The following is a 57,671-nucleotide window of genomic DNA, read 5'->3' on the forward strand; positions in this document are numbered from 1 at the left end:
GTGCCGCAGATGCGGCACGCCGATCCTGCTCTGCGGTAGGTGTAGGTGCGCGGCCGATCCTTGGCGTACGCCGGATCACCGTGGTCGTCCTCGGGACGCACGACGTGCATCTTGCCGCGGCGCACCCCGACGTTCATGAGGTCGACGAGATCGGCCCATATCGCGTCGAACTCGGCGCGGCTGACCTTCTTGCCGGGACGCTCCGGATGGATGCCGTGCCGGAACAGGATCTCGGCGCGGTAGACGTTGCCGACGCCGGCGAGAACGGCCTGGTCCATCAGCAGCGCGCCGATCGGTGTCTGCGACTTCGAGATTCGCGCCCACGCGCGGTCCGGATCGGCGTCCCTGCGGAGCGGATCGGGTCCGAGCCGGGCCTCGATGGCCGCGACCTGCGGCGGGTGCAGCACCTCGCACGCGGTCGGCCCGCGCAGGTCGGCACCGTACTCGGCGCCGATCATTCGCATGCGAACCTGCCCGACCGGCGCCTCCAGCGGCACCGCGGACTCGGTGAACTTCCCGTACAGGCCGAGGTGGACGTGCACCACCAGGCCGTTCTCGTAGTGGTGCCACAAGTGCTTGCCCCACGCGTCCGAACGCACGAGGACGCGGCCGTCGATCAGGGCCGCGTCCTCGGCGAATCGTCCTTGCGGGCTCGACACCCACACCGGTGATCCCGCGAACCGTCGCTGGTGCAGACGCGCGAGACGGTGCAGGGTGTGTCCCTCGGGCAAGGTGGTCTACCCGGTTCCGTCAGGCCTCGGGGGCCGCGGGAACGGCGGGTGCGACGCCGGTCTTCTCGTACTCGGCGAGGATGTCGATGCGGCGCTGGTGGCGCTCCTCGTCCGACCACTCGGTGGCCAGGAAGGCGTCGACGATCGCGAGGGTCTCCTCGAGCGAGTGCATCCGACCGCCGATGCCGATGAGCTGGGCGTTGTTGTGCTGACGCGCGAGCTGCGCGGTCTCGACGCTCCAGGCCAGCGCGCAGCGGGCGCCGGGCACCTTGTTCGCGGCGATCTGCTCACCGTTGCCGCTGCCGCCGAGGACGAGGCCGAGGCTGCCCGGATCGGCGACGACGCGGCGAGCCGCCTCGATGCAGAAGGCCGGGTAGTCGTCGACGGCGTCGTAGACGTGCGCACCGCAGTCGATGGCCTCGTGGCCGTTCGCGGTGAGGTGTTCGATGATCTCGTTCTTGCGTTCGAAGCCGGCGTGGTCGGCACCCAGGTATACGCGCATGACGTCAATTCTGACAGGCGACGTCGTCGCGGCACCCCTCGGGGACGCCGCGACGACGTCGCGCTCCGGCCGGGAACCTCAGTCGAACTCGGGGTCCTCGGTGCGGGTGCGCTTGAGCTCGAAGAAGTGCGGATACGACGCCAGCGCGACCGTGCCGTCCCACACCCGGCCGGCGTCCTCGCCGCGCGGGATGCGGGACAGGACCGGTCCGAAGAACGCGGTGCCGTTGACGTGGATGGTCGGGGTGCCGACGTCGTCGCCGACCTTGTCCATGCCGGCGTGGTGGCTGCGGCGCAGTTCGGCGTCGTACTCGTCGGTGTCCGCGGCCGCGGCCAACTCCGCCGGCAGTCCCAGTTCGGCGAGGGCCTCGACCACGACGTTCGTCAGATCCTGGTCGCCGCCGTTGTGGATGCGGGTGCCCATCGCGGTGTACAGCGGCAGCAGGATCTCGTCGCCGCGCTGCTGCGCCGCGGCGATGAGGACCCGCACCGGGCCCCACGCCTGGGCCATCCTCTCGCGGTACTCCTCGGGCAGCTCGCGGCCCTCGTTGAGGACGGCGAGGCTCATGACGTGGAAGTTGGCCTCGATGTCGCGGACCCTCGTGACCTCGAGAATCCAGCGCGAGGTGATCCAGCACCAGGGGCACAGCGGATCGAACCAGAAGTCGACGGTGTCCGTCGCGTCGTCGGTGCCGGGGGTCTGTGCTCGAGTGCTCACTCGTGTCTCCTTGTCCAGGGCGCGGCGACGTCCACGCCGTACCTCTCGATTCAAGGGAACCACGGCGACGCGGGAATGCTTCCCCAGCACGCCGACACCTCGGTTAGGGTCGATTGCGGACAGCGAAATGACAGATCCAGTCGCAACACTGGAACGGAGCATTCACGTGACTTCCCCCGAGCCATCGCAGCGCACCTTCGTCATCGTCGGCGGCGGTCTCGCCGGCGCCAAGCTCGCAGAATCCTTGAGGGCCAGAGATTTCGACGGCACCGTCGTACTCCTGAGCGCCGAGGACCATCTGCCCTACGAGCGGCCGCCGCTCTCCAAGGAACACGTCGCGGGCAAGAAGGACCTGCCGGACTTCACGGTGCAGAACGGCGACTGGTACCGCGACCACCACGTGGACCTGCGCCTGGGCACCACCGCGGAGGCGATCGATCGCGACAACCGACACGTCGTGCTGCCCGACGGTTCCACGCTCGGCTACGACAAACTCGCCCTCGCGACCGGGTCCCGCTCGCGTCGGCCACCGATACCGGGCGCCGACGCCGCGGGGGTGCACTACCTGCGCACGATCGACGAATCGGACGCGTTGATCGCGGCACTGACCCCGGGCTCGCGCCTGGTGATCGTCGGTGCCGGGTGGATCGGGCTCGAGATCGCCGCGGGTGCCCGCGGCAGGGACGTGTCGGTGACGATCGTCGAGGCCGCGGAACTGCCACTGCTGGCGGCGCTGGGCCGGGAGATGGGCACGGTGTTCGCCGATCTGCACCGCGCACACGGCGTCGACTTCCGTTTCGGCGCGAGGGTCGAGGAGATCACCGTCTCCGACGGACGCGCCGACGGCGTGCGCCTGGGCGACGGCACGGTTCTGCCCGCCGACGCGGTACTGGTGGCGGTGGGCGCGCAGCCCAACATCGAGATCGCCGAGGCCGCCGGGCTTTCCATCGACGACCACGACGGCGGGGTGCTGGTGGACGGCACCCTGACGACGAGCGATCCGCACATCGTCGCGGTCGGCGACATCGCGGCGCAGCAGCATCCGCTGCTGGGCGCCCGGATTCGCGTCGAGCACTGGGCGAATGCTCTCAATCAGCCGGCGATCGCGGCGGCGACGATGCTCGGCCATCCCGTCGAGTTCACGAATCTGCCGTACTTCTTCACCGATCAGTACGACCTCGGTATGGAGTACGTGGGTTGGGCGCCGGAGTATTCGAAGGTCGTCACCCGCGGCGACGTCGGTGCCCGCGAGTTCCTCGCGTTCTGGCTCGACGAGGAGAACCGGGTGCTCGCGGGGATGAACGTCAACATCTGGGACGTCACCGACGACATCAAGGCACTGGTCGCCTTCTCCGGCCCGGTCGATCCGGCCCGCCTCGCCGACCCCGCCGTCCCCCTCCCCGATCTACTCCCCTGACCCTCGCGTTTTGCGCACTTGTCGCGCCCGCGACAGCGAGATCACCGCGACAAGTGCGCAAATCGCGGGGGAAACGGGATGCGTGATGGGATAGCAGGAAGTGTTCGTCCACCCGTGATGAGGAGTTCTCCGTGGCCCCACCGAATCTGACCCGCACTCAGGCCGCCGAACGGTCGGCGTTGGTCGCGGTCGACAACTACCGCATCGACCTCGACCTCACCGACGGCTCCGGGCGTCCGGGCGAGAAGACCTTCCGGTCACGGACCACCGTGACGTTCCGGGCCACGGCCGGCGCATCGACGTTCATCGATCTCATCGCTGCCACAGTGCATTCCGCGGTGCTGAACGGGACGCCGGTCGACTTGTCCGCGTACGACGAGGCCACCGGGATCGCACTCGACGGCCTGGCCGAGACCAACGAGCTGGTCGTCGATGCGGACTGCATGTACACCAACACCGGTGAGGGCCTGCACCGCTTCGTCGACCCGACCGACGACGCCGTGTACCTGTACTCGCAGTTCGAAACGGCGGACGCGAAGCGGATGTTCGCGTGCTTCGACCAGCCGGATCTCAAGGCCACCTTCGACATTTCCGTCACCGCGGCCGAGGACTGGACGGTCATCTCGAACGCCGAGCCGGTACAGACGCTCGCGGCCACCCCGGGCCGGCACGTCTTCCGGACGACACCGCGCATGAGCACGTATCTGGTGGCGCTGATCGCCGGCCCGTACGCGCAGTGGACCGACTACTACACCGACGAGCACGGCACGATCCCGCTCGGCATCTACTGCCGTTCCTCGCTCGCCGCGTACATGGACGCCGAACGCCTGTTCACCGAGACCAAGCAGGGCTTCGGCTTCTACCACCGCAACTTCGGGATCCCCTACGCGTTCGGCAAGTACGACCAGCTGTTCGTGCCGGAGTTCAACGCGGGCGCGATGGAGAACGCGGGCGCGGTGACGTTCCTCGAGGACTACGTGTTCCGGTCCAAGGTGACCCGCTACTCGTACGAGCGGCGCGCCGAGACGGTGCTGCACGAGATGGCGCACATGTGGTTCGGCGATCTCGTCACGATGCGGTGGTGGGACGACCTGTGGCTCAACGAGTCCTTCGCGACGTTCGCGTCGGTGCTGTGCCAGAGCGAGGCCACCGAGTACACCAACGCGTGGACCACGTTCGCCAACGTCGAGAAGTCGTGGGCGTACCGGCAGGACCAGCTGCCGTCGACGCATCCGATCGCCGCCGACATCCCCGACCTGGCCGCGGTCGAGGTCAACTTCGACGGCATCACGTACGCCAAGGGCGCGAGCGTGCTCAAGCAGCTCGTCGCGTACGTGGGTCAGGAGCCGTTCATGGCGGGCCTGCGCGACTACTTCGCCGAGCACGCGTTCGGCAACGCCACGTTCGACGACCTGCTGCGGGCGCTGGAGAAGGCGTCCGGCCGCGACCTGTCGAGCTGGGGAGCACAGTGGCTCAAGACCACGGGCCTGAACATCCTGCGCCCGGACTTCCAGATCGAGCCCGACGGCACCTTCCGCAACTTCGCCGTGCTCCAGGACGGCGCCGAGCCGGGCGCCGGCGAGACCCGCGTGCACCGCCTCGCCGTCGGCATCTACGACGACGACCCGGCCACCGGCAAGCTCGTCCGCACCCACCGCGTCGAGCTGGACGTCGAGGGCGCGCGCACCGACGTCCCCGAACTGGTGGGCGTACCGCGCGGCAAGCTGATCCTCGTCAACGACGACGACCTCACCTACTGCTCGCTGCGCCTGGACCGGGATTCGCTCGACACCCTCGTCGGCCGGATCGGCGACATCGCCGAGCCGCTCCCCCGCACCCTGGCGTGGTCGGCGGCGTGGGAGATGACGCGTCAGGCGGAGATGCGCGCCCGCGACTTCGTCAGCCTCGTGCAGCGTGGCATCGGCGCCGAGACCGAGGTGGGCGTCGTGCAGCGGCTGCTGCTGCAGGCGCAGACGGCACTGTCCGCGTACGCCGATCCCGGCTGGGCGGACGCGTTCGGCTGGCCCGCGTTCGCGGACCGGCTACTGGAGCTCGCCCGCGAGGCGGAGGCCGGCTCCGACCACCAGTTGGCGTTCGTGAATGCCCTGGCCGGCTCGCAGCTGTCGGCCTGGCACACCGAGATCCTGCAGGAACTGCTGGACACCACCGATCCGACGACCGTCGGGCTGGCCGGGCTCGTGGTGGACACCGATCTGCGGTGGCGGCTCGTGCACGCGCTCGCGGCCGCCGGCGAGATCGACGCCGACGGCCCCGCGACGCCGGTGATCGATGCGGAGGCCCAGCGCGACCCCACTGCGGCCGGAGCCCGTCAGGCGGCGTCCGCGGCCGCGTCCCGCCCGCAGGCCGCCGTCAAGGAGCAGGCGTGGACGACGGTCTTCGATGACGACACCGTCCCCAACATCACCGCGCGCGCGATCATCGGCGGCATCGTGGCACCCGGGCAGTCGCAGTTGCTCGAGCCGTACGTCGCGCGCTACTTCGCCGAGATCCCGGCGGTGTGGGAGCGGCGGTCGAGCGAGGTCGCGCAGACCGTCGTCGTCGGGCTGTACCCGTCGTGGTCGATCAGCGAGCAGTCGGTGGCCGCGGCGGACGCGTTCCTCGCGGGCGAGCACCCGCCGGCGCTGCGCCGCCTGGTCGTCGAGGGCCGCGCCGGCATCGTCCGGTCGCTGAAGGCCCGCGCGTTCGACGCGACCTGACCCACGAACGCCGGTGACCCGGTGCCGTAGGGCACCGGGTCACCGGGGGTGGAGCGTGAGTACAGGGACTTACTTGGCGGCGATCGCCGCGCTCATCACGCGCAGCGCCGAGACGAGACCGTCGACGAGGTCGCCCTCACCGAAGGACGCGAGCGCGGCGGTGACGCCGAGCTGAGCGACCCGGTCCGTGACCCGGTTCTGGACGGCCCGGCCACCGCGGATCTCGATCGCGCGCTGGTTGGGCGAGACCGCGATGAGGACCGAACGCTCGGCCTCCGGGGTGTGCGGGAAGACCGCGTCGGTGCCGACAGCGGTGTTCTCGCCGAGATCGCCGACGTAGATGTTGAACCGCACCTTGGTGGAGCGGGTCGCATCCGTCAGGGCGTCGTCGAGGCGCACCAACTGGTCGGTCGTGAAGGGCAGCAGGTCGTCGAACGACTCGCCGATGCGGTGCACACCGGAGATGCGACCGCTGGTCGTCACGACGGTGCCGACCGGCAGATCTGCCGGGGCCACCGAGGTCTGGATTACGTCACCACTTGCCACTTGCCGAACCTCCGATCACGTCTGCACCCGCGGCGTGCGCGGCGTGGTGACCGTGCGTGGTCACCTCGTCGACGGCGCTCCACAGGACCGGCTGATGGGTCCAGCGCTCGCCGAGGCGGTACTCGGTCGGCACGAAGCCGGGCGACTTCTTGGTCATGAAGGACAGTCCCGCGACGATCGCGATCACCAGGACGGGTATCCCTACGAATATCAGCACTGTCTCGAGAATGCTCACGACGCAAACCGTAGCCGAGTCCTGCCGAAATGGAAGCGTCGGGGCCGAATCTCCGGTCTTCTCAGGCCGCGCCCTCGCCCAGATAGGGAAGCCACGTCGGATGCACCTCGGTGGTGCTGGACAACAGCCTCCAGTGCGGACCCGACGGAGGCACGAGCGCGGCCTGGAGGGTCCACCCCAGTTCCGCTAGCAGTTTGTCCGCTTTGCGGTGATTACACGGTGCGCAGCACGCGACGCAGTTCTCCCACGAATGTCCGCCCCCGCGACTGCGCGGCACGACGTGATCGATCGTCTCGGCCTTGTCCCCGCAGTAGCCGCAGCGGAAGCGGTCGCGGTGCATCAGCGCGGCCCGCGTCATCGGAACCCGGGAGCGATAGGGCACCCGGACGTAGTTGCGAAGGCGGATGACCGACGGCACCTGAAGCGAGCAGCCCTCGGAATGGATGACCGGCCCGAGTGGATCCTCGTGGACGGCGTCGGCCTTGTCGCAGACCATCAGCACGACGGCGCGGCGGGCGGGCAGGGCGGTCAGTGGTTCGAATGTGGCGTTGAGCAACAGCACCCGGCGTTTGTTCCAGCCCGGCTGCAGGCTCCGGCCCGGCAGAACGAGCCCGGTCGTGCCGGGCTCGGGAATGACATGCAGCGGAAAAGCCCCCGACGTGCGATTACCCCGCACATCAGTGGGCACGAGTTGTCGATGCGCTCGCGCGCCGTGTCGGTGTGCCATGCGACCTCCGCGAAGACTGACCCAAGTTGACCACGGATGACGCGGTCCCGCACACCCATTTCCGCGAAAAAGTTGCTGCACGATCGATGAACACGCGGTGCCGTGCACCACACCGGGACACGCTTCGGCCCCTTCTCCGCGAAACCGGGCACAATGGGACGCGACATGACTGACACGAACCCCACGACCCCCACCCCGCAGCAGACCTTCTACGACGCGGTCGGCGGAGCCGAGACGTTCCGCAAGCTCACCGCGCGGTTCTACGAGGAGGTCGCGAAGGACGAGATCGTCCGGCCGCTGTACCCCGAGGAGGACCTCGGGCCGGCGGAGCGCCGCATGCGCATGTTCCTCGAGCAGTACTGGGGCGGACCGCGCACGTACTCCGAGGAGCGCGGGCATCCGCGCCTGCGGATGCGGCACAACCCGTTCAAGATCGGCCCGATCGAACGGGACGCGTGGCTGCGGTGCATGCACGTCGCGATTGCGTCGATCGACGATCGGACACTCGACGAGGCTCACCGCCGTGCGCTCGTGGACTACATGGAGATGGCGGCGGCGTCGATGGTGAACTCGCCGATCTAGCGGCCGCGACACAGCCGCATACGTCGATCCTCACGCTTCCGATGCGGCACTATGACTTGCTGTGACCACCCGCGAGGATCGGCCCACCGCCGACGCAGCGCCCGCCGCGCGTCCGTGGTGGTCGGATGCTGTCTTCTACCAGGTCTATCCGCGGTCGTTCTCCGACTCGGACGGTGACGGTGTGGGCGATCTGGGCGGCGTGATCGACCGCCTGGGCTATCTGGAACTGCTCGGGGTGGACGCGATCTGGCTCAGCCCGGTCATGCGCTCCCCGATGGCCGACCACGGCTACGACGTCTCCGACCCGCGGGACATCGATCCCCTGTTCGGCGACCTCGCGACGATGGACACGCTCATCGCCGAGGCGCACGCCCGCGGCATCCGGGTCACGATGGATCTGGTCCCGAACCACACGAGCGATCAGCACCCGTGGTTCCTGGAGGCCCTCGCCGCCGGCGCCGGCTCGAGCGCCCGCGAGCGCTATCTCTTCCGCGACGGCCGCGGCCCGGACGGCGCCGAGCCACCGAACAACTGGCCGAGCGTGTTCGGCGGCCCGGCGTGGACACGGATCACCGAGCCCGACGGCTCCCCCGGGCAGTGGTACCTGCACATCTTCGCCGCCGAACAGCCGGACCTGAACTGGGACAACCCGGAGGTGTTCGACGACCTCGAGACGACCCTGCGATTCTGGCTGCACCGTGGCGTCGACGGCTTCCGGATCGACGTCGCGCACGGCATGGCCAAGCCCGAGGGCCTGCCGGACCACGATTGGGACACCAACGCCCTGCTCCGCAACGGTGACGACGATCCCCGCTTCAACAATCCGGCGGTTCACGAGATCCACCGCGGCATTCGCGCGGTCATGAACCAGTACCCGCACGCGATGTCGGTCGGCGAGATCTGGGTCCGCGACAACGAGCGGTTCGGCGAGTACATCCGCCCGGACGAACTGCACCTCGGCTTCAACTTCCGCCTCGCCGAGACCCCGTTCGAGGCCAACGCCGTGCGCGCCGCGATCGAGAACTCGCTCGACGCCGTCGCCCGGGTGGGCGGCACGCCCACGTGGACGTTGTCGAACCACGACGTCGAGCGGGAGGTCACCCGGTACGGCGCCGGTGCCCGCGGGACCGCCCGCGCCCGCGCGATGGCGCTCGTCGAATTGGCGCTGCCGGGGGCGTCGTTCATCTACAACGGCGCCGAGCTGGGTCTGCCGAACGTCGACCTTCCCGATGCGGTGCTGCAGGACCCGGTGTGGGAACGATCCGGGCACACCGAACGCGGCCGGGACGGGTGCCGCGTGCCGCTGCCCTGGGAGGGGACCCTGCCGCCGTTCGGGTTCTCGACCGAGCCGGACACGTGGCTGCCGATCCCGGCGGAGTGGGCGGACCTGACCGTCGAGGCACAGCTCGAGGACGTCGACTCGACACTGTCGCTGTACCGCGCGGCACTCGAACTGCGGGCCACCCTGCCGGAGTGTTCGGGCGACGAAATCGATTGGTACGGAAGCCCACCCGGCTGTTTCGCGTTCCGCCGCCGGGGCGGGCTGATCTGCGTCCTCAACGCCACCGACGCCCCGATCCAGCTGCCGCCCGGCACCGCCGTGCTGTCGAGCCTGCCCCTCGTCGACGGCCTGCTCCCCGCCGACTCGGCGGCCTGGCTGGTGTGATTCGCCGACCTCCCGCCCAGCGGGAGGGACGATTTCGCCGCCCTTCGCGCCCTTTCTAGGGTCGTGGACGCGACGCGACCGGACACCCATGTCCGCTCGCCGTCTCCCCCACGCACCCCGAGGAGTTCCGCGATGGCCGCGACCGAACCCAACCAGACCGAGCAGTCCACCGAGTCCCAGTGGGACCACGAGGTGGACCTGCTCGTCGTCGGCAGTGGCGCAGGCGGTTTCACTGCCGCCCTCGCCGGAGCTGCCGAGGGTCTGCACACCCTGCTGATCGAGAAGGCCGACGTCTACGGCGGTGCCACCGCGCTGTCCGGCGGTGGCGTGTGGGTACCGAACAACCCGCAGTTGATCCGCGACGGTCTCGGTGATTCCCGCGCGGACGTGCGCCGCTACCTCGATGCGGTGCTCGGCGACCGGGTGCCGTCGGCCAACCTCGACGCCTTCATCGACGAGGGCCCGAAGACGCTCGAGTTCCTGGAGACGTCGAGCCCGCACATGCGCTTCCAGTGGTGCACCGGATACTCGGACTACCACCCCGAGCAGCCGGGCGGCCGTCCCGCCGGCCGCACCATCGAGCCGCTGCCGGTGGATCTGAAGAAGCTCGGCGCCGACGAGTCGCTGCTGCGTCCCGCCGCACTTGCGACGCCGCCAGGGCTGTTCATCACGTCCAAGGACTTCGTGCAGCTCAACATGGTGATGCGCACGTGGAAGGCCAAGCGCGCGGCGCTCAAGACCGGGCTCAACGCCGTCAAGGCGATCCTGCTGCGCCGCCACATGGACACCCTGGGCCGTGCCCTGATCGCGCGACTTCGGCTGGCTCTCAAGGACGCCGGTGTTCCGCTGTGGCTGAACACCCCGATGCAGTCGCTGATCACCGACGAGTCCGGGACCGTGATCGGTCTCGTCGCCGAGCGGGGCGGGCGCACCGTGCGGATCCGCGCGCGACGCGGCGTCCTGCTGGCCACCGGCGGCTTCGAGTTCAACCAGGACATGCGCAAGGCGTACCTGCCCGAGGGTGGCCGCGACAACTTCAGCGCCGCTTCCAAGCACAACACCGGCGACGGCATTCTCGCGGGCCAGAGTGTCGGCGCCGCAGTCGATCTCATGGACGACGCGTGGTGGATGCCGTCGTTCCAGCGCCCCGACGGCATCGTGCAGGTGATGGTCGCCGAGCGGTCCGTCCCGCGGTCGATCATCGTGGACCAGCACGGCAAGCGGTTCACCAACGAAGCGGCGCCGTACGTCACGTTCGTGCACGACCAGCTCGCCGGCGGCCACGAGCCCACGTGGTTCGTGTTCGACGAGCGCGCCAAGAAGCGTTACCCGATCGGCGGCATCATGCCGGGCCAGAAGTTCCCCTCGGCGTGGATCGACGGCGGCCTGATCGTCGTCGCCGACACGATCGAGGAACTGGCCCGCAAGATCGACGTCCCGGTCGCGCAGCTCACCGAAACCCTCGCGCGTTTCAACGGATTCGCCCGAAACGGGCGGGACGAGGACTTCCACCGCGGCGAGAGCGCGTACGACAACTACTACGGCGATCCGAGCCTGCCGCACCCCACGCTCGACGCCATCGACACGGCGCCGTACTACGCGCTGCGGATGCGCGCCGGCGACCTGGGCACCAAGGGCGGACTGGTGTACAACGAGAACGGTCAGGTCCTGCGCGCGGACGGTTCCGTGATCGACGGCCTGTACGCCACCGGCAACACGTCGGCGTCGGTCATGGGCAACGACTACGCGGGAGCGGGCGCCACCATCGGACCCGCGATGGTCTTCGGATACATCGGTGCCCGGCACGCCGCCCACGGCAAGTGACAACGTAAATAGCTGGAAGGTGAGCCAAATGAGTGAATCGGCAATGCTGTCCGACAAGGTCGTTCTCGTCACGGGCGGTGCCCGCGGTCTCGGTGCCGCGTTCGCGCGCCGGATCGTCGACGGTGGCGGCAAGGTGGTGATCGCGGACGTCCTCGACGACGACGGCCGCGCCACCGCCGCCGACCTGGGCGACGCCGCCCGCTACGTCCGCCTCGATGTGACCGACGCCGACGCGTGGCGGGCCGCCGTCGAGTTCACGGTCGCCGAGTTCGGCTCGCTGACCGGTCTGGTGAACAACGCGGGCGTGTCGACCGGACAGTACATCGAGCACGAGCCGCTCGAGCACTTCCGTCAGGTCCTCGACATCAACCTGACCGGCGTGTTCAACGGCATCCAGGCCGTCATCGCCCCGATGAGGGCCGCGGGCGGCGGGTCGATCGTGAACATCTCGTCCGCCGCGGGCCTGATGGGCCTGGCGCTCACCGCGGGCTACGGCGCGTCGAAGTGGGGCGTGCGGGGGCTCTCGAAGATCGCCGCCGTCGAACTCGGCACCGACCGGATCCGGGTCAACTCGGTCCACCCGGGCATGACCTACACCCCGATGACCGCGGGCGTCGGCATCCAGCAGGGCGAGGGCAACTACCCCAACACCCCGATGGGCCGGGTCGGCGAGGCCGACGAGATCGCCGGCGCGGTGGCGTACCTGCTGTCGGACGCGGCCTCCTACGTCACGGGCGCCGAGATCGCCGTCGACGGCGGCTGGACCGCCGGCCCGACCGTCAAGTACGTCATGGGGCAGTGACCGACCGCCGCTCGGTGTGCACATTGTGCACACCGCTCGGCATAAGGTGAGCCTGTGGCCACCACCGATCCGAACCCGCAGACCACCCCGTCGCCCACCCGCGCCACCGGTACCCAGACGCTTGCGCGGGGCCTGCACGCGCTCGAACTTGTGGCCAACTCCGCGGGCGGACTGACGATCCAGGACGTCGCGGATCGACTGGGCGTGCACCGCAGCATCGCGACCCGCCTGCTGGCCACCATCGCGGACCGTCGCCTCATCAGCCGCGGACCGGACGGCCGCTATCGCGCGGCCGGCGGGCTGGCCGCCCTCGGACGCGAGGTCTACTCCGGGCTACGCCAGGTCGCGACGCCACTGATGCAGGACCTCGCCGACCGGCTCGGCGCGAGTGTCGCGCTGTTCGTGGCCGAGGCCGAGGACGCCGTCGCCGTGGTCGTCACCGAACCCGCGAACTCGACGGTCCGGGTGTCGTTCCGGCAGGGTGGCCGCCATCCCCTCGACCGCGGTGCCGCCGGGTACGCGCTGCTCACCGCACTCCCCCCGCGCGCCGGCGAGGATCCCCGGGTCACCGAGGGCCGCCGCAGGGGTTACGTGATCAGCTTCGGCGAGGTCGAACCCGGCTACTGGGGCCTCGGCGCCCCACTCGCGCAGGTCGAGAACGAACCGGCAGCCTGCCTCACGATCATCAGCGCGTCGAAGGAACTCATCGAGGGGTCCGTCGAGGCGACCCTCGAAGCCGTCGCCCAGCTCCGCAGGTACACCGCATGACCTGAAGGCTCGACTCCCGCACACGAAACCCGCACCGACCCCACTCGGTGCGGGTTTCGTGCGTTCCGGGGCAGGTGGACCCCTCGCCGGACGGCCCGGGCTTGCAGCGGGCGGCGTGTCCGTGTTCACATAGTGCATATCAACGTGCAACTAACGGTCACGAATGCGCGCTATGCGCACATTCGGGGATCAGGGGCCGGCGCAGCCGCAGTGAGGAACCCATGAACACCACCCACCACGACAGTGACGTGATCATCGTCGGCGCCGGACCCGTCGGTCTGATGCTCGCGAACATCCTCGGCATGTACGGCCGGTCGGTCACCGTGCTCGAGGCGCTCGACGACCTCATCGACTACCCCCGCGGCGTCGGACTCGACGACGAGTCCTTCCGCACGATCCAGACCGTCGATCTGGTCGAGTCCGTGCGCCCGCACACCAATCCGCAGCACATCATGCGACTGGTCAACGGCGCCGGGAAGGTCATCCTGGTCAACAACCCGCAGACCGTCGAGTTCGGGTGGGAGCGCAAGCACGGGTTCATCCAGCCCGAGGTGGACCGCGCACTGTACGAAGGCCTTTCGAGGTTCGACGACGTGCGCGTCCTGTTCGGCCACCAGGTCGAGACGGTCGAGGAGGATGCCGACTCGGTCACCGCGATCGCCCGCGTCGCCGGCCCCGACGGCGAGGTCGAGGAACACCGGTTCCGGGCCCGATTCCTGGTGGGCTGCGAAGGCGGCAAGTCGCCGACCCGCAAGCGCCTGGGCGTCACGTTCGAGGGCGAATCCCCCTCGACGCGTTGGCTCGTCGTGGACGTGAACAACGATCCGCTCGGCACCCCGAACGTGTTCCTCGGGGCCGACCCCAAGCGCCCCTACGTCTCGATCGGCCTGCCGCACGCGGTGCGCCGCTGGGAGTTCATGCTGCACGACGGTGAAACCGAGGAGCAGGTCACCGATCCCGCCTTCGTGAACCAGCTTCTCGCCGAGCATGTTCCGGATCCGTCGAAGCTCGAGTTCATCCGGCGTCGAGTGTTCACGCACCACGGCCGGGTGGCGTCGAGCTTCCGCAAGGGCCGCCAGATCGTCGCCGGCGACGCCGCGCACCTGATGCCGGTGTGGATGGGCCAGGGCTGGAACTCCGGCATGCGCGACGCGACGAACCTCGGCTGGAAGCTGGCGGCCGTGCTGTCCGGACAGGCCGACGCCGCGCTCCTCGACACCTACACCGACGAACGCAAGGACCACGCGCAGGCGATGGTCGACCTGTCGCTCACGTTCGGCAAGTTCATCAAGATCACCAACCCGGCGGCCGCCGCCCTGCGCGACGCCGCGTCGTCCGCACTGAACCTCTTCCCGCAGGTCAAGAGCTACTTCGCGGACATGCGGTTCAAGCCGATGCCGCGCTACACCCGGGGCGTGCTCGCCGATCCCACGACGCAGGCGTCGGGCCGGGCGGCGGCGCAGCTGACCAGTCGGCTGATCCCGGTGCGGACCGCGAACAGCACGGTGTCGCCCGTGGGTGTGCAGTTCCCGCAGCCGCGGGTGCACACCCGCGACGCCGCCGACGTCCTGCTCGACGACGCGATCGGCAACTGGTGGTCGGTGCTGGTGTGGGGCAACAACCCCCGCGACCTGCTCCCTCAGGAGTCGCTCGACAAGCTCGACGCGCTGGGCGCCCGGCTGGTGGCGATGGTCCCCGAGACGCAGCGCGAGTGGGCCGAGAAGTACATGGACGACGACGTCGTGGTCCTCGGTGATCACACCGGTCGCTTGAAGAAGTGGTTCGACGACCGCCCCACCCCGATCGTCTTCCTGCGCCCGGACCGTTTCGTGGCCGGCGCCTGCCTGGCCCAGCACGCCCCCGCCACGCTCGACGCCATCCTCGCGGCAATGTCGTTCACCGGCCGCCCCGCCTCGGTCGCCGCCCAGCCGTCGCTCGCCAACTGAAGGAGACCTCCATGTCCGTCCCCACCCCCGATTACACGACCGACGCCTTCTTCGGACTCGAGGACAGGTGGCTCGAGACCGCCCACGGCGAGCTCACGCACTACCACGAGCTCGGTGAGGGCACCCCGATCCTGTTCCTGCACGGCTCCGGGACCGGTGTCACCGCGGCCGCGAACTGGTGGCTGAACCTGCCCGAATTGAGCCGGCACGGCCGCTGCATCGCGATCGACTCGATCGGTTACGGGCAGAGCGTGGTCGCCGACGGCACCGCGTACGGCATCAAGGAGTGGGTGCGCCACGCCGTCCGCGTCCTCGACGCGCTCGGCATCGACAAGACGTGGATCGTCGGCAACTCCCTCGGCGGCTGGCTCGCCTTCCAGTTCGCGATCGACTTCCCCGAGCGCCTGCTGGGCATCGTGTCGATGGGCACCGGCGGCGCCAAGCTCACCGGAGCGCTTGCCGCGCACGCGAATCCGACCCTCACCGAGGCCGGCATCCGCAAGACCCTCGAGATGTTCGTGGTCGACAAGTCGCTGGTGACCGACGAACTGGTGTCGCTGCGCTACCAGTCGGCCCTCAACGACACGGCATCCGATCGGCTCGCCGACGTCGTCGCGGCCCGCGACCGGGACCGGCACGCGCTGCCGCTGGACTTCGACGTCCTCGCCCGCCTCGACGTCCCGGTGCTGCTGATCCACGGCGTCCAGGACGTCGTGATCCCGGTGTCGCGGACGTGGGATCTGCTGAACGTGGTCCCGCATGCCGACGCCCACGTCTTCAGCCAGTGCGGCCACTGGTCGCAGGTCGAGCGCGCGTCCGAGTTCAACGAGGTCGTCGGCAGCTACCTCGCCCGCCACGCCGACACCGAGCGCTGACGGGAGGAGAAGCGTCATGCCGCAAGCCCTGCTGTGCATGTCCCACAGCCCGCTGCTCGACCACGCCGACCCGCCCGCCGACGTCGTCGCGTCGGTGCAGGACGCGTTCGAGCACGCGCGCGGGTTCGTCCGGGACTTCGATCCCGAGCTGGTCGTGAACTTCGGCCCGGACCACTTCAACGGGTTCTTCTACGACCTGATGCCGCCGTTCTGTCTCGGCTACCGCGCGCACGGCACCGGCGACTACGACTCGTTCGCCGGTGACCTCGACGTCCCGGCGGAGATCGCCGAGGATCTCGCCCAGTTCGTGATCGACCGGGGCATCGACCTGGCGATCTCGCGGCGGATGGAGGTCGACCACGGTGCGGTGCAGCCGATGGAGATCCTGCACGACGGCGACGCCTCCGCCCGGCCGGTGCTGCCGATCTTCGTGAACTCGGTGGCCCGTCCGTTCGTCCCGATGTCCCGCGTGCGGGCGTTCGGGCAGGCCGTCGGCGAGTACTTCCGCACCACCGACCGTCGGGTGCTGTTCATCGGTTCGGGCGGGCTCTCCCACGACCCGCCGGTTCCGCAGTACGCGACCGCCACCGATACGCAGCGCGAGTTCCTCACCGCCGGTAGGCATCCCACACCGGAAGCCCGGGCGGCCCGACAGGCCAACACGATCGCGACCGCGCGCCGGTTCGCGGCCGGCGAGGCCGACATCATGGACCTCAATCCCGACTGGGACCGCGCGTTCCTCGAGGTGTGCCGGTCCGGGCGCGTCGAGGACTTCGACCGCTACACCGCCGACGGTATGGACGCCGTCGCCGGGCACTCCTCGCACGAGGTCCGCACCTGGGTGGCGGCGTACTCGGCGCTGCACGCATGCGGAGACTACGACGTGACCTACGAGTTCTACCGGCCGATCCCGGAGTACATCGCGGGCTTCGCGGTCACCACCGCGGTCCCGCGCTGACCCTTCGCCCCGGTGGCCGAATGTCATACGCGTCTCGCCCGACCGAACGCATGTGACATTCGGCCACCGAACGGGGTTGACAACTTCGGCGATCTGTCTCACAGTCGAGACATGACGACGACCATGTCCGGCAAGGCGTCCTACGTTCCCCGCTCCGGCGCGTCGTGGCGGGATCCGTGGCCGATGTACGCGGCGCTGCGCGATCACGACCCCGTCCACCACGTGGTGCCCGACGGCTCGCCGCAGGACGACTACTGGGTGCTCACCCGACACGAGGACGTCTACACCGCGGCGCGCGACGCCGAGACGTTCTCGTCCGCCGAGGGCCTGACGATGACGTACGGCGAACTCGACAAGATCGGTCTGCGCGACAATCCGCCGCTGGTGATGCTCGACCCGCCGGTGCACACGCAGTTCCGCCGCCTGGTCGCGCGCGGCTTCACGCCCCGGCAGGTGGAGGCCGTCGAACCCGAGGTGCGCCGTTTCGTCGTCGAACGCCTCGAGAGTCTGCGCGCGGCCGGCGAGGGCGACATCGTCACGGAACTGTTCAAGCCGTTGCCGAGCATGGTCGTCGCCCACTACCTCGGCGTCCCGCCGGAGGACCGCGGCCGGTTCGACGGCTGGACCGATGCCATCGTCGCCGCCAACGCGACCGGCGATCCGCTCGCCGCCCAGACCGCGGTGGTCGAACTCATGACCTACTTCGGCGGCCTGATCGAGCGCCGCACGTCCGACGCGGCCGCCGGCAACTCTGGCGACGACACGATCTCGCACCTGGTCGCGGCGGGCGTCGGCGCGGACGGCGACGTCTCCGGCCTGCTCTCGATCCTCGGTTTCGCGTTCACCATGGTGACCGGCGGCAACGACACCACCACCGGAATGCTCGGTGGCGCAGTGCAACTGCTGACCCGACGTCGCGGTCAGCGGCAGCTTCTCCTCGACGACCCGTCGCTCATCCCGGGTGCCGTCGAGGAACTGCTGCGCCTCACCTCGCCGGTCCAGGGGCTGGCCCGCACCACCACGTGCGACGTCACGATCGACGACGTCACGATTCCCGCGGGCCGCAAGGTGCTGCTGGTGTACGGGTCCGCGAACCGTGACCCCCGCATGTTCGGCGAGAACGCCGAGGAACTCGACGTCCGGCGAAATCCCAAGCAGATCATGACGTTCAGCCACGGCAACCACCACTGCCTCGGCGCGGCGGCCGCGCGCATGCAGGCCCGGGTCGCGCTCGAGGAACTGCTCGCCCGCTGCCCCGACTTCGAGGTCGACATCGACGGCGTCGAGTACGCCGCGGGCAACTACGTGCGACGGCCCACGCGCGTCCCGTTCCGCGCCGGATGACGATGTCTTCCAGCACATCCGGTTCGTGGCTGAGCGACGAACGCAGCGAGGCGGCCGCCGGGAAGATCCTCGACGCGGCCGCCGAACTGTTCGTCGTGCGCGGCGTCGCGTCCACCGGCATGGCCGAGGTAGCGAAGGCCGCGGGTTGCTCTCGCGCGACGCTCTACCGCTACTTCGACAACCGCCGGGCCCTGCACCGGGCGTTCGTGCACCGCGAGGCCCGTCGGCTCGGCGAGAGCGTCGCGGCGGCCGTCGCGCCGATCACCGACCCGCGGGAGCGGGTGACCGAGGCCGTCCTTCTGTCCGTCCGCGAGGTCCGCTCGACGCCCACGCTCGCCGCATGGTTCGGCCTCGGCGACGCGGGCCTGGCCTCGGAACTCGCGAGCACGTCCGAGGTGATCGAGGTGCTCGGCACCGCGTTCCTCTCCGACGTCTGGAACGCCGACGACGCCGAGATCGCCCGCCGCGCGCGGTGGTCGGTGCGCGCGATCGTCTCGCTCCTCACGGTGCCGGGCATCGACGACGCCGACGAGCGCGCGATGATCGAGCAGTTCCTCGTGCCGGTGCTACTGCCTCCCACGCCTGCCCCGGCCGCGAGTCGTCCGCGTTCGTAGACCGACCACTCACCGGATCTACTGCCGGCGCGCGACGATCGCCCCGTGTGGCCGGTAACCGCTCCCCGTCCGGGTGTGCGTCTCGATCAGCTCGAAGCCGGCCTCGAGCAACACGCGGCCGAGTTCGTCCACCGGCCACCGGTAGGCGGTGGCCGCGGCATGGTCGAACGGCTCGACGACGGCTCCCTCGAAGAAGCCCACCAACAACCCCCCGCCCGGCCGGACCACGCGCGCGAACTCGCGGAGTGGAACCCCGATCTCCTCCGGGTCGTGATGAATCAGCGAGTACCAGGACAGAACACCACCCAGTGATTCCGTCTCGGCGTCCAGGGCCTCGAAGCTGCCGAGGTCGAAGGTGAGCGACGGATACGTCCCGCGTGCCCGTTCGACGAACTCGGGAACGAGATCGATTCCGCTCACGGCCATTCCTTGCTCGGCCAGGAAATCGGTCCACTGCCCGGGACCGCACCCCGCGTCGAGTATGGGATCCGTCACGGTGGCCGCCCAGCTGCGCACCAGGGTCCGATCGGAGGAATGCGTCGACGTCATGGAGCCGAACAGGTCCGTGTACTCCCGAGATCTGGCCGAGTAGGCCTCCCGGACGAACTCGGCTCTCCGGGCATTCGTGGTCGCCATGCCGGCAATGATCGCCGACGAGCTTGTAACACCGCGCGTGGCGCGGCCGGATACACGGACGGACACATCAGTCGGGGGACACGAGGGAGCATGTCGATGAGCACAACCGAACACGGATTCGCGGAATCGTCGCGACAGCTCCAGCCCGGCCTGGCGCTCCGGTCCTCCGACGTCTACGTCGTCGGGCGGGAGAAGGTGCGCGAGTTCGCCCGCGGGATCCTCGCGATGGATCCGGTGCATCACGACGTCGATGCCGCTCGGCAGTCCGGGTACGCGGACCTCGTCGCCCCGCCCACGTTCACCGCGGTGGTGACCGCGACCCTGATCCGGGACATGCTGACCGATCCCGACTCCGCGATCGACCTGAGCAGGCAGACGCCGATCCACGTGAACGAGAAGATCGTCCTCGCGGCCCCCATCGTGGCCGGTGACGTCCTCACCGCGTCGCTGACGGTCACCGGCGCCAGCGAGCGCGGCGGCGCAGTCTTCCTCGACACCCAGACCGTCCTGCGCACCGCGGACGGCGAGCCCCGGTCGACGGTGTCGTCGTCGATCCTGCTCACCCCCAACACCGAGCCGGTGAGCCCCGAACCGGAACTGGTCGGAGCCCGCTGACCGGACCTACGGCGCAAACGCCTACGTCGTGAACAGCGGGATCGCACCGGCCCGGCGGGCGTAGACCGAGCCGAACCGCGCGTCGAGCCGCAGCCACGACGGCGTCGTCCGCACCCGCACGATCTCGCTCTCGGCGATCGCGTCGAGGTCGGTGTCGGCGGCGGCCGGACGGCCATCGGCGAGCGGCACGAAACCCATTCCGGTGAGCGCGAACACCGTTCGCATGGACACCGCCACCTCGGTGCCGCCGCCCGTCACCTCGAGCACCTTCTGGTCGAGCAGCGACGTGGGCGGTCCCTGCGCGCTGCCGTGCTCCTTGGCCAGCGCGGCGCCGCGCTGCGCCAACCCGAGCAGGACCCGGGCCGGTACGTCGTCCACGTGGACGAAGCCCGATTCCGGCGGCAGGGCGCCGCGCCACGCCGAGTCCATCGCGAATCCCGGGTCGATCTCCCCGGAGTCCCCGCCGAGCGCCTGCAACAGCACGTCGCCGGCCGCAGTGGTGTCCGCCGGACGGATGTCCCCGGACACGACGCGGGTCGCCAGGGCGTCGAATCCCGTTGGCGCCCACACCGACACCCGCCCGTCGCTGCGGCGCTTGATCCGGATGACCGCGGCCTCGTCGAGGTGGATCGCCCGCCCGACGAACACCGCGAGATCCGCGCGATCCGCCGGCTCGGGAATCGTCAGAACCCGCTCAGGCACGCTTCCACAACTCCAGGTATCCCCGCTCGGACGGCGTCAGCCGGCGCAGCCGCTGCGTGCCGATGTCGAAGGCCGCGATCTGCGTCGACGCCACGATCGACGGCGGGGTCGACGGCGCCGCTCCCCCGCGCCGCACCTCGTACGCGATCGTGAAGTCCACGGCCCGAATCTGTTCCACCCACATCAGGACGTCGAGCGGGCTGTCCTGGTGGCGGAGCTGGCCGCGGTAGCGCACCCGCAGGTCGGCGATCACGGCGCCGTCGCGCAACGTCACGGTCGGCGCACCGTCCTCGAACAGCCACGGAATCCGCGCCTCCTCGAGCAGCGTCACCATCCGCGCGTGGTTGACGTGCTGGAACGCGTCCATGTCCGACCACCGGACCACGACGCGCGTGTGGAATCCCACCGGCTCGGCGCCGACGGCCTTCCCGTTGTGCACGGCCTCCTGGGAACCGCTCACCTTCCGACCTCCGATCTGGTGCCCACACCCCGCACCATGCTGCGTACCTGACGCGCCGCCACCGACAGCGTCGCGAGGTCCAGCGTTCCAGACTCGAAGATCTCCGCGAGCGCGGACCTCGATCGGGCGAGTCGCGAGGCGTTCGTGGACTCCCAGTAGTCGATCTTCTCCTCGGGGGTCTCGTCCGGTTCGCCGCCGACGAGGACCTCGAGGGTGAGCGAGCGCAGCGAGCCGTACAGGTCGTCGCGCAGCGCCAGCCGGGCCAGCGAATGCCACCGGTCTCCGCGGGCGAGGTCGGAAACCGCGGTGAGCAGCCAGTCGATGCCCAGGTGCGCGTCGAGCGCGAAGTACAGCTCGGCCACCTCCTCGCCGTCGCGCTCGCAGATGTCGGCGACGTCGATGATGTCGAGCAGGCAGAACAGATCCAGCAGCCGGTACACCTCGAGGGCGAGTTCCCGCGGGGCACCGTCCGCGATGGCCGAGTGCGATCGCCGTTCGAGGTCGGTGAGGTGGTGCCCGCGCAGCCAGCCCGGCACCTTCGGGGCGAGTCGGCGGAACTCGGTCGAGTAGCGGCTGATCTCGGCGCCCACCGCGATCGGCTGCGGCCGGTTGGACAGGAACCAGCGCGACGCCCGGTCCAGCACGCGCCGCGACTGCAGCATCAGCACGTCCGACACGTCCGACGGGATGTCGGCCGTGCCGACCCTCGACCACACGTCGTGGAGTTCGAAGATCTCGGTGACGGCGGCGTAGGCGCGGATCGAGTCGGTGCTCGACGCGCCGGCATCCTCCGCGAGCCGGTACGCGTACGTGATCCCGCCGTTGTCGATGGCCTCGTTCGCCAGCATCGTCGCCACGATCTCCCGCCGCAGCGAGTGTGCCCGGATCGCCGGCGCGAACCGTTCCCGCAGCGGCCCGGGGAAGTAGCCGGGCAGGCGGGCCGCGAAGAAGTCACTGTCCGGCAGTTCGGTGTCCAGGAGTTCCTGTTCGAGCGCCAGCTTGACGTGGGCCATCACCGTCGCCAACTCGGGCGAGGTGAGTCCGCCGCCTGCCTGCGCCCGCCGGTTGAACTCGGCCTCGGTGGGCAGCGCCTCGAGCTTGCGGTCGAGTCCGTGACGGGTGATGAGGGTAGCGATCAGGCGGCGGTGCACGTCCAACATCTGAGGTGCGCTCGCGCGCGACATGCCGAGCTGATCGTTCTGGGCGATGTTGTCCGCCAACACCAGTCGTGCCACCTCGTCGGTCATCGACGCGAGCAGCGGGTCCCGATCCGCGATCGCGAGGTCGCCGTTGCTGACGACGGAGTCGAGCAGGATCTTGATGTTGACCTCGTGGTCGGAGCAGTCGACGCCCGCCGAGTTGTCGATCGCATCGGTGTTGATCTTGCCGCCGCTCAGCGCGTACTCGATGCGCCCCAGCTGCGTCACGCCGAGGTTCCCGCCCTCCCCGATCACCCGGGCCCGCACGTCGGCCCCGTGCACGCGGACCGCGTCGTTGCTCTTGTCCCCCACCGACGCATCGGACTCGGACGCCGCCTTGACGTACGTACCGATGCCGCCGTTCCACAGCAGGTCCATCGGCGCTTTCAACACGGCCTTGACCAGATCCGGCGGCGACAGCTCGGTGACGTCGTCGCCCAATCCCAGCGCGGCACGCACCTGCGCGCTGATCGGCACCGACTTCGCGGTCCGCGCGTACACGCCGCCGCCCTCGCTGATCAGCGAGCGGTCGTAGTCGTCCCACGACGAGCGCGGCAGCGCGAACATGCGCCGGCGCTCGGCGAAGGAGCGCGCCGCATCCGGGGTCGGGTCGAGGAAGATGTGCCGGTGGTCGAACGCCGCGACGAGTCGGATGTGTTCGCTGAGCAGCATTCCGTTGCCGAACACGTCGCCACTCATGTCGCCGATCCCGGCGACCGTGAAATCGTCTGCCGCCACGTCGATTCCGAGTTCCCGGAAGTGCCGCTTGACGCTCTCCCACGCGCCGCGGGCGGTGATGCCCATCTCCTTGTGGTCGTAGCCCGCGGAGCCTCCGGACGCGAACGCGTCACCGAGCCAGAACCCGTACTCGGCGGCGACGCCGTTGGCGATGTCGGAGAAGGTGGCGGTGCCCTTGTCCGCCGCGACGACGAGGTAGGTGTCGTCCCCGTCCCGCCGGACCACCCGCTCGGGCGGCACCACCGCGCCGGTCACCCGATCGACGTTGTCGGTGATGTCGAGCAGCCCGGAGATGAACGTGCGATAGCAGGCCACGCCCTGGTCGCGCACCGCCTGCCGGTCGACGGCCGGATCGCCCGTCGGCGCCACCGGTTGTTTGACGACGAAGCCGCCCTTCGCCCCCACCGGGACGATCACCGCGTTCTTGACCGCCTGCGCCTTCGCCAGCCCGAGGATCTCGGTGCGGAAGTCCTCGCGGCGATCCGACCAGCGCAACCCGCCGCGCGCCACCGGACCGAACCGTAGGTGCACGCCCTCGACGTCCGGCGAGTACACGAACACCTCGAACTGTGGCCGCGGCTTCGGCAGTTCGGCGATGCGCCCGGGCTCGAACTTGAGCGAGAGGAACTTCCGCGAGACCCCGTCGGCGCCCTGCACGAAGTGGTTGGTGCGCAGCGTCGCCCGCACGAGACCGAACAGCGCGCGCAGGATGCGGTCGACGTCGAGGCTGACGACCGAGTCGATCGCGGTACGCAGATCCCGCTCCAGGCCCTTCGAGCGCTGCGGCGACGCCGAGTCCGGGTCGAACATCGCCTCGAACAACTCGACCAGCAACCGGGCCACCTCGGGGTGCGCGAGCACCACCGACTCGATGTGCCCCTGGCTGTAGGCGAATCCGGCCTGCCGCAGGTACTTCACATACGCACGCAACACCGACACCTGCCGCCAGTCCATGCCGGAACGCAGCACCAGTTCGTTGAACCGGTCCGCCTCGCACCGCCCGTACCAGACCGCAGTGAAGGCGTCGGTGAGACGATCGCGCAACCGTGCGTCGGGCCCGCCGTCACCCACCCCGGCGGCGTCACGCAATTCCGGGGGAACCGCGATTCCAAATTCGTACAGCCAGCACTGCAGTCCGTCCGGGCGTCGGACCGCATACGGCCGCTCGTCGAGCACCTCGACGCCGAGACTGTGCAGCACCGGAAGTACGTGGGACAACGAGATTCCCTCGCCCGCGAAGTACAGCGCGAACTGCCACCGCCACGCCGGAGCCGGCACGTCGTGGTGGATCCGCATGTCGATCGAGTCGGCATCGAGGCCCTCGAACCGACTGATGTCGACGAGCGCCTCCAGGGCGTCGAAGTCCTCCTTGTAGCCCTCGGGAAGCTCGGCCGCGTACTTCGCGGCCACGGCGGGGTCCACGTCGGGATCGGCCGCGACGGCGTCCGCGAAATGGTCGCCCCAACTGCGGCTCGCCTCGGCGAGCAACCCCTGGATCCGGAGCCGGTTCGCTTCCGACGTGTCCACGCGGCCGTCCCGGGCGCCCGGCGGCTTCCGGATCGTCACGTGCAGCATCGCGAGGTCTCCCTCGGACACCCGGGCCGTATAGTCGAGCGATCCGCCGCCCAGCTCGTCGAGCAGGATCTGCTGCATCGCCAGGCGCACCCGGGTCGTGTAGCGGTCCCGCGGCAGGTACACCAGACAGGACACGAAACGTTCGAAACTGTCCTCGCGCATGAACAACCGCACCTGGCGGCGCAGTCCGATGTTGAGAACCGCGGTCATCGTCTCGAGCAGCGCGTCGGCGTCGATCGAGAACAGTTCGGTGCGAGGAAACGACTGCACGACCTCGAGCATCGCCTGGCCCGAGAAGGAGTCGATGCCGAAACCCGCGCGCTCGATCGCGGTGCGCACCCGCCGCGCGATCACCGGAATCTCCAGGACGTTCTCGTGCAGCGCGGTCACCGTGAACACCCCGAGGAATCGGTGCTCCCCGACGATCGAACCGTCGTCGTCGAGGATGCTGACACCCACGAAGTAGGGATACACCGACCGGTGCACCGTGGCGGGCGCCGAGCCCTGCGTCAACACCAACAGCGGACGATCCGGAATGTCCACTGTCAGGGGAATCTTGATGTGCTCGTCGGCATGAGCATCCGATCGCAGCACGCCCAGTCCGCTCTCCGGAATCCGGCGGGTGCTCCGATCGTCGCGACATTCGTAGCGGCGGTAGCCGAGCACCGTGTAGTGGCCGTCGGCGAGCCAGCGCAACAGGTCGGCACAGTCGCGCAACTCGTCGGCAGACCGCCCGGGCGGCGGATTCTCCGCTCGCACATCGAGTTCCGCTGCGAGTGCGAGCTGCAGCGCGCGCATGGCATCAGTGTCCGCCACGACCTGCCCGACGTCGGACAGCACGTCGGAGATCGACGACTCGAGCGCGTCGAGCACCTCGTCCTCGGTGGCGGGATGCAGTTGCACGTGCATCCACGACTCCGCGAGGGCGTCACTCGGGAGGTCGCGGATCGGGACGTCGGCCAGGATCTGTTCCAGCGTGCCGTCCGGGCCCCTGCGGACGCCCAGGATCGGATGGACGACCTCGCTGATCGAGGCATCGAGTCGGCCCAGCAGCGCGGTCACGGACTCGACGAGCAACGGCATGTCGTCGGCGACGATCTGCAGAGCGGCGCCGACGCCGGTGCCGTCGGACGGGCGGTGGACGCGGGTGACCGCTTCGCCCGGCGCGCGCCGGGCGGCGAGCAGCACGTGCTCGCGGATGATCGCGTCCGCGTGACGGGCCAGGACGCTGTCGGGTTCGCCGGCGGAGGTGTGACGGAAATAGACCGTCGTCACGTCCGGTATGCAGGCCCGCAGATCGGCGGGCAGCGTGAGAGACCAGTCGGAATCCACAGAATCCGTCATCGCGACGCTCCGTCCCTGTTCGAGGTCACCGCGGTTGGCTCAATGGCGAGCCTAACCGCGGCGACCCCGAGTCGCGCGGAACTCCGATACGGCCGGGTCCGGGCCGGGGCTACGCGGGCGTGGTGGCCGGCAGGTAGCGGCCGAGCACCTCGCGCTCGGCTTCGGACAGAACGCGGGACGTCTCGGCCCGGGCGTCGAAGCCCACCATGACCGCGTCGCCCTTTGCACAGACGTTGCCGGCCGTGTCCTTGACGACGTGCCGCAGCGTGAACGACGACGTGCCGACGTGGACCACCGACACCTCCACCCGGACCGGGCCGGAGGCATCGGTGATGGGACTCAGGAACTCGGCGTCCATCTTGCGGACGACGACCGCGCGGGGTGCGGCGCCCAGCGACGCCGCACCCTCGATCAGGAAGAGCGACCGCGCCTCCTGCATGTACTCCACGACGCGCGCGTTGTTGACGTGTCCGAGACGATCGGAATCGCCCCAACGCACCTGGACGTCGCAGCTGTAGACCTGGTTCGACACGAGGTCAGTCGCGGGTCAGCTTGCGGTGCGTGACCCGGTGCGGACGGGCCGCGTCGGCACCGAGGCGGGCGACCTTGTTCTCCTCGTACGCCTCGAAGTTGCCCTCGAACCAGTACCAAGCGGCCTCGTTGTCGCCGAAGGCGCCTTCCCACGCGAGGATGTGCGTGCAGGTCCGGTCCAGGAACCAGCGGTCGTGCGAGATCACGACGGCGCAGCCGGGGAATTCCTGCAGCGCGTTCTCCAGCGAGCTGAGGGTCTCGACGTCGAGGTCGTTGGTCGGCTCGTCGAGCAGGATCAGGTTGCCGCCCTCCTTGAGGGTCAGCGCCAGGTTCAGGCGGTTGCGCTCACCGCCGGAGAGCACGCCCGACGGCTTCTGCTGGTCCGGGCCCTTGAAGCCGAACGCACTGACGTACGCACGCGACGGCATCTCGTTCTGGCCGACCTCGATGTAGTCGAGACCGTCGGAGACGACCTCCCACACCGTCTTGGCCGGGTCGATGTTGGCGCGGTTCTGGTCGACGTAGCTGAGCTTGACCGTCTCGCCCACCTTGACGGTGCCGGAATCCGGCTCCTCGAGTCCGACGATGGTCTTGAACAGCGTGGTCTTACCGACACCGTTGGGGCCGATGACGCCGACGATGCCGTTACGCGGCAGCGTGAACGACAGGTCCTTGATCAGCATGCGGCCGTCGAAGCCCTTGTCCAGGTTCTCCACCTCGACGACCACGTTGCCGAGGCGCGGCGGGGTCGGGATCTGGATCTCCTCGAAGTCCAGCTTGCGGTGCTTCTCGGCCTCCGCGACCATCTCGTCGTAGCGGTCGAGGCGCGCCTTGTTCTTGGACTGGCGGGCCTTGGCGCCGGACCGGACCCAGGCGAGCTCCTCCTTGAGGCGCTTCTGCAGCTTCTGGTCCTTCTTGCCCTGCACCTCGAGGCGGGCGGCCTTCTGCTCCAGGTAGGTGGAGTAGTTGCCCTCGTACGGGTACAGGCGGCCGCGGTCGACCTCACAGATCCACTGCGCGACGTGATCGAGGAAGTACCGATCGTGGGTGACGGCGAGGATGGCGCCCGGGTAGGCGGCCAGGTGCTGCTCGAGCCACAGGACCGACTCGGCGTCGAGGTGGTTGGTGGGCTCGTCGAGCAGCAGCAGGTCGGGCTTGCTCAGCAGCAGCTTGCACAGCGCGACGCGGCGCTTCTCACCACCGGAGAGGTGCGTGACCATCTCCTCCGGCGGCGGGCAGCGCAGCGCGTCCATCGCCTGCTCGAGCTGCGAGTCGATCTCCCACGCGTTGGCGTGGTCGAGCTTCTCCTGGAGCGTGCCCATCTCCTCCATCAACTCGTCGGAGTAGTCGGTGGCCATGAGCTCGGCGATCTCGTTGTAGCGCTTGAGCTGCACCATGGTGTCGCCGAGGCCCTCCTCGACGTTCTCGCGAACCGTCTTGGTCTCGTCGAGGTGCGGCTCCTGCATCAGGATGCCGACCGAGGCACCGGGAGCGAGGAACGCCTCGCCGTTGCCCGGCTGGTCCAGACCGGCCATGATCTTCAGGATGCTGGACTTACCGGCGCCGTTCGGGCCCACCACACCGATCTTGGCGCCCGGGTAGAAGCTCATGGTGACGTCGTCGAGAATTACCTTGTCGCCATGCGCCTTGCGCACCTTTTTCATCGTGTAAATGAACTCAGCCACCCAAAGGCTCCAATCTGGACTGGAAAAGTGCAGCTCAACGGCTGCGAGAACGTACGACTCGACCGCCAGCCTACCGCGCCCGGCCCCGGGCTCTCCCCCGCGCGCGACCGGTGCCCGATAATGGCGCGGTGCGGTCGCGGAAGAAGATCTTGGACGCCACTCTCGACCTGATCGGCAGCGCCGGCTTCGAGGGTGTGAACATCGCCGCCGTGGCCGCCTCGGCGGGTGTCACCCGGCAGACCGTGTACTCCATCTTCGGCTCGCGCGAGGACCTCGTCTCGCAGGCGATCGCCGGCGTCGTCGTCGAGGTGCTCGGCGACATCCGCGCCCGGCTCGCGGCCACGCACTCCCCCGTCGAGTACGTAGTCGAACTCGTCGTCACTGGACGCGCCGTGATCCGCGACGTCCCCGTCCTGGGTGCGCTGCTCCGCGCCGGGGACGGCAATCCACTGTTCGACCCTGGCATGATCTCCCGCGCCAAACCTATTGCCCACGAACTCCTCTCGCCGCTCGTCGAGCGCGAGCCGCGCCTGACCGACCGCCTCGACGACATCGTCGAGATCACCCTGCACCTCGCCCTGTCGGTCGTCTTCTTCGACGACGACGCCCTGCACGCCGACGACGACCTGCGCCGCTTCCTCACGCGCTGGCTCGGGCCGGCACTGACGCTCGACCCGTAGGCGCCGGACACCACCCAACTTCTTGACAGTTCGGTCGACAGGTGTCTAGTTTTAGCTCGCTCTCCGGAGTGAGACGGATCACTCCGCGCGGCCGACCACCCGTCCGCCCTGGGCTGAAGGGACCCTTCGTGCGCCTACAGCGCGTCGAGGGACCCTTCGACTGCTGCCGACCACTGTTTTTCGAACTGGGGGGATGTGCTGTGTCCGAAATCAAGAGAAGGTCGTTCCTGACCGCCGCCGCGGCCGCGGGAATCGCGCTGGCCGCGCCGGGCGCCGCCCGTGCCGCCGCTGGCATCGCGGCGCGCGTCGACCGGGTTCCGGTCATCCGCGAGGACCACCGGGTGATCGTGATCGGTTCCGGCTTCGGCGGCGGCGTGACCGCGCTGCGCCTCGCGGAGGCGGGCGTGCCGGTGACCGTCCTCGAACGCGGGATCCGCTGGCCCACAGGGCCGAACGCCTCGACGTTCCCGAGTCCGACGGCACCCGACAAGCGCGCACTCTGGTACCGGTCCGTGCCGCAACTGTTCGGCCGCCCGGTTCTCGTCGAGCCGTTCACCGGCCTGGTCGAGGCGGTTCCGGGCGACAACATCACCGCTCTGTGCGCGGCGGGCGTCGGCGGCGGTTCCCTGATCTACCAGGGGATGTCGTTGCAGCCGTCGGAGGCCGTGTTCAGCTCGCACTTCCCCGGCGGCATCGACTGGTCCGAGATGGACCGCGTCCACTACCCCCGCGTCGCCCGCATGCTGCAACTCGCGGTCGCGCCCGACGAACTCGTCGACAGCCCCAGCTACCTCGCGCCGCGGACGTTCGCGCAGAACGTCGAACGTGCCGGGCTGCCGCTGTCGAAGATCCCGATGCCGATCGACTGGAACTACGCCCTCGACGAGTTGCGCGGCGCGATGCGGCCGTCGTACACCAACGGTGACGGCGCCCTCGGCGTCAACAACGGCGGCAAGCACTCCGTCGATGTCACCTACATCGCGGCCGCCGAGGCCACCGGGAAGGTGACGGTGCAGACACTGCACGAGGTCACCGACGTCGAACGCGCACCGGACGGCCGCTGGACGGTGTACGTCAACCGGATCGACACCACGGGCCGTGTGCTCGAGAACAAGATCCTCACCACGAACGCGCTGGTGATGGCCGCCGGCAGCCTCAACACCACCAAGATGCTGGTCCGGGCCGCGGCGCAGGGGCGGATCCCCGACCTGCCCGACGGCCTCGGCGGCGGCTGGGGCACCAACGCCGACCGGATCTACGTGTGGACCACCCCGGACCGCGAGTTCGGTCTCGCGCAGGGCGGCCCGGTCGTCTACGGCAGCCTCAACTGGGACGATCCCGCGACCGCGCACACCGTGATCCAGGCGTCCATCCCGTCGCTGTCGGTCGACGTGCGCAGCACCATGCTCGTCGGCTACGGCGTGAGCGACGGCCGCGGCCGGTTCGAGTACGACCCGGCCGTGAACGACGCGGTGCTGCGCTGGCCGCACGAGGGCGACTGGGCCGTCCAGAGCGGTCACATCGACCGGACGGTCCGCGCGATCGCCGGCCCGACGAGCATCCTCACCGACACCAACGCGATCGTGCCGTCCACGTGGCATCCGCTGGGCGGTGCCTGCATGGACACGGTCTGCGACCTCGAAGGCCGGGTCCACGGCCAGCGCGGGCTGTACGTGCTCGACGGCGCCCTCATGCCCGGCAACACCGCGGCGTGCAACCCCTCCATGACGATCGCCGCCGTGGCCGAACGCGCGCTCGACCGCATCGTCGCGCGCGATGTCGGCACGGTCATCTGACCCGTCCGCGCACATCCCCCGACCGAAAGACCAGTCCATGAACATGTCTCTCGAAAAGCGTGGCCGGGCCGCCGTCGCCGCGCTGGTGAGCAGCGCCGCGGCCGCACTCGTCCTCGCCGCACCGGGTCCGGCCGCGGCCGCTCCCGCCCCCGACTTCTACGCGCCGCCGGCGCAGTTGCCGGACGCCCCCCGCGGCGTCGTCCGCAGCGAACCGCTGCCGATCTTCGCCACGGTCCCCGAATCCGACGGGAGCTGGCCTGCCGCAGCACAACTCGTGATGTACACCTCCCGCCTGCAGGACGGCACGCCGACCGCGGTGACCGGTACCTTCATCGACAGCACGCACCCGTGGCGTGGTCAGGGTCCGCGGCCGACCGTCGTCATCGCGCCCGGCACGTCCGGGCAGGGTGACCAGTGCGCGATGTCCCGGGCCTTCTCGACGGGTCTGAACGCCGGCCTGGATCCGCTGTTCCTGTCGGCCAACCAGGAGGCGGTGTCAGCCGGGGTGTGGTCGGCGCTCGGGGCGCGGGTGTTCGTGACCGACTACATCGGCCTCGGCACGCCCGGCACCCACACCTACGTCAACCGGGTCGAGCAGGCACATGCCGTGCTCGACGCGGCACGGGCGGCGAACACGCTGGCCGGCAGCGACACGACACCGCTTGCGCTGTGGGGCTATTCGCAGGGCGGCGGGGCGACCGCGGCCGCCGCGGAACTCGCGCCGTCGTATGCGCCGGAACTGAACATCAAGGGCGTCTGGGCGGGCGGTCCGACCGCGGATCTCGAGCAGGTGCTCGGTCAGATCGACGGGAACCTCATCGGCGGCGCGATCGGCTTCGCCGTCAACGGCTTCGTCGCCCGCTACCCCGAACTGCGGTCGGTGGTGCAGGAGCGACTGAGCCCGGCAGGCCAGGCCGCGCTCGACGGCATCGGGAACGAGTGCATCGCCGACATCATCACGAAGCGGCCGTTCCTGCAGACGCGCAACTTCACCGACGACGGCCGGCCCCTGATCGACAACCTCCGCGAGGTGCCCGCGGCACTGCAGGTTCTGCGCGACCAACGCATCGGCACCGTCGCACCGCGAGTTCCGGTCCTGGTCTCGAGCGGCCGCAACGACGACACCGTCCCGTACGGTCAGGCCCGCCAGTTGGCCGTCGACTGGTGCGAGCGCGGCGCGAACGTCACGTTCCGCACCAATGAATTGCCGCCGCTGGCACCGGGTACCACCTTCGGGAACCACTTCGGACCGCTGATCGCCGACGCGTACCTCGACGGCACCCCGGTTCGCTACCTCCTCGACCGGTTCGACGACGTGCCCACTGCCCCGGGCTGCAGTTTCACCTGACCTGACCGCCGCCCCTGATCGAACGACAGGTCACAGTCGCTGCCGGACGAACGGCGTCGAGTCCGGCAGCGACGCCGCCATCGTCCCGTCGTGGTTGGTCGGATAGGTCATGTAGGTGGCGTCGACCCCGGCCAGACGAAGGTCGGCGATGAGCTTGAACGACAGCGGCGCCGGCACCACGGTGTCGAGCAGGCCCTGCGCGATGAACAGCGACCGGTCGTAGCCGCTGGTGGGCACGCCCAGATACTCGGTCATCGCCGCGTGCATCGCGGGATCGCCGAGCGACCTTGTCAACAGCTCGCCCACCGACACACCCTTGACCGCCTCGGCCTGTTCGTCGTAGCAAAGGGTTTCGGCGGCGTCGACGAGTTCCCGGCCGCGCGGAGTCAGGTAGCTGTCGACATCGACCTGCGGCATCGTCGCGCGCATTCCTGCGAGGATGTACGTGGCGAAGACCGTCAGGCCGTCCAACCCGAGCGGCGGAATCCACGGGCCGCCGATCGAGAACGCCGTCTCCAGGTTCGACGGCGCACCGGTCGTGACCGCGCCGCGGAAGTCGAGTTCCGGTGCGTAGCGCGTCGCCTCGTGCGCGCTGAACAGCGCCGCGTGTCCGCCCTGCGACTGGCCGATCGCCATCCACCGCGGCGACAGCTCGGGCACAACGGCCCGCCCCGCCCGCACCATGTCGATCACCGCGGTCGCCTCGGACGCCCCTTCCAGATAGGGATGGACACCGGGCGTGCCGAGTCCGATGTAGTCGGTCGCGACGATCGCGTATCCCTGGGACAGCCAGTGCCCCAGATAGTTCGAATCCCGCTGCGAGCGCGGGTTCCGCGAGGGTGCGCAGGCGTCGCCGAGCCCGACCGTGCCGTGCGCCCACGACACCACCGGCCACCCGCCCTCGGGCGGTGTGCCCTGCGGCACGAACACCACCCCGGAACTCTCTGCGGGACGCCCGGCCGCATCGCGTGTGGTGTAAGTGATCCGGTACTCGCGGGCGGTGCCCTGCAGCCCGAGACCGGGCGGCAGGGACTCGACCGACTGCACCCTGCCGGGTGCGGCCTCGGCGGACACTCCGCCCGCCGAGGCCGTAGTGGGCACCAGTGCAGCGAGGGCGGCAACCGCCCCCACCGCGGTTGCCCGACGCAGTGACTCACTGATCGATCGACGCATGTTCGCTCCCTCGGGCTTTCGTTTCCGCTCGGCCTGGGCGTGAAGCCACTGTCGCAGACCGTGAGAGGGTTCGCCCGGCGAAACGTCGAACGTGACCGACTACCCGGCGAGTGCTTCGGCCCGTTCCTCGACGATGCCGCCCTCCCCGTCGAGGCCTTCCGGTTCAGGTGTCGCCTCGCCCTCGACTTCGTCGCCGGCCGTGGCGGTCCGGGTCCGCCCCGACCGGTCGAGCCGGGCGCTGCAGCGCGCGAGGTCCGGCCCGATCGCCGCGGCCCGCATCTCGAGGTCGGAGCGCGACTCACCGTCCCGGGTCTTGTACTCGTTGGTGCGCAGCTCACCATGGGCGATGATCGGGTCGCCCTTCATCAGCGACGCCCCCACGCCCTGGACGAGCCGGCGCCAGCAGCTCACCGTCAGGTAGAGCGTTCCGCCGTCCACCCACTCGCCGGATTCGCGGTCGCGCCGGCGGACGTTGCTCGCCATCCGGAAGCTCATCACCTCCTCGCCGGACGTTGTCTCGCGCTTGATCGGATCGGTGATCACGGTCCCCACCACCGTGCCGTGCGTCTCGTACATCGCTGTCCCCCTCGGCCGGCCGCCGCGGGAAGGTCCCGAGACGGCGAATGCACCGCCCCGGTCGGGACGATGCATTCGACTGTGCCGTGGATCAGGCCTTGAACACGCCTGCGAGCGTGTTTGTGGATGAACCGAAGTGGCATCCACAGCGGCGTCCGGACCGCCCGGTCGCCGAGGCTTTCCGTCGGAGGCGCGTGATACAAGCTGCGGCTCGCGAACCGGTCGACGTGCCACTGAACGAGCTGTCCCCGGGACGCACCCCCTGCGCGCCGCTGTCACGAAAGCCTGGACGATCGTTCAATTCCGTTCCGAGTTAACGGAATTCATCGTTCCGACAGTTCCCACGCAACGGGATGTTGTCTTCGTCACACTCCGAATGCTGTTCATGCTGGTGTCGCCGCCGCGGCGTCTGTCACACGACGCCGCGGCGGGCCCCTGTCCATGACCGATCTGGAGGTTCCATGTCCCGCCGACTCAGACTTCACGCCACCCTGGCCGCCGCGGCCACCGTTCTCGTCTCGCTCCCGCTCGTCACCGGGTCCGTCGCCGCGGCGCGGCCGGACAGCAACTCGAGCGTGTCATGGCCGATCGGCAGCGGCTCCACCGCGGTCGACCCGTCGGCGGGGTACGACATCCTCTTCGTGCGCCACGGCCACACCACCTACCCACAGCCGGAGGAGGAACTGTCTCCGTTGGGCATCGAACAGGCGGCAGCGCTGGCCGAGAAGCTCGAGGATGCGCCGGTCAACGCGGTCCACACCTCGATGATGCTGCGGGCGTTCCAGACCGGTGACAACGTCGCGTCCGATCACAACGTGCCGGTGCTCGCCGACAAGAACCTCCGAGAGATCGCGTTCCATGCTCCCGCCGAGGTGCCGCCGGCCGAACAGACGGCGTACTTCAGCAACATCGTGAGGCAGTGGGTCAACGGCGAGGAACGTGACAACGATTTCGGCGGCGAAGGCTATCGCGCGATCGAGGCGCGCTGGAACACCTGGTGGGAGGGCTTCCTCCGGCAGCACCGCAACGACCGGGGGACCGCTGTCGTCGTCGCCCACGGCGGGGTCTTCGGTGTGATGCTTCCCGCCACCTGTAGCAACGAGATCACCGCGGACTTCGCGGTGTCCAACCCGCTCGACAACACCGGCATCGTCAAAGCCCGGTTGCACCCGAACGGCACCCTCACCTGCAGCGAGTGGAACGGCGTAGCCGTCCCCAGCGCGTCCTGACCGATGTCCGTGGTCGCTCCCGCCGGTACGGCGGGAGCGATCACGTCCGCGACGGTGTCGACGGTGCCTACAGCCCACCCTCCCGGTCGCGCCGGGCGAGTTCGGCGAACATCGCGTTGTGCGCGGCCAGGTCCGCGTCGTCGTCGCGCTCGGCGGCGCGGTCGACACGCTTGGCGGTCTTCTGGTCGCTGCGCGACCACTGCACCAGCAGCGCCAGCATGACGAGCACGAGCGGGACCTCGCCGGTGGCCCACGCGATCGAACCGCCCAACTGCTGATCGTTGAGCAGGTCGGTGTTCCACTCCAGGCCGAGCGACCGGTAGAAGGTGGCGCCCATCACCTCGCCCATGCTCATCAGCGCGATGCCGAAGAACGCGTGGAACGGCAGCGAGCCGAACACCATCGCCAGCTTGGTGATGGGCTGCAGCTGGCGCGGCGACGGGTCGACGCCGATCACGACCCAGTAGAACAGGTAGCCGCTGAGGATGAAGTGCACGTTCATCAGCAGGTGCGCGGTGTGGCTGTCGACGTTGGCGCCGAAGATGCCGCCGAGGTACAGCGCGTAGAAGCCGCCCACGAACATCACCGACGCCACCAGCGGGTGGGTGAGGAAGCGCGAGATCGGGCTGTGCAGGAAGGCGAGGAGCCACTCACGCGGGCCCGGGACACCGTCCTTGCCGGCGGGGCGCATCGCGCGCAGCGCGAGCGTGAACGGTCCACCGAGCACCAGCAGCACCGGGGCCAGCATCGACAGCGCCATGTGGGCGCCCATGTGGACACTGAACATCGCCGGCGCGTACCGGCCGACACCCGACGACGTCCCGATCAGCAGAACCAGGCAGCCGGCGAACCACGCGATGGTCCGGCCCACCGGCCAGCTGTCGCCGCGCTTGCGCAGGGTCCGCAGACCGACGAAGTAGAGCACGGCGAGGATGATCGCGGCGGTGCCGAAGATCAGGTCGAAGCGCCAGTCCAGCATCAGCTTCGCGAAGGTCGGCGGACCGTCGAGGTTGTAGCCGAGCTCGACCTCGGTGAGCGTCGGCACCGACGACGGCGGGGGCGGCGGGGTGCGGCCGAGTCCGACGGCGATGCCGATCGTCGCGGCGAACACGAGGGCCTCGGCACCCGCGAACCGGACGAGCGCGCCCCGCGACTCCGGGTCGGCGGCGAGCGCGGGCAGCGCGCGTCGACGCTGGAGGAAGCCGAATACACCGAGCACCACCAGCGCGACGATCTTCGCGACGATCAGGCGCCCGTAGGTGGTGGAGAACAGGTCGTCGAGCGGCACCCGGACGAGGGCGTTGACGACGCCGCTGATGGCCATCGCCACGAAGCAGATCGTCGCGACGAACGAGAAGCGCCGGGCGGCGACGTCGGTGTAGGCGCCGCGACGGCGGGCGTGCGCGAGCAGCGCGAACAGTCCGCCCGCCCAGAAGGCGGCACCGACGAGGTGCCAGATGAGGCTGTTGGTGGCGACGTCGTGCGAGCCACCCGAGGACGAGTGCCCGGTCAGGGCCAGCGGCATCATCGTCGCGACGCCGAGCGCCAGCAGGAACGGCGTCCAGGACCAGCGCAGCGCGATCCGGCACACGATCGCCAGGACCACGGCCATGATCGCGGTCCACTGCCACGCGACGGCGGTCTCGACCTGCCCGATCGCCGAGAACAGGTTCGACGGCTTGACGGCCTCGGAGAACGGCTGACCCGACGTGTCCGACAGCGTCAGCGGCACCATGACGACCGCACTCAGTGCCCACACGAAGGCGGCATGAGAGGCGGTGCGCAGCGCGCGGTAACCGTCGACGTCGAGGACGCCCGTCTTCTGTGGCGGCACCATGAACGCCGAGAACAGCAGCGAACCGATCGCGATCACGGCGGCGATCTCGCTGACCGCGCGCAGGGCCGGTAGTCCGTACGTGGTGAGCGGGCCCGGATCCGGGATGCCCATCAGCACCAGCGCCTGGGACGCCGACATGGCGACCACCAGGGCGGCGACGAGGCCGGCGAGGACGCCACTGACCGCGAAGAACAGGCCGGAACCGGGACGGGACGAGGGAACGGGAGCGTGCTCGGTCTGCTCACGCACGGGTGTTGCCATGGCTACCAGGGTAGGACCTACGACAATCTGTCGGACTCGTGCCTCACCTCAGTCGCGGCGCCCGGAGTGCTCGCGGACCGCCGACGATCTCGAGCATCTCGGCCAGCGCCCGCACGGTGTGCGCGGGCAGGAACTCGTCGCAGTACGGCAGCGCCGCCGCCATCGAACCCGCCACCGGTTCGAAACCCGGTTGGGCGGCGCGGGGATTGAGCCACACGAGCCGATGGGCGCGGCGGCCGACCCGCGCCACCGCGCGCTCCAGGTCGGCGGGATCGTCGCTGTCCCAGCCGTCCGACGCGATGATCACGACAGCGCCGCGTAGCGCCGAACCGTGTGGCGAGGACAACAGTGCGTCCAGGCTCCGGGCGATGTGGGTGCCGCCGAATCGGTCGACGACGCGCTCCGTCGCGCGCTCCGCGGCCACCTCGGCGCTGCGGTGCGCGAGCGTCGGGGTCAGGCGGGTGAGCCGGGTCGAGAACGCGAACACCTCCGCGTCGCCGGGGCGGGAGCGCAGCACGGCAGCGCGCATCAGATGCAGATAGGCGTCGGCGTATCCGCGCATGGATCGGCTCACGTCACACACCAGCACGATCCGGCGGGGACGCGAGCGCGGCCGGTCCCGCGCCACCCGGATCGGTTCGAACCCGGTGCGGCGGGCGCGGCGCATCGTCGCGCGCAGATCCACCCGACCGTGCCGGTGTGGCTCGCGGCGGCGACTCGGCCGGGTGGGCCACCGCCGTCGGGCTGCCTCGAGCCCACGACCGAGCGCCCGCAGATCCGCGTCGTCGAACGCACCGAACGCCTCGCCGGCGAGATCCTCGCGCGGGCTCGGCAGCCGCATCCAGATCCCGGCCGCGTCGGCGACGGGGGCGGTCGCGTCGTCCGGCACGCCCTGGCGCGTCACCCACGGTGGGGCGGTCGGGCCCTCCCCCGCGTCGCGCCCGGGTGCGGAGGTACCGGGTTCGGGTCCGGCGGGCCGGTGCCGCGGCGCCTGCCGGTCGGCGGCGCGGGCCGCCGGGTCGAGCGGGAGCACCGTGTCGGCGAACACCGCCGCGAAGACGGCGTCGAACCGGTCGAGGTCGATCTGGCGGCCGACGAGCGTGACGCGAGCGGTCCAGTAGAGCCGACGCCGGTCGGTCGGTGGCCACACCCGCAGCGCCTCTGTGAACCGGGCCGCCCCACTCGCCGACACCGCGACCCCGGACGACCGGGCCCGCGTCACCAGCGCGACGGCGAACGCGGCGAGGTCCACCCCGCGGAACAGGGGCGCCGGAATGCCCGACGGCGTCACCGCCGACGCGACCGCAGGACGGTGAAGACGACGGCCGCCGCGACCGCCGCCGCGAGCCACGGTAGGAACCGGCGGGCGGCACCCACCCCGGACAGCTCGACGAGATCGATCGGCTCGACCTCCGGTTCGACGGCGACGACGCCGGTCAGGGGCGACACCGGAGTGACGCCGTCCGCGTGGGTCGGCGTGGCCGACCCCGTGGCCGACCCCGTCTCCGACCGCGAGGTCTCCGCAGAGAGCCTGTCCTCGAGCGACGACGCGAACTGCCCCATCAGCTTCGCCGACACCTGCGCGATCATCCCGCTGCCGAACTGGGCGAGCTTGCCGACCACCTTCATGTCGGTGTCGACGGTCACCCGCGTCGCGTCGCCGTCCTCGTGCAGGCGGGCCGTGATCGTGGCAGTGGCATTGCCACTGCCCCGCTTCTCCCTGCCGCGCGCATCGATCACCGCGGTGTGGGACTGCGGGTCCTTCTCCGCGAAGGAGGCGCGGCCGGCGAACTCGGTCGTGACCGGACCGACCTTGATCTTGACGGTGCCGAGGTAGTCGTCGCCCTCGCGGCCCGTCATCCGCGCACCCGGCAGCAACGGTGCGATGCCTTCGAGGTCGGTGAGCACCTCCCACGCCCGATCGATCGGGGCGTCGACCGTGAACTGGTCTGCAATCTTCATCGTCGTCCTCTCATCCTGTCTCTCCGCTCGCGGCGTACGCGCTCACCGCGTCGGCCAGCACGGTCCGGTCGTCGGGGGTCTTGGCGATCGCGCCGAGGCTCGCGAGTGCGTCGGCGGGCGCGAGGTCGGCGGCGCCGAGCGCGGCGAGCGCCGACACCCAGTCGATGGCCTCCGCGACGCCCGGGGCCTTGTCGAGGTCGAGGGTGCGGGCCGTTCGCAGGAAGTCGGTGACGCTCGCGATCAGCGGGTCCGTCGCGCCGGGGACGGTGCGGCGCAGGATCGCCGCGGCCCGCTCCGGTTCCGGGTAGTCGATCCAGTGGTAGAGGCAGCGCCGGCGCAGTGCGTCGTGCAGGTCCCGGCTGCGATTCGACGTGAGCAGGACGATCGGCGGCCGGTCCGCGGCGAAGGTGCCGATCTCGGGCACCGTCACCGCCGCTTCGCCGAGGAACTCGAGCAGCAGCGCCTCGAATTCGTCGTCCGCGCGGTCGATCTCGTCGATCAGTAGTACCGGAGGGATCGGCCCGCGCTGCCGCACGCAGCGCAGGATGGGGCGCTCGAGCAGGAACGGTTCGGTGAACAGGTCCGCCTCCTGCATGCGCTCACCGCGGGCCTCGGACAGCCGGACGGCCAGCAGTTGCCGCTGGTAGTTCCAGTCGTAGAGGGCTTCGTCGGCGCCGAGGCCTTCGTAGCACTGCAGCCGCACCAGCGGAGTGCCCAACGCCGCGGCGAGCGCCTTGGCCGCCGTCGTCTTGCCCACCCCGGGTTCCCCCTCGAGCAACAGCGGCCGACCCAGTTGCAGCGCCAGGAACAGCGCGGTCGCGGTGCCGTCGTCGAGGAGGTAGTCCCGCGCGTCGAAGCGCCGGATCAGCGTGTCGACGTCGGGGACGATCGCAGTGACGGCATCGGTCACGAGGCGTCCCGATCCTGGTCGAGCAGCGCCCGGTACTCGTCCCACGTGTCGACGTCGAGCGGGATCCGCCCCTCGGCGGGCACGTCGAACACGTCGATGTCGTTACGGTCGAACAACTTCCAGACGGCCTTGTCGCCGTACAGTTCGGCGAGGTCACCGAATACGCCCCGCCCCAGCCACAGTGGATGGCCCTCGCCGTCGCGGTAGCGGCACAGTCCGATGTTCTCGAGGCGTCCCCGCGCGACCAGCTCGCGCACCGTCCCGGGACGCACCCCGGGTTGGTCGCCGAGCATCAGCACGATCCCGGAGGCGAGCGGATCAACCTCCGAAAGTGAGGCTTTCACCGACGCCGAGCACCCGCTCGCCGCGTCCGGGCAGTGCACGACGGTGCACCCGCCGAGGTCGACGAGGTCCTCGATGGCCTCCGCGGACCCGGGCACCGCCACCAGCAACTGGTGGAAGTTGCAGGCGCGGGCGACCGCGAGCGTCGCGTCGAGCAGGGTCGCGCCCCGGTACGGCAGTAGCTGTTTCGGCCGGCCCAGCCGCCGCGAGGATCCGGCGGCGAGGACCAGTCCGGTCACGAACATCGCGCACGCTCCTTCTCGTAGGTGCGGCGGCAGCCCGGTGCACAGAACCAGTAGTCCTCGCCGTCGATCTGCAGGTGCGGCGTCTCGGCGCCGACCACCACCGTCATCCCGCAGACCGGATCGACCACGGTGAGCACCGAATCCCGTTCCGCCGCCGCAGCGGCCGAGCCCAGTTGCTCCACCCGGATCGTGCGCACCAGCTCCGCCGCGATCGAGACCGCGATCTCCCCCGGGGTGTGAGCGCCGATCGGGAGCCCCGCCGGGGTGTGTACGACGGCGCGTTCTGCGCCGTCGAGTTCGAGTTCGTCGACGATCGCGGCGCCGCGCTTGCCGCTCGCCACCAGTCCGACGTATCCCACCCCAGAGTCGAGCGCTTCCCGGATCACGGTCCGTTCGTCGCCGCCGAGGCTCGCGACGATCACCGCCGCCTCCCCCTCGCCGGCGACCGATCCGCGGCGGACGTCGACGTCGAGCACCGTGAGGACCCGGGCGACGGCGTCGGCGACGGGCGTGGACCCGGCCACCCGGACGATCGGGGCGGGCAGGCACGGTTCGAGGAAGATCTCCATCGCCCCGCCGGACAGGCACGGGTTGACGACGACGTCCGCGCCCGGCGCGTCCGGGAACACCGCTCCGTCGTCGGGGAGGATCCGCAGCAGCACGCTCTCCCCCCGACGCGACCGCGCCGATCGCGGCCTGCCGCACCGAGTTCTGCGCGCAGTGGCCGCCGACGAAACCCTCGATGGTGCCGTCCGGCAACACGATCGCGCGGTCACCCGGCCGCGTCGAGGTCGGCTGCTGGGCGCGCACCACCGTCGCACGCACGAACGGTCGCCGCTCGCCCGTCAGTTCCGCGGCGCGCGCAGTCACGTCCATGCGAACTCCTTCGTCAGATCGGCGGGGTCGCGCGACCCTGCATCGCCTCCCACACCCGCGACGGTGTCAACGGCATGTCCGCGTGCCGGACCCCGAACGGCTTCAAGGCGTCGACGACGGCGTTCACCACGGCCGGCGGCGACCCGACGGTCGCGCTCTCCCCGATCCCCTTGGCGCCGATCGGGTGGTGCGGCGACGGGGTGACCGTGAACCCGGTCTCGAGGTGCGGCACCTCGAGCGCGGTCGGGATGAGGTAGTCCATGAGCGAGCCGCCGAGGCAGTTGCCGTCCTCGTCGAACGCGACGATCTCCATGAGCGCCATGCCGATTCCGTCGGTGATGCCGCCGTGCACCTGCCCCTCGATGATCATCGGGTTGATCCGGGTACCGCAGTCGTCGACGGCGAGGAAACGGCGCACGCTCACCTGCCCGGTGCCGGGGTCGATGTCCACGACGCAGAAGTACGCGCCGTACGGGTACGTGAGATTCTCCGGGTTGTAACAGATCTGGGCCTCCAGCCCGCCCTCGATACCCTCGGGTAGATCACCGGCCCCGTACGAGCGCATGGCGATGTCCTGGATCGTTACCGCCGCCGACGGGTCGCCCTTGACGTGAAAGTTGCCCTTCTCCCATTCCAGGTCGGCGACGGACACCTCGAGCATGCCCGACGCGATGATCCGCGCCTTGTCCCGGACCTTGCGCGCCACCAGCGCCGCCGCCGCGCCGGACACCGGCGTCGACCTACTGCCGTAGGTGCCCAGCCCGAACGGCGTGTTGTCGGTGTCGCCGTGCACCACCTCGATGTCCTCGGGCGGGATGCCGAGTTCCTCGGCGACGATCTGCGCGAACGTCGTCTCGTGCCCCTGCCCCTGCGTCTGCACCGAGATCCGGACGACGGCCTTGCCGGTCGGGTGCACGGTGAGTTCGCAGCCGTCGGCCATGCCGAGGCCGAGGATGTCCATGTCCTTGCGCGGGCCGGCGCCGACGGCCTCGGTGAAGAACGACATCCCGATGCCCATCAGCTCGCCGCGCTCGCGCCGCTCGGCCTGTTCGCGGCGCAGGTCGTCGTAGCCGATCATGTCCATGGCCTTGCGCATCGTCGTCGCGTAGTCGCCGGAGTCGTACTGCCACCCGGTCTTGGAGGTGTACGGAAACTGGTCGGGGCGCAGCAGGTTTCGCAGCCGCAGCTCCGCCGGGTCCAGGTCGAGATCGAACGCGAGACAGTCGACCAATCGCTCGACCAGATACACCGCCTCGGTGATCCGGAACGAGCACGCGTAGGCGACACCGCCGGGCGCCTTGTTCGTGTACACCGCGGTCATGTGGCAGTACGCGGCCTCGAGGTCGTAGCTGCCGGTGAACACCCCGAAGAACCCGGCCGGATACTTCACCGGGGCCGCGGTGCCGTTGAAGGCGCCGTGGTCGGCGAGGACGTCGGTGCGGATCGCGAGGATCTTGCCGTCCCGGGTCGCGGCGATCTCGCCGACCATGATGTAGTCCCGCGCGAAACCGGTGCTGGTGAGGTTCTCGCTGCGATCCTCCATCCACTTGACCGGCTTGCCGGTGAGCAGCGACCCGACGATCGCGCACACGTAGCCCGGGTAGATCGGCACCTTGTTGCCGAAGCCGCCGCCGATGTCCGGCGAGACCACCCGGATCTTGTGCTCCGGCAGCCCGGCGACCAGCGCGTACAGCGTGCGATGCGCGTGCGGGGCCTGACTCGTCGACCACAGCGTGAGCTTGCCGTTCACGGCGTCGAAGTCGGCGACCGCGCCGCACGTCTCCATCGGCGCGGGATGCACGCGCGGGTAGACGATCTCCTGCCGCACCACCACGTCGGCCTTGTCGAACACCGCATCGGTGGCCGCGGAATCGCCCGTCTCCCAGTCGAAGCAGTGGTTGTCGGTCTTGCCGTCGAGATCGGTGCGGATGACGGGGGCGTCCGCGGCGAGCGCCCGGCGGGCGTCGATCACCGGGTCGAGGATCTCGTACTCGACGTCGATGAGTTCGAGGGCGTCGCGGGCCGAATACCGGTCCTCGGCGACGACGAATGCGACCTCCTGCCCCTGGAAACGCACCTTGTCGGTCGCCAGCACCGCCTGCACGTCGTTCGACAGCGTGGGCATCCACGCCAGGCCCTTCTCGGCGAGGTCGGCGCCGGTGACGACCGCGGCGACCTTCGGGTGCGCCTGCGCGGCCGTGGTGTCCACCCGCACGACCCGCGCGTGCGCGACCGGCGACCGGAGGATCGCCAGGTGCAGCATGCCGGGCAGTTGCACGTCGTCGACGTAGCGGCCCTGACCGCGGATGAACCGCGGGTCCTCCTTGCGGAGCATCCGGCCGTGCCCGCAGGGTTTGCCGTCGTTGACGGCGTGATCGGGGTCCGTCTCGGGTGCGGCGTCTCCCGACGGCCGGTCGAGCGTGGTCACGACGCGCCTCCCGTCGTCACGGTGTCGGTGGTCGCGCCGCCGTGCTCGGCCGCCCACCGGACCGACCGGACGATCGTGGTGTAGCCGGTGCACCGGCAGATCTGGCCCGAGATGGCCTCGCGGATCGTCTGCTCGTCCGGATCCGGGTCGCGGTCGAGGAGCGCACGGGCGGTGATCATCATCCCGGGCGTGCAGAATCCGCACTGCAGTCCGTGGCACTGCATGAAGCCCTCCTGCACCGGGTCCAGCACTCCGTCGGCTGCCAGTCCCTCCACGGTGCGGACCTCGTGCCCGTCCGCCATCACCGCGAGCATGGTGCACGACTTCACCGGTTCGCCGTCCACCGCGACGACGCACGTGCCGCAGTTGCTGGTGTCGCATCCCCAGTGGGTTCCGGTCAGGCCCAACCGGTCCCGCAGGAAGTGCACCAACAGCATCCGCGGCTCCACATCGTCGGTGACCTCGTTGCCGTTGACCGTCATCGTCACCTGCATCTCACGACTCCGTCCGTCCGGTCCGTGCCCGCTCTGCGGCCGTGCGCAGCGATCGGACGGTCAGTTCCTCGGCGAGGTGCCGCTTGTAGGCGGCGGTGCCGCGCGAATCGGTGACGGGTTCGCAGGCCTGCCCGGCCAGTTCGCCCGCCCGCCGGAAGTTCTCCTCGTCGGCGGGCTGCCCGCGCAGGACGTCGCCGATGTCGGCCAGGCGCTCGGCGTCCGGGACCACCGCGGTGAGTCCGAGTCGCGCCGCGCCGATCCGCTCGCCGTCCAACCGGATCGCGGCGCCTGCGGCCGCGATCGCCCAATCCCCTACCCGTCGTTCCACTTTCGTGTATGCGCTCGATCCCGACGGCACCCGCGGAATCCACACCTCGGTGAGGATCTCGTTGCCCCGGACCGCGGTCTCGTACGGGCCGACGAGGAATTCGTCCATCGGCACCTCGCGCACGCCGGTCGGCCCCCGGATCACACAGACGGCACCTACTACCCCACACACCGTCGTGAGGTCCTCGGCCGGATCGGCCTGGCACAGCGACCCGCCGATCGTGCCGCGGTTCCGGACCACCGGGTCCGCGATCACCCGCTCGGCGTCCCGGAAGATCGGCAGCAGCCGGGCCAGGTCGTCGGACTCGAGGATCTGCCGGTGCCGGACCATCGCGCCGATCCGCACCGCGTCCGCCTCGACGGTGATGTCCCCGAGCTCGTCGGCGAGATCGTTGATGTCGATGAGGTACTCGGGATTCGCCAGCCGCAGCTTCATCATCGGCAGCAGGCTGTGCCCGCCCGCGACGATTCGCGCCTCGTCGCCCAGCCGATCCAGTAGCGCGATCGCGTTCTCGACGTCGGTGGCGCGCTCGTATTCGAACAGTCCAGGAACCTGCATGTGGCACTCCTCACAGCGCCGGATACCTTCCAGCGTGTGCCCGGTCCGCTCGACCGTCAAGCGCGATTCAGCGAATCCTTGATTCCCGCTCCGAAACGGCCGCCCCGATCATCCGCTTTGCTCGTGATGGATGCGTCCGTGCAGGTCACGCAGCGGCAGCCCGCCACCGCCCCAGCGTCGCGCGATGATCTCCGCGGCGATGGACACCGCCGTCTCCTCGGGCGTACGGGCACCGAGATCCAGCCCGATCGGACTCGACAGGCGGGACAGCTCCGTCTCCGTGAGACCGGCCTCGCGCAGCCGGTCCAGGCGGTCGCGGTGGGTGCGCTGCGACCCCATCGCCCCCACGTACCCGACATCCGGCAGCCGCAGCGCGACCGCCAGCAGCGGGACGTCGAACTTGGGGTCGTGGGTGAGCACGCAGATCGCGGTGCGGCCGTCGATCGCGCCCGCCTCGGCCTGCGCCGTGAGATAGCGGTGCGGCCAGTCGACCACCACCTCGTCGGCGGTCGGGAAGCGCGTCGCGGTCGCGAACACCTCCCGCGCGTCGCACACCGTCACCCGGTAGCCGAGGAACGCGCCCTGCCGGGCCACCGCGGCCGCGAAGTCGATCGCCCCGAACACCAGCATCCGCGGCGGCGGGGCGTAACTCGCGACGAACACCCGCAGGCCCTCGCCGCGACGCTGCCCGTCCGGCCCGTATGCGAGCACCGCGGTCCGGCCCGCGGCGAGCAGACCGCGGCCGTCGTCGGCGACCGCCCCGTCGAGTCGGTCGGAATCGAGAGTCCCGGCGGTGCCGTCGGGCCGGATCACCAGGTGGTGCCCGACGCGGCCCGCGGCATCGTCGACGACGGTCACCACCGCCACCGGCCGACGCGCCTCGATGTCGGCGGCGACGCCGTCCAGCTCGGGGAACGTGGCGCGGGAGACCGGCTCGACGAACACATCCAGGATGCCGCCGCACGTGAGCCCGACGGCGAACGCGTCGTCGTCGCTGACGCCGTACCGCTCGAGCGCGGGCACGCCCGTCCGCACCACCTCGGACGCAAGTTCGTACACCGCGCCCTCGACGCACCCGCCCGACACCGACCCGGCCACCCGGCCGTCGGGGGCGACCACCATCGCGGCGCCCGGGGCGCGGGGTGCGGAGTGGAAGGTGGCGACGACCGTGGCGAGTCCGGCTGTCTCGTCCGCGCGCCAGATTGCGAGCAGATCGGACAAGACGTCGCGCATCGCATCAGCCTCCAGCCCCGGCCGTCGCCGCAGGTGAGACCGGTCCATTCGCGGATGTCGATCTTCCTCGGCCCGTACCCTCGAGGGCGTGACACCCGCTCAACTGCGAGCCTATTCCGCGGTGGTGCGGCTCGGATCGGTTCGAGCGGCAGCGCGTGAATTGGGCATGACCGATTCGGGTGTCTCCATGCATATCGCCCAACTCCGCAAGGAACTCGACGACCCTCTGTACTGTCGCCGGCCTTCCGGACTCGCCTTCACGCCCGGCGGGCTGCGCCTCGCGAGCCGGGCCGTCGAGATTCTCGGACTGCAACAGCAGACGGCCCTCGAGGTGAGCCAGGCAGGCAACGGCCGACGCCTTCTGCGGATCGCGGCGTCGCCGTTGTTCGCCGAGCATGCCGCACCCGGGCTGATCGACCGGTTCGCCGGGCGCGCGAAGGACCTGTCCGTCGAGTTGAGCGTCCACCCCGTCCGGCAGTTTGCGAACCTCATCTCCTCGCGGGCCGTCGACGTCGCGCTGGGTCCCCGAGTCCTGGGCGAACGGCAGCCCCTGTGCGTGCATCCGTTCCTGCAGTACGAGGTGCTGACCGTGTGCGGTCCAGGGCACCAGATGGTGCGGACCCAACCGTCGCTGCGGCAGCTGCGCGAGCAGCAGTGGTTCCTCGGACCGTCCGCGGCCGGCGGCGACGGCGTGATGCGGCACATGCTCCGCGCACTCGACATCCCCCGCGAACGGCAGCGGATCTTCCAGAGCGACGCCGCCGCGATCGAGGCCGTCCGACGGTCGTCGGCGCTGACGCTCGCGCTCGGCTTCGCGATCGACGACGAACTGTCGGCCGGCTCCCTCGGCCTCGTGGAGGGCCCGGAACTGCGCGCGGCCGGCGAATGGTGTGCGACGACGCTGCACCACCAGCACCTCCAGCCCGCCGCCACCGAACTGCTGCACTTCGTCAGCACGCCGCGCTGCATCCAGGCGATGATCCGCGGCACCGGCGTCGACGTCACCCACTTCAAACCCAAGGTGCACGTCACACTCTGGAGCTGACCCCGGATGCACGAATCACCCCGATTCAGCAGGTATGCTCTTGGCCGCGCCTCCGTAGCTCAGTTGGATAGAGCAAGAGCCTTCTAATCTCTAGGTCGCAGGTTCGATTCCTGCCGGGGGCACTTCAGAGGGTGTTTTCACGGGAACACCCAACCGGATCCATCGTTTATTCATCGTTTATGGCGCGGTCCAAGACCTCCGCAACCACTGCGTGAGTCCGCCCGCGTGCCATGTATCGGTCCTGGGTCATGGACACATGACGATGGCCGAGATGGTCCGCTCCGATGCGGGCCGACAATCCCTCATCGTCGATCAACGTCGCAACAGCCTTGCGGAAGCTGTGACTGGTCACATCGGCGACACCGAGTTCGTCCCGAACCTGCCGCCACTGGCTGTTGAAGTTGTCTGGGTCGCGAAGGGTGCCAGCGGTCGAAGGGAAGATCACGCCGAGATCGCCGAGGCGTGGTTCAGCAGATCTCTTCTCCAGCATCTCCAGGGCGAATCGCGGCAGCGGGATTGTTCTGAGGCCCGCGGCGGTCTTTGCCTCATCGACGCGCTTGAGCCCCTTGCCCTTTACGCGCACCACTTTCCCGCCTATCGCCACTGTCGCCTTCTCGGTGTCCACATCCGTCCAGCGAAGCGCCAACAGCTCCGACCGTCGCACACCGGTGGCGGCCAGCATGATGATGGGGTCAGCTAGGTCGAGCTGCGCACATCGTGAAGACTCTCGAAGTGCGACAAGGAGGGCGCGAAGTTGTTCGACGGTCATCTGCCGTGCGCCCTGCGGTGCCTTCTTGGCTCGAATTTCACTCACATCGTGGACGGGGTTCGAGTCGAGGACCCTGGCGAGTACTGCAATGGCCAGAGCGCCCTTAAGGATCGTCCGAGCCTGCCGTGCCATGCCCACGCCGTGCGCCTTACTCATCCCACGCAACGCCGCGTCGACGCGATCTGGTTTGACTTCGCTCGCCCGCACGCCGCCGATCAGCGCATAGAGCTTTGACGCCGTATAGCGGTATGTGTCAAGCGTCCTCGCCGCGCGTCCCTCTTCTTCGAGGCGCTCGATGTGTAGCTCACATAATCGCCGAACGGTTGTTGATTCGTTGATCTCACTGGCGGAGGGGGCGCGCCGTGCGTCCAGCGTGTCACGTAACTCCTGTTCCGCGAGCTTTCCATGCTGGTCTCGTTGACCAGCCGGCGAGCGCCTCTCCACGATCCGCACAACGCCATCAGTGTCACGGAACCGGCACCGGGCCAGCCACACTCCCCCGCCCAACTCCTTGCGAGTGACCTTTCCATGCTGTCCGATCCGTAGTGGTGGCCTACCCGCCATCGCCCCTCGATTCGTCAGGGCCGAACAGGAGTCGCTGCACTTCATTGTCGACATAGGTTTCCAGTCCGTCCACGCTGAACACTCGGCTGCGGGACTTCACAAATCGCAGCTCGGGGTACTTTGCGTGAACCAGTGACTCCACGTCGTCCGGCCCTGCACCCTGCCCGTGACTGATACCGATCACTTCGAGTCCGCGATCGAGCCCGACGAACTTGTCAGATTCACGCATTGCCCATTGCGCAACGAGCATGACGAAATCAAGAGGCGTACCGCGGACTACCAGGCCTTCAGCACCCTCGGTCAGTGCTTTGGCCAGACAGAGCGCCGTGAGGCCTGAACGCGTGTCGTCGCGCGCTTTCGTCACTCCTGCAAGGGAGGCTTCCGCTTCATCCAGTCTCAGCATTGCGGAGCGGATTGAGCCCCCCAGGCCACCTTGACCAGGCCACAGGTCAGCTGGACCAACCCCCAATGCGTCCGCGATAGGAACCGCTTCACTGAACCGGAGGGGACGCTTCCCGCTCTCAGTTCGCGACAGCGTTCCTTGCGCCCAATCGAGACCGCGAGCCTTCAGTGCACGGACGAAGTCCTCCTGCCGGAAGCCGCGCCGCTTCCTCAGGTCCGCGAGCCGTTGGCCAACCTCTTCATCCATGGTCACGACGCCACTGTATCGCAGTTCTCGATATTGCTCTTGCAATCTTGAAATATCTGTCGCATAGTGGTTCTCGATACGGGGTATCGCGAATCTGCATAGGAGAGTCTGATGCAACACACGGAGGATCGGTGGCTCAGCCGCGAAGCCGTTGCCGAGCGCTACGGAATCGCCACAAAGACAGCCGCACAGTGGGCCTGGGAAGGTAGGGGCCCCAAGTACACACGCATCGGCAGGTTCGCCCGATACCGGCTGAGTGACTGCATCGCGTGGGAGAACGAACAGCCTTCGGGCCACGCCGCTTGAGCCAAAGAAAACAGCCCCCGAGACCGGATTGCGGCCGGTTCGAGGGCTATCGATTCACAACCCAGCAAAGGAACGGAACCACAATGAAGATTACAGCACCCCGCCGACAGCGGCACCTGACTCTCGTTCCCCAGGCATCGACGCCGGCACTCCCCGCCCACTCTGGCGATCTGGAAGTGCTCGCCGTCCGCATTCAGAGTGAGGCCCGCTTGGGCCGAAAGGCACGCGTGTCTATTGATGCGCTGCAAAGCCTTTGGGCGTGTGGCCTCGGCGCCATCGCAGCTAAGGCGGTTCTGGCATGAGCATCAAGCATCATGACTTCGATTGCGCTGACGTCGATGTCGAAGCATTCGACGGGTGGAGCGTCCTCGGCATCGAGATGAAAAGGCCCAAGGGGACGTCGACGTACTGGGCCGATGACCAGGGCCAACTCTGGAAGGAACTGGGCGGACTCTCCGTCCACGACAGCGGCCGCATCTTCATTTGGCCTCATGAGGGGCTGTCGGGGGTGGAGATGGACCGCCTCCGCGGCTCGGGGCTGGAGGCGTTCGAGAACGCTCCCAAGAAGTCCCGGGGTTGGACGCGGGAGCGGATGAAGTCCGGAGCCAGCTACTGGTCCTGCTCCGTGTCGTTCTCAATCGACGAAGATGACCCTCTCGCGCGGGCGATCCGAGCTGCAGAAAGCCGCATGGACGCCATGTCGAACCTGATCCGCAAGCGTGCTGATCGCGCCGCAGGGGAGGTGGCCGCGGCATGACGGGCCTCGAGATCCTGCTTGCATCTCTACTCGTGGTGCAGAGCGTCGCATGGATCATCGTCGACTTCCATTGCTATTCCCGCGAACTCGACGCCGAGGAGTGGCCAGTGACGTGACGACCTGGGTAGGTGGGTGCTGGTTCTGGCAAGCCGGCACCCACCCGTGACCCATCTCGAATCCCTAGGTTCTACACCTCGTCTGGTAACAGCCAGGACGAGCCGCCTGACCGAAGGTGCGTCCCTCTTGAAAGCTCCGAAGGAACCCCCAGAAATGAAAGAAGCCGCCCCTGCCAGTGGGGCGGCCTCCCGCGAATACGTTCCCGCCACAGGAACTGTCACCGATTCTAGCCCGACCGACCTCCATCCTGGTAGTAACTCATGCCACATTCTCGTGGAATGTGTTGGGTATCTGAACTTTCGCAGCTGTGCGCGGTTGGGAGGCCAGTGATGGCTCGTGACCACGTCAGGATTAACTGGTCGATCTGGGACGACGACGACTTTCGCGACCTGTCGCCGTATGCACAGCATCTCTACTTCGTTCTACTGACCGCCCCCCGGCTGTCGTTCTGCGGCGTCGGGAGGTGGGAGCCGGCACGGATCAGGGGCCGCGCATCAAACTGGTCTTCTGACGATCTCGTGGGCGCTGCATCGGAGCTTTCGGAGCGTCTGTACATCGTTGTCGACGAGGATACCGAGGAGTACCTCGTTCGGTCCTTCATCCGGAACGACGAACTCATGAAGCAGCGCAATATCGCCGTCGCCATGACGAAGGACTTCGCCGATGTCGGTTCGCGGGCGCTGCGTGGCGTGGTGGTTCATGAGCTTGTACGGCTGCATACCGACTTCCCGGATCTGAAGGGGTGGGGAGCTGAGCCGGTTCGCCAGTTGCTGATGAGGCGGGCTATCGATCCGATCACTCTCTTGAGTGTCGACTCCTCTCCGAATGGTGCAGGTTCTCATCCCAGTGACCCCTCGGATGACCCCTCGGGTAGGGGTGAATCGAACCCTTCGACTAACCCTTCGGGTGACCCGTCGCCTACTCCTTTACTCCCTACTCCTTTACTCCCTACTCCTTTACTCCGCGCTCCATTGCGCGCGGCGGCCGACGGCAAGGCGATGGAAGGGGCGTCGAATCGTCATGCGGCGCGCGATGCAGACGAAGATGAGGCGACGCGCGCTGACGAACTCTTCGCTTCGCACGAATCGCCTCTGGCTCCAGCTGAGGATCGTCCTGGTGCGAATGTGCGGCCCGATGCGTGGAAGCTCATCCGCGAAGCGGTGCCGAATACGTTCCCGCAAGCCACGAAAACCGCGCTCGCACTCCAAGCTGGGCAACTCCTCAAGGCTGGAACCGAACCCGACATCGTCCGCGAAGCCCTCAAGCTGTGGATGGCCAAACCCAACGCCGGCCCCGGCTTGCTCCCGCACCTCGCAGCAGACGCCCTCAAAGCCCGCACCCGCACCAGCACCCCGAAGCGCGACGCCGCCACCGAGAAGGCCCTCGGATGGCTCGCACTCGCACCCGACCTCGAACCAGGCGACGACCCACACCAACCCAACCCGCTGCCCGCCCTGAAGGAACTCCGATGAACCCCAGCCGCTACTACGTGAACGCTGCAGCGCAGGTCCTCACGATGTGCGCAAGCTACGACCCCTGGTTCCCGAAACCGCCCGAGCACGACGCCGGACCCTCGTCGGTCGTCTACGCGTGGGCTGGGCAGTTCGAACGCCACAAGCTCACCCGTCAAGACCTCCTCGCCGGCGTCTCACTCGCCTACGACGCCAACGGATCCGGCTTCAAGCCGCTGCCCGCGGACATCATCGGGTTCGCTCGCAAAGTCCGCCGCGAACGAGCCAACGCCGAAGGACCCGAAGCGCGAGCCGCCCGCGAAGCCGCCCTCGACGCCAAACTCGGGGAGCGGCCCGCACTCAACGAAGCACCCCGCGTACCCATGCCCGACCACATCCGCACCCAGCTTGGGCTGGGGCGCACCTAGGGCAACGAGTCCAGATCGACAACTAAGCCGCTCACGGTGGCGCCTAGGCCCTAGCAACACACATCCCAATCCAACCAGGAGTGCACAACATGACGAACCGCGACTCGCTCGAATCAGTAAGCCTGGACGACCTCCGCAAGATCGACCGCATCACCGCGAAGTACCGCGGCTGCCGCTTCGCCGACCTCACCAACGCCGAAGCCCTACAAATGGTCTACGAGATCCGCGCCGAAACGGAACTGCTCGAGGCTCACCTCCGCGTAGTGACAAACCCCGACCCCGAGTGCGGGGCGTGACCATGACAACTGACGAACCGTTTTGGCAGCGGCCTCAGCCGCCGGCCGCGATACCACTCATCCCGTGGGACGAAATGCCCGAGGATCGCGCACATCCCAGCTTCGAGGGACACACGCGATACGGAATTGAACGGCACATACACAACCTGCGTCACGACCAGCTCGACGAGTACCAGGACGTCGCGGTAACCGCGGTGTTTTCGGCGGGTGGTGGCAGCGTCGAGTTGGGTCCATGGTCAATGGCCCCCGATGAAGCCCGACTGCTCGCGGTGAGCCTTACCCAGCTCGCCGATCTGGCCGAGCCCCACCGGAAGGCGTGACCATCGACCCAGCACCACCCGCCGCCCACCAGGGCGATCCGGCGACCGACTGAGACCCGGCAGCCCCGACCACAACGGTTGGGGCTGCCGAGTACGTGTTGGGTGCACTAAACATGTTGCGTAAAAGCAATTTTGGCGATGGAAATGATGATTGTTAGCGTGGAGAATGGATTGACCGACTGATGTATCCCGGAGTGCCTCCACGTGTCCACCGAAGAGCTCGCCCGACGCCTCGAAGAGCTCGCCGCCGAAGCCGCAGCCATTGCGAGACAACTGGGCGTCGCGCCCGGAACACCCGCCCAAGCCGCGCGCGAGGGCGGTCATGACGCTGAAGCACAGACCGTCGAACGCTGGTTCCGGCACTGGCTCGACGACGTCGCGCCACGCGAAATCCGGCCCAACACCATCAAGAATTATCTGGGGTATCTCAAGCGCTACATCGGTCCAGCGATCGGCGACGTTCCGATTGCTGACGTGAAGCCTTCTCATGTGCAGAAGGTTCACGACGCGATCCTGAAGGCGGGGCGCTCGACGGGGCTAGCCCTCAACGTCCACTGGTGCATGTCCGCCGGCATGAAGGCCGCGATGTACGAGGACCTCATCGCGAGAAACCCGGTCGAGCGAACCAAGCCGCCCCGCGCCATTCGGCAGAGGCGCACCGCGCTGACCAACCCGCAGGCGAAGCATCTTCTGCAGTCGTGCATCGACCACGACGATCCGATGATGACGCGATGGGCGGCAGCCCTTCTCCTTGGCGGCCGTCAAGGGGAGCTGCTCGGGTTGACGTGGGACCGAGTGGACTTCGAACGAGGCGCCCTGGATCTTGAATGGGCGCTCGACGTCCTTCCCGTTCGCCACGACTGCGGGCGCCGAGACCCCGCCGGAAACTATCCCTGTGGTTGCAGGTGGGCGACACGCTGTCCCGGTGTCATGTTCGACGTGCCGGATTGGTTCACGCACATCCCGCTCTACCGGAACATGGCGCTCGTGAAGCCGAAAACCAAGAAGAGCCAGCGGATCATCCCGCTCCCGCTGCCGCTCGCTGCCCTCCTGAAGCGGCACAAGGTGACTTCGCCGCTGAACCGATTCGACCTGGTCTGGGCTACGCCCGAGGGGAACCCCATCCACCATAAGCATGATCTTCGGGCGTGGAAGGCGGCAATCGGTAGAGCCGGCGACCTGCCCGACGTCGTGTTGCACGAAGCGAGACACTCGACCGCGTCCCTCCTGATGGAGGCTGACGTATCCCAGGAGGTGATTATGGAAATCATGGGTCACTCAAGCGTTCTCACCACCCGTGGCTACCAGCACCATCGCTTGGAACACTCGCGGGCCGCACTCGCAAACCTCCACACGATCCTGCCGCCGGGCCCGCCAGCGATCGAACCCTCGTCGAGTTAGAGGTTTCGCACCTGACGGACCACGCGGGCGCGTCAGGAGTCGATCACCGGCCGCACCAAAGTCTCTTCCGCGAGATCAATCTCAAGCCGCCAACGTGTCGCCTCGGCAAGCTTGTCGTAGATCGCCAGCGCGATCGGCAGCGTATCCACGCCCCGCGACGCGACCGGATCGACCGTGAGAACGACGCCGTCCTCACCCGACATGATCCTCAGCGAATCACCCCGATAGACGGCTGCGTAATAGTCGCCGCCCGGCACCCGCTGGAACGGCGCGTCGAGAGTGCCACCGACCAAGTCGGCAACGCCGGCCACCGACAGGTCAGCGAAGACGTGAATGAACTCGGTAGCGCTCATAGTCCCTCCCGAACAACGTGCGCCGACAGTAGCGGTATACACCGACACTCGTTGGCCCCTATCGAGTGTCCCGAGTGCACTACGGCTTCCGCCGCCATCGGTCGCCGTAGTCGCGGCGCCCCGAGTGCGGTGGCCGATAGATCACAGCGCCGCAGGTGCGACAGTCGTAGGTGCGGTGTCCGCCGTTGTCGGTGCAGCCGCAGGCGAACCAGCCGACGAGCACCTGCCCAGGCCCCAACGGGTGTCCGCGGGGGCACTGCTTAGGTGCGCGTTCGTAGCTCGGCACCACCCAATTTTCGCACAAATGTTCGATAGCCGTGGTAGCGTCTCGCCATGCCAGCGGAGGGAAGCCGCCGGCCGCGAGTGCCCCGCCGAACCCCCTGCGGCGGGGCGCTCACCATTCCAGGTCGATTCCGTGGTCGAGGCAGTGCTGCTCCCACTCCGCCTCCCATAACGCGAAGCCCCACAGTTCGTCGCCCACACCTGGTTCGACGCCGTGCCGGCGCGTGCGGTTCCCCTCATTCCATGCAATCAGGTTATGCGGTCGGTTTCGGGCTGATAGATGTTCGGCATGACTGTGAACCAACGCGCCATCATTCGAGGCTTAAACACTTGGTTTTTGCTCACGCTCGCACTCGGGATCGTCGTGCAGATCATCGAGATCGCTAACGCACCCGAGGTCTGCTATCCGAGCAGCAGCAGCTACCGCGAAATCTGCACTACGGGCGACCCGACTGCGTATGGCATCGGTCTCGCGATCTTCGCGATCATCGGTCTGATCAGCGTCGCCCAGGCCAAGCGGGTTCTCACCCCTTCGGGCCCGCCCAGACCTGCCAAGGAGTTCATCGCCAAAAAGCGGTAGAAACACGAAAGGCCTCCGGTTATCCGCGGATAACCGGAGGCCGCGTCATGCGGGGCGTGAGGTCATGGTAGCCATTCGATGAGCACAAAGTTCTGAAACCCGTTTGCGACTCGGGTCGGGCGATCGCGCCCATACCCGTCTACGGTGTAGAGAGTTCCGTCAGTTGAGAAGAATGCGACTTTGGATCCGTCATGATTGGGGATTGGCTGGGTCACCTGAAGCGAACTAGTGTCAGGCAGCAGGGGGACTGCCTGTTCGGACCGGCTGCCGCAGGACCCAATCGCTGGGAGGTTCTTCAAGGAATCTCGATAGATCTGTGTGCCGACTATTTGTGCTGGATCATTGTGACTGGCACCCTCGACTTCAAAGTAGGTGTCAGGCGCAAGGGTCGAGTAAACGGAGTTTCGGCAGCTTGGATAGCGCGCAGTATCCTCCCAACTAAGCGAACCGCTGAAGTCGCGGTAGAGATTTCCGTTGATGTCGGAGACGGGAACGGTTTCGCGACTGGCTGACAGATTGTCGGGATCTGCACGGTACACCTCCTCTACGGTGGTAGATACGCCACCAGATATCGACCCCCCTACGCTGGCCCTACTTTCTCTAGTCCAGTAAATCCTGCCATTCGCGTCGAATCCGATTACGGATGCTGACTCATCGGTGCCGAACTCGTCAGAGCTAAGCTCGGGAGTGAGGTCGGCGAAATAGCCATCCATGTCGTACCACCCGGGATGCATTACCGAATTGACGGCTTTGTTTGCGGCAATTTTGGTAAAGTCGGGCGACATCGCAATAGTATGACCAAGGCCATATGAGGAAATGGATTTGGCGGCGCCGTCAAACTCTCCAAGGGTGCGATAGTTTCCGTTAATTGGATCGATGAGTCCAATTTCGTAAGGCTGGCCTTGCCCTTGATAGTGCCCGACAACAATTCCGGAAAGTTCGGAACGCTTCGGGAACGCCGCGACGCTTGGAGCGGAAGTGGTCGAAGGTTGTGCAGAGGACGAAGTGGGCAACGTACCTGCGACCGCTGGGACCTCCTCGGCCTCCTCTGAGGCGCATCCCGCCAACACTAAACAGCAGGTGGCGGACATCGCAAGAGCAACTAACGATCGTCGAGTCGGGGCAAGCATCGAGAACTCCCTGTTCATGGGCGCAGCATCCGCGCCGGAGCTGAAGACAGTAACCGACCGACCGGATTTGATCAGGGGATTGGGCGAATTTTCTCCGGAACTCACTCGACGATGACGCAGGCAGACGCCGGAGGTGGTCCTGTGGGCCGCTTGGCGTTGGCATCTGCTTTGTGCTCCTGAAACAGTGAAATGCCTCGACCCTTCACGGGTCGAGACCCACACGAAGGGTGCGAGTGATCGCTGGCGGGACTACCGATCTGGTGGCCCGAGGATGCGGTGGAGGAATTCGTCTGTTCGATCGACAGACAGCAGGCCAGGTGGTCGGTAGTCTCACGCTTTCCGTCTTGGGATGACGTCGATGGGGAGGAAACCGAATGCGCGGACACAAGCGGCTGGCCGTGGCGGCGTTGGCTGCTGGGATCGTCGCGGTCACTGTTGCGGGGTGTGGCTCTGGGGATTCGATTTCGGACGGAGTCGGTTCGGTTGCCGAT

Annotated in this window: 54 protein-coding genes, 1 tRNA gene and 1 pseudogene (1 of these 56 running past the window's edge); 28 read left to right on the forward strand and 28 right to left on the reverse strand. The window is 68.6% G+C overall.

Features of this window, described 5'->3' with window-relative positions:
- The 3 genes from LCL87_RS16765 to LCL87_RS16775 all read right to left on the reverse strand — a co-directional run.
- Window positions 1-731: DNA-formamidopyrimidine glycosylase family protein (locus LCL87_RS16765; RefSeq protein WP_225021615.1), on the reverse strand; the 731-nt coding region annotated here is incomplete at its 3' end.
- Between the two features lie 19 nt (window positions 732-750).
- Window positions 751-1,233 carry a ribose-5-phosphate isomerase gene (locus LCL87_RS16770; RefSeq protein ID WP_107983247.1) on the reverse strand — a complete coding sequence of 161 codons (483 nt, stop codon included), beginning with the start codon at window positions 1,231-1,233 and terminating at the stop codon, window positions 751-753.
- Between the two features lie 78 nt (window positions 1,234-1,311).
- Complete coding sequence (locus LCL87_RS16775; protein ID WP_225021617.1) at window positions 1,312-1,950, reverse strand: mycothiol-dependent nitroreductase Rv2466c family protein; 639 nt, start codon at window positions 1,948-1,950, stop codon at window positions 1,312-1,314.
- 166 nt (window positions 1,951-2,116) lie between these two features.
- Between LCL87_RS16775 and LCL87_RS16780 the strand changes: the two genes are divergently transcribed.
- The gene (locus LCL87_RS16780) at window positions 2,117-3,367 is read left to right on the forward strand and encodes an FAD-dependent oxidoreductase (RefSeq protein WP_225021619.1); all 1,251 of its coding nucleotides are present in this window, start codon (window positions 2,117-2,119) and stop codon (window positions 3,365-3,367) included.
- A 131-nt stretch (window positions 3,368-3,498) separates the two neighbouring features.
- Entirely contained in the window at window positions 3,499-6,084 is a 2,586-nt protein-coding gene (pepN, locus tag LCL87_RS16785) for an aminopeptidase N (RefSeq protein ID WP_225021621.1), read from the forward strand.
- Window positions 6,085-6,153: 69 nt separating this feature from the next.
- Here pepN and LCL87_RS16790 read toward each other — a convergent pair whose 3' ends face one another.
- The 3 genes from LCL87_RS16790 to LCL87_RS16800 all read right to left on the reverse strand — a co-directional run bounded on the left by LCL87_RS16790 (window position 6,154) and on the right by LCL87_RS16800 (window position 7,592).
- Entirely contained in the window at window positions 6,154-6,630 is a 477-nt protein-coding gene (locus LCL87_RS16790; RefSeq protein ID WP_225021623.1) for a DUF5130 domain-containing protein, read from the reverse strand.
- Window positions 6,617-6,865, reverse strand: coding sequence for an aa3-type cytochrome oxidase subunit CtaJ (gene ctaJ, locus LCL87_RS16795; protein ID WP_225021625.1), 249 nt, complete (start codon window positions 6,863-6,865; stop codon window positions 6,617-6,619). Before ctaJ ends, LCL87_RS16790 begins: the two co-directional genes overlap by 14 nt.
- 61 nt (window positions 6,866-6,926) lie before the next feature.
- Entirely contained in the window at window positions 6,927-7,592 is a 666-nt protein-coding gene (locus LCL87_RS16800; protein WP_225021627.1) for an HNH endonuclease, read from the reverse strand.
- Between the two features lie 165 nt (window positions 7,593-7,757).
- Between LCL87_RS16800 and LCL87_RS16805 the strand changes: the two genes are divergently transcribed.
- The 10 genes from LCL87_RS16805 (at window position 7,758) to LCL87_RS16850 (ending at window position 18,971) form a co-directional block, all read left to right on the forward strand.
- Window positions 7,758-8,174 carry a globin gene (locus LCL87_RS16805; protein ID WP_225021629.1) on the forward strand — a complete coding sequence of 139 codons (417 nt, stop codon included), beginning with the start codon at window positions 7,758-7,760 and terminating at the stop codon, window positions 8,172-8,174.
- 61 nt (window positions 8,175-8,235) lie between these two features.
- On the forward strand, window positions 8,236-9,840 hold the full coding sequence (locus LCL87_RS16810) for a glycoside hydrolase family 13 protein (protein WP_225021631.1): 1,605 nt from the start codon (window positions 8,236-8,238) through the stop codon (window positions 9,838-9,840).
- 132 nt (window positions 9,841-9,972) lie between these two features.
- Window positions 9,973-11,664 (forward strand): FAD-binding protein, encoded by a 1,692-nt coding sequence (locus tag LCL87_RS16815; RefSeq protein ID WP_225021632.1) that lies wholly within the window; start codon window positions 9,973-9,975, stop codon window positions 11,662-11,664.
- Between the two features lie 28 nt (window positions 11,665-11,692).
- The gene (locus LCL87_RS16820) at window positions 11,693-12,466 is read left to right on the forward strand and encodes a glucose 1-dehydrogenase (protein WP_225021633.1); all 774 of its coding nucleotides are present in this window, start codon (window positions 11,693-11,695) and stop codon (window positions 12,464-12,466) included.
- Between the two features lie 54 nt (window positions 12,467-12,520).
- Window positions 12,521-13,234 carry an IclR family transcriptional regulator domain-containing protein gene (locus LCL87_RS16825; RefSeq protein ID WP_225021635.1) on the forward strand — a complete coding sequence of 238 codons (714 nt, stop codon included), beginning with the start codon at window positions 12,521-12,523 and terminating at the stop codon, window positions 13,232-13,234.
- Between the two features lie 221 nt (window positions 13,235-13,455).
- On the forward strand, window positions 13,456-15,180 hold the full coding sequence (gene mhpA / locus LCL87_RS16830) for a bifunctional 3-(3-hydroxy-phenyl)propionate/3-hydroxycinnamic acid hydroxylase MhpA (protein ID WP_225021636.1): 1,725 nt from the start codon (window positions 13,456-13,458) through the stop codon (window positions 15,178-15,180).
- A gap of 11 nt (window positions 15,181-15,191) precedes the next feature.
- Window positions 15,192-16,055, forward strand: coding sequence for an alpha/beta fold hydrolase (locus tag LCL87_RS16835; protein ID WP_225021638.1), 864 nt, complete (start codon window positions 15,192-15,194; stop codon window positions 16,053-16,055).
- Between the two features lie 16 nt (window positions 16,056-16,071).
- Window positions 16,072-17,013, forward strand: a complete 942-nt coding sequence (locus LCL87_RS16840; RefSeq protein WP_225021640.1) for a 3-carboxyethylcatechol 2,3-dioxygenase — start codon at window positions 16,072-16,074, stop codon at window positions 17,011-17,013.
- Window positions 17,014-17,124: 111 nt separating this feature from the next.
- Window positions 17,125-18,357 (forward strand): cytochrome P450, encoded by a 1,233-nt coding sequence (locus LCL87_RS16845; protein WP_225021649.1) that lies wholly within the window; start codon window positions 17,125-17,127, stop codon window positions 18,355-18,357.
- A gap of 2 nt (window positions 18,358-18,359) precedes the next feature.
- Complete coding sequence (locus LCL87_RS16850; RefSeq protein WP_225021651.1) at window positions 18,360-18,971, forward strand: TetR/AcrR family transcriptional regulator; 612 nt, start codon at window positions 18,360-18,362, stop codon at window positions 18,969-18,971.
- Between the two features lie 18 nt (window positions 18,972-18,989).
- Here the strand turns inward: LCL87_RS16850 and LCL87_RS16855 are convergent, their stop codons facing one another.
- Window positions 18,990-19,607, reverse strand: a complete 618-nt coding sequence (locus LCL87_RS16855; protein ID WP_225021653.1) for a class I SAM-dependent methyltransferase — start codon at window positions 19,605-19,607, stop codon at window positions 18,990-18,992.
- A 96-nt stretch (window positions 19,608-19,703) separates the two neighbouring features.
- Here LCL87_RS16855 and LCL87_RS16860 point away from each other — a divergent pair, with 96 nt between their 5' ends.
- Window positions 19,704-20,222 carry an FAS1-like dehydratase domain-containing protein gene (locus tag LCL87_RS16860; protein ID WP_225021655.1) on the forward strand — a complete coding sequence of 173 codons (519 nt, stop codon included), beginning with the start codon at window positions 19,704-19,706 and terminating at the stop codon, window positions 20,220-20,222.
- A 21-nt stretch (window positions 20,223-20,243) separates the two neighbouring features.
- Here LCL87_RS16860 and LCL87_RS16865 read toward each other — a convergent pair whose 3' ends face one another.
- From LCL87_RS16865 to ettA, 5 genes are all read right to left on the reverse strand, one after another.
- Window positions 20,244-20,924 carry a DUF8010 domain-containing protein gene (locus tag LCL87_RS16865; RefSeq protein ID WP_225021657.1) on the reverse strand — a complete coding sequence of 227 codons (681 nt, stop codon included), beginning with the start codon at window positions 20,922-20,924 and terminating at the stop codon, window positions 20,244-20,246.
- Window positions 20,917-21,384, reverse strand: coding sequence for an acyl-CoA thioesterase (locus tag LCL87_RS16870; RefSeq protein WP_510850789.1), 468 nt, complete (start codon window positions 21,382-21,384; stop codon window positions 20,917-20,919). The genes LCL87_RS16865 and LCL87_RS16870 overlap by 8 nt, the downstream gene beginning before the upstream one ends.
- On the reverse strand, window positions 21,381-26,240 hold the full coding sequence (locus LCL87_RS16875) for an NAD-glutamate dehydrogenase (RefSeq protein ID WP_225021659.1): 4,860 nt from the start codon (window positions 26,238-26,240) through the stop codon (window positions 21,381-21,383). The genes LCL87_RS16870 and LCL87_RS16875 overlap by 4 nt, the downstream gene beginning before the upstream one ends.
- Window positions 26,241-26,349: 109 nt before the next feature.
- On the reverse strand, window positions 26,350-26,772 hold the full coding sequence (locus LCL87_RS16880) for an acyl-CoA thioesterase (RefSeq protein ID WP_225021660.1): 423 nt from the start codon (window positions 26,770-26,772) through the stop codon (window positions 26,350-26,352).
- A 4-nt stretch (window positions 26,773-26,776) separates the two neighbouring features.
- A complete protein-coding gene (ettA, locus tag LCL87_RS16885) occupies window positions 26,777-28,456 on the reverse strand; it encodes an energy-dependent translational throttle protein EttA (protein ID WP_225021662.1) in 1,680 nt (559 codons plus the stop codon).
- Between the two features lie 128 nt (window positions 28,457-28,584).
- Between ettA and LCL87_RS16890 the strand changes: the two genes are divergently transcribed.
- From LCL87_RS16890 to LCL87_RS16900, 3 genes are all read left to right on the forward strand, one after another.
- A complete protein-coding gene (locus LCL87_RS16890; protein WP_225021663.1) occupies window positions 28,585-29,136 on the forward strand; it encodes a TetR/AcrR family transcriptional regulator in 552 nt (183 codons plus the stop codon).
- 200 nt (window positions 29,137-29,336) lie between these two features.
- A complete protein-coding gene (locus LCL87_RS16895; protein WP_225021665.1) occupies window positions 29,337-30,932 on the forward strand; it encodes a GMC oxidoreductase in 1,596 nt (531 codons plus the stop codon).
- Window positions 30,933-30,969: 37 nt separating this feature from the next.
- Complete coding sequence (locus LCL87_RS16900; protein WP_225021667.1) at window positions 30,970-32,280, forward strand: lipase family protein; 1,311 nt, start codon at window positions 30,970-30,972, stop codon at window positions 32,278-32,280.
- A gap of 30 nt (window positions 32,281-32,310) precedes the next feature.
- Here LCL87_RS16900 and LCL87_RS16905 read toward each other — a convergent pair whose 3' ends face one another.
- On the reverse strand, window positions 32,311-33,453 hold the full coding sequence (locus LCL87_RS16905; protein ID WP_225021669.1) for a lipase family protein: 1,143 nt from the start codon (window positions 33,451-33,453) through the stop codon (window positions 32,311-32,313).
- Between the two features lie 99 nt (window positions 33,454-33,552).
- Complete coding sequence (ssb, locus tag LCL87_RS16910) at window positions 33,553-34,029, reverse strand: single-stranded DNA-binding protein (RefSeq protein WP_225021671.1); 477 nt, start codon at window positions 34,027-34,029, stop codon at window positions 33,553-33,555.
- Window positions 34,030-34,490: 461 nt separating this feature from the next.
- Here ssb and LCL87_RS16915 point away from each other — a divergent pair, with 461 nt between their 5' ends.
- Window positions 34,491-35,258: a histidine phosphatase family protein gene (locus LCL87_RS16915; RefSeq protein WP_225021673.1), complete on the forward strand. Its 768-nt coding sequence runs from the start codon at window positions 34,491-34,493 to the stop codon at window positions 35,256-35,258.
- 67 nt (window positions 35,259-35,325) lie between these two features.
- On the opposite strand, the gene LCL87_RS16920 is transcribed toward LCL87_RS16915, so the two are convergent.
- From LCL87_RS16920 to LCL87_RS16965, 10 genes and pseudogenes are all read right to left on the reverse strand, one after another.
- Window positions 35,326-37,356 carry a cytochrome c oxidase assembly protein gene (locus LCL87_RS16920; RefSeq protein ID WP_225021675.1) on the reverse strand — a complete coding sequence of 677 codons (2,031 nt, stop codon included), beginning with the start codon at window positions 37,354-37,356 and terminating at the stop codon, window positions 35,326-35,328.
- A 43-nt stretch (window positions 37,357-37,399) separates the two neighbouring features.
- The gene (locus tag LCL87_RS16925; protein ID WP_510850790.1) at window positions 37,400-38,647 is read right to left on the reverse strand and encodes a vWA domain-containing protein; all 1,248 of its coding nucleotides are present in this window, start codon (window positions 38,645-38,647) and stop codon (window positions 37,400-37,402) included.
- The gene (locus LCL87_RS16930) at window positions 38,644-39,318 is read right to left on the reverse strand and encodes an SRPBCC family protein (RefSeq protein WP_225021677.1); all 675 of its coding nucleotides are present in this window, start codon (window positions 39,316-39,318) and stop codon (window positions 38,644-38,646) included. The genes LCL87_RS16925 and LCL87_RS16930 overlap by 4 nt, the downstream gene beginning before the upstream one ends.
- 10 nt (window positions 39,319-39,328) lie before the next feature.
- On the reverse strand, window positions 39,329-40,207 hold the full coding sequence (locus LCL87_RS16935) for an AAA family ATPase (protein ID WP_225022014.1): 879 nt from the start codon (window positions 40,205-40,207) through the stop codon (window positions 39,329-39,331).
- Between the two features lie 17 nt (window positions 40,208-40,224).
- Window positions 40,225-40,815, reverse strand: a complete 591-nt coding sequence (locus tag LCL87_RS16940; protein WP_225021679.1) for a nucleotidyltransferase family protein — start codon at window positions 40,813-40,815, stop codon at window positions 40,225-40,227.
- Window positions 40,806-41,691 (reverse strand): annotated as a pseudogene (locus LCL87_RS16945) (XdhC family protein). Before LCL87_RS16945 ends, LCL87_RS16940 begins: the two are co-directional and overlap by 10 nt.
- 13 nt (window positions 41,692-41,704) lie before the next feature.
- Window positions 41,705-44,119: an aerobic carbon-monoxide dehydrogenase large subunit gene (locus LCL87_RS16950; RefSeq protein WP_225021681.1), complete on the reverse strand. Its 2,415-nt coding sequence runs from the start codon at window positions 44,117-44,119 to the stop codon at window positions 41,705-41,707.
- Window positions 44,116-44,613 carry a (2Fe-2S)-binding protein gene (locus LCL87_RS16955; RefSeq protein WP_225021683.1) on the reverse strand — a complete coding sequence of 166 codons (498 nt, stop codon included), beginning with the start codon at window positions 44,611-44,613 and terminating at the stop codon, window positions 44,116-44,118. The genes LCL87_RS16950 and LCL87_RS16955 overlap by 4 nt, the downstream gene beginning before the upstream one ends.
- A gap of 1 nt (window position 44,614) precedes the next feature.
- Complete coding sequence (locus tag LCL87_RS16960) at window positions 44,615-45,499, reverse strand: FAD binding domain-containing protein (protein WP_225021685.1); 885 nt, start codon at window positions 45,497-45,499, stop codon at window positions 44,615-44,617.
- 108 nt (window positions 45,500-45,607) lie between these two features.
- Complete coding sequence (locus LCL87_RS16965; RefSeq protein WP_225021687.1) at window positions 45,608-46,732, reverse strand: XdhC family protein; 1,125 nt, start codon at window positions 46,730-46,732, stop codon at window positions 45,608-45,610.
- 88 nt (window positions 46,733-46,820) lie between these two features.
- Between LCL87_RS16965 and LCL87_RS16970 the strand changes: the two genes are divergently transcribed.
- Entirely contained in the window at window positions 46,821-47,777 is a 957-nt protein-coding gene (locus LCL87_RS16970; protein WP_225021689.1) for a LysR family transcriptional regulator, read from the forward strand.
- Between the two features lie 48 nt (window positions 47,778-47,825).
- A tRNA-Arg gene (locus tag LCL87_RS16975) sits at window positions 47,826-47,899 on the forward strand.
- 44 nt (window positions 47,900-47,943) lie between these two features.
- Here LCL87_RS16975 and LCL87_RS16980 read toward each other — a convergent pair.
- A complete protein-coding gene (locus LCL87_RS16980) occupies window positions 47,944-48,999 on the reverse strand; it encodes a site-specific integrase (RefSeq protein ID WP_225021691.1) in 1,056 nt (351 codons plus the stop codon).
- Window positions 49,000-49,099: 100 nt separating this feature from the next.
- A complete protein-coding gene (locus LCL87_RS16985; RefSeq protein ID WP_225022016.1) occupies window positions 49,100-49,759 on the reverse strand; it encodes a helix-turn-helix domain-containing protein in 660 nt (219 codons plus the stop codon).
- Window positions 49,760-49,870: 111 nt separating this feature from the next.
- On the opposite strand from LCL87_RS16985, the gene LCL87_RS25940 reads away from it, so the two are divergent.
- The 7 genes from LCL87_RS25940 (at window position 49,871) to LCL87_RS17015 (ending at window position 54,835) form a co-directional block, all read left to right on the forward strand.
- Window positions 49,871-50,065, forward strand: a complete 195-nt coding sequence (locus LCL87_RS25940) for a helix-turn-helix transcriptional regulator (RefSeq protein ID WP_510850791.1) — start codon at window positions 49,871-49,873, stop codon at window positions 50,063-50,065.
- Between the two features lie 298 nt (window positions 50,066-50,363).
- The gene (locus tag LCL87_RS16990) at window positions 50,364-50,822 is read left to right on the forward strand and encodes a hypothetical protein (protein WP_225021693.1); all 459 of its coding nucleotides are present in this window, start codon (window positions 50,364-50,366) and stop codon (window positions 50,820-50,822) included.
- Between the two features lie 446 nt (window positions 50,823-51,268).
- Window positions 51,269-52,411, forward strand: coding sequence for a hypothetical protein (locus LCL87_RS16995; protein ID WP_225021695.1), 1,143 nt, complete (start codon window positions 51,269-51,271; stop codon window positions 52,409-52,411).
- Entirely contained in the window at window positions 52,408-52,818 is a 411-nt protein-coding gene (locus tag LCL87_RS17000; protein ID WP_225021697.1) for a hypothetical protein, read from the forward strand. Before LCL87_RS16995 ends, LCL87_RS17000 begins: the two co-directional genes overlap by 4 nt.
- 89 nt (window positions 52,819-52,907) lie before the next feature.
- Complete coding sequence (locus LCL87_RS17005; RefSeq protein WP_225021699.1) at window positions 52,908-53,114, forward strand: hypothetical protein; 207 nt, start codon at window positions 52,908-52,910, stop codon at window positions 53,112-53,114.
- Window positions 53,115-53,116: 2 nt separating this feature from the next.
- A complete protein-coding gene (locus LCL87_RS17010; RefSeq protein WP_225021701.1) occupies window positions 53,117-53,434 on the forward strand; it encodes a hypothetical protein in 318 nt (105 codons plus the stop codon).
- A 204-nt stretch (window positions 53,435-53,638) separates the two neighbouring features.
- Complete coding sequence (locus LCL87_RS17015) at window positions 53,639-54,835, forward strand: site-specific integrase (RefSeq protein ID WP_225021702.1); 1,197 nt, start codon at window positions 53,639-53,641, stop codon at window positions 54,833-54,835.
- A 32-nt stretch (window positions 54,836-54,867) separates the two neighbouring features.
- Here the strand turns inward: LCL87_RS17015 and LCL87_RS17020 are convergent, their stop codons facing one another.
- The gene (locus LCL87_RS17020; RefSeq protein WP_225021704.1) at window positions 54,868-55,188 is read right to left on the reverse strand and encodes a hypothetical protein; all 321 of its coding nucleotides are present in this window, start codon (window positions 55,186-55,188) and stop codon (window positions 54,868-54,870) included.
- Window positions 55,189-55,759: 571 nt separating this feature from the next.
- Here LCL87_RS17020 and LCL87_RS17025 point away from each other — a divergent pair.
- The gene (locus LCL87_RS17025) at window positions 55,760-56,050 is read left to right on the forward strand and encodes a hypothetical protein (protein ID WP_225021706.1); all 291 of its coding nucleotides are present in this window, start codon (window positions 55,760-55,762) and stop codon (window positions 56,048-56,050) included.
- 62 nt (window positions 56,051-56,112) lie between these two features.
- Here the strand turns inward: LCL87_RS17025 and LCL87_RS17030 are convergent, their stop codons facing one another.
- The gene (locus LCL87_RS17030; RefSeq protein WP_225021708.1) at window positions 56,113-57,198 is read right to left on the reverse strand and encodes a hypothetical protein; all 1,086 of its coding nucleotides are present in this window, start codon (window positions 57,196-57,198) and stop codon (window positions 56,113-56,115) included.
- A 356-nt stretch (window positions 57,199-57,554) separates the two neighbouring features.
- Between LCL87_RS17030 and LCL87_RS17035 the strand changes: the two genes are divergently transcribed.
- Window positions 57,555-57,671, forward strand: partial view of a hypothetical protein gene (locus LCL87_RS17035; protein ID WP_225021710.1) — the 5' end (the start) only. 495 nt of this gene lie beyond the right edge of the window; only the first 117 of its 612 coding nucleotides appear in the window; the start codon lies at window positions 57,555-57,557; the stop codon falls past the right edge of the window.

Source organism: Prescottella equi (assembly GCF_020171745.1).
Classification (GTDB): domain Bacteria; phylum Actinomycetota; class Actinomycetes; order Mycobacteriales; family Mycobacteriaceae; genus Prescottella; species Prescottella equi_A.

Excerpts from the sequence above, each read along its gene's own strand:
- LCL87_RS16940 (WP_225021679.1), bottom strand. The coding sequence starts at position 40,815 with ATGTTCGTGACCGGACTGGTCCTCGCCGCCGGATCCTCGCGGCGGCTG.
- LCL87_RS16805 (WP_225021629.1), top strand. The coding sequence starts at position 7,758 with ATGACTGACACGAACCCCACGACCCCCACCCCGCAGCAGACCTTCTAC.
- LCL87_RS16820 (WP_225021633.1), top strand. The coding sequence starts at position 11,693 with ATGAGTGAATCGGCAATGCTGTCCGACAAGGTCGTTCTCGTCACGGGC.
- LCL87_RS16985 (WP_225022016.1), bottom strand. The coding sequence starts at position 49,759 with ATGGATGAAGAGGTTGGCCAACGGCTCGCGGACCTGAGGAAGCGGCGC.
- LCL87_RS16905 (WP_225021669.1), bottom strand. The coding sequence starts at position 33,453 with ATGCGTCGATCGATCAGTGAGTCACTGCGTCGGGCAACCGCGGTGGGG.
- LCL87_RS16875 (WP_225021659.1), bottom strand. The coding sequence starts at position 26,240 with ATGACGGATTCTGTGGATTCCGACTGGTCTCTCACGCTGCCCGCCGAT.
- LCL87_RS16915 (WP_225021673.1), top strand. The coding sequence starts at position 34,491 with ATGTCCCGCCGACTCAGACTTCACGCCACCCTGGCCGCCGCGGCCACC.
- LCL87_RS17000 (WP_225021697.1), top strand. The coding sequence starts at position 52,408 with ATGAACCCCAGCCGCTACTACGTGAACGCTGCAGCGCAGGTCCTCACG.
- LCL87_RS16995 (WP_225021695.1), top strand. The coding sequence starts at position 51,269 with ATGGCTCGTGACCACGTCAGGATTAACTGGTCGATCTGGGACGACGAC.
- LCL87_RS16770 (WP_107983247.1), bottom strand. The coding sequence starts at position 1,233 with ATGCGCGTATACCTGGGTGCCGACCACGCCGGCTTCGAACGCAAGAAC.
- LCL87_RS16960 (WP_225021685.1), bottom strand. The coding sequence starts at position 45,499 with ATGCAGGTTCCTGGACTGTTCGAATACGAGCGCGCCACCGACGTCGAG.
- mhpA (WP_225021636.1), top strand. The coding sequence starts at position 13,456 with ATGAACACCACCCACCACGACAGTGACGTGATCATCGTCGGCGCCGGA.
- ssb (WP_225021671.1), bottom strand. The coding sequence starts at position 34,029 with ATGTACGAGACGCACGGCACGGTGGTGGGGACCGTGATCACCGATCCG.
- LCL87_RS25940 (WP_510850791.1), top strand. The coding sequence starts at position 49,871 with ATGCAACACACGGAGGATCGGTGGCTCAGCCGCGAAGCCGTTGCCGAG.
- LCL87_RS17005 (WP_225021699.1), top strand. The coding sequence starts at position 52,908 with ATGACGAACCGCGACTCGCTCGAATCAGTAAGCCTGGACGACCTCCGC.
- LCL87_RS17025 (WP_225021706.1), top strand. The coding sequence starts at position 55,760 with ATGACTGTGAACCAACGCGCCATCATTCGAGGCTTAAACACTTGGTTT.
- LCL87_RS16955 (WP_225021683.1), bottom strand. The coding sequence starts at position 44,613 with ATGCAGGTGACGATGACGGTCAACGGCAACGAGGTCACCGACGATGTG.
- LCL87_RS16855 (WP_225021653.1), bottom strand. The coding sequence starts at position 19,607 with ATGGCGACCACGAATGCCCGGAGAGCCGAGTTCGTCCGGGAGGCCTAC.
- LCL87_RS16860 (WP_225021655.1), top strand. The coding sequence starts at position 19,704 with ATGAGCACAACCGAACACGGATTCGCGGAATCGTCGCGACAGCTCCAG.
- LCL87_RS16930 (WP_225021677.1), bottom strand. The coding sequence starts at position 39,318 with ATGAAGATTGCAGACCAGTTCACGGTCGACGCCCCGATCGATCGGGCG.
- LCL87_RS16850 (WP_225021651.1), top strand. The coding sequence starts at position 18,360 with ATGTCTTCCAGCACATCCGGTTCGTGGCTGAGCGACGAACGCAGCGAG.
- LCL87_RS16920 (WP_225021675.1), bottom strand. The coding sequence starts at position 37,356 with ATGGCAACACCCGTGCGTGAGCAGACCGAGCACGCTCCCGTTCCCTCG.
- LCL87_RS16900 (WP_225021667.1), top strand. The coding sequence starts at position 30,970 with ATGAACATGTCTCTCGAAAAGCGTGGCCGGGCCGCCGTCGCCGCGCTG.
- LCL87_RS16845 (WP_225021649.1), top strand. The coding sequence starts at position 17,125 with ATGACGACGACCATGTCCGGCAAGGCGTCCTACGTTCCCCGCTCCGGC.
- LCL87_RS16815 (WP_225021632.1), top strand. The coding sequence starts at position 9,973 with ATGGCCGCGACCGAACCCAACCAGACCGAGCAGTCCACCGAGTCCCAG.
- LCL87_RS16835 (WP_225021638.1), top strand. The coding sequence starts at position 15,192 with ATGTCCGTCCCCACCCCCGATTACACGACCGACGCCTTCTTCGGACTC.
- LCL87_RS16990 (WP_225021693.1), top strand. The coding sequence starts at position 50,364 with ATGAGCATCAAGCATCATGACTTCGATTGCGCTGACGTCGATGTCGAA.
- LCL87_RS16840 (WP_225021640.1), top strand. The coding sequence starts at position 16,072 with ATGCCGCAAGCCCTGCTGTGCATGTCCCACAGCCCGCTGCTCGACCAC.
- LCL87_RS17020 (WP_225021704.1), bottom strand. The coding sequence starts at position 55,188 with ATGAGCGCTACCGAGTTCATTCACGTCTTCGCTGACCTGTCGGTGGCC.
- LCL87_RS16800 (WP_225021627.1), bottom strand. The coding sequence starts at position 7,592 with ATGGCACACCGACACGGCGCGCGAGCGCATCGACAACTCGTGCCCACT.
- LCL87_RS16965 (WP_225021687.1), bottom strand. The coding sequence starts at position 46,732 with ATGCGCGACGTCTTGTCCGATCTGCTCGCAATCTGGCGCGCGGACGAG.
- LCL87_RS17010 (WP_225021701.1), top strand. The coding sequence starts at position 53,117 with ATGACAACTGACGAACCGTTTTGGCAGCGGCCTCAGCCGCCGGCCGCG.
- LCL87_RS17030 (WP_225021708.1), bottom strand. The coding sequence starts at position 57,198 with ATGAACAGGGAGTTCTCGATGCTTGCCCCGACTCGACGATCGTTAGTT.